General features: G+C 53.7%; 40 protein-coding genes (1 of these 40 cut by a window edge). 34 read left to right on the forward strand and 6 right to left on the reverse strand.

Going from position 1 to position 49,049, the window contains the following annotated elements:
• Together ppc and BMX66_RS16075 are read right to left on the reverse strand one after the other, a co-directional pair.
• Window positions 1–2,565 carry the 5' portion of a phosphoenolpyruvate carboxylase gene (gene ppc / locus BMX66_RS13955; protein WP_090883321.1) on the reverse strand. It extends 249 nt beyond the left edge of the window, so 2,565 of the gene's 2,814 nt are visible here — the first part of the coding sequence; its start codon is at window positions 2,563–2,565; its stop codon lies off the left edge, out of view.
• A 50-nt stretch (window positions 2,566–2,615) separates the two neighbouring features.
• On the reverse strand, window positions 2,616–2,771 hold the full coding sequence (locus tag BMX66_RS16075; protein ID WP_255398972.1) for a hypothetical protein: 156 nt from the start codon (window positions 2,769–2,771) through the stop codon (window positions 2,616–2,618).
• On the opposite strand from BMX66_RS16075, the gene hemC reads away from it, so the two are divergent.
• Genes hemC through BMX66_RS13975 form a run of 4 tightly spaced genes read left to right on the forward strand, consistent with a single transcriptional unit; the run spans window position 2,752 to window position 6,723 of the window.
• Complete coding sequence (hemC, locus tag BMX66_RS13960) at window positions 2,752–3,657, forward strand: hydroxymethylbilane synthase (RefSeq protein WP_255398971.1); 906 nt, start codon at window positions 2,752–2,754, stop codon at window positions 3,655–3,657. The genes BMX66_RS16075 and hemC overlap by 20 nt on opposite strands.
• Entirely contained in the window at window positions 3,654–4,457 is an 804-nt protein-coding gene (locus BMX66_RS13965; protein ID WP_090883238.1) for a uroporphyrinogen-III synthase, read from the forward strand. The genes hemC and BMX66_RS13965 overlap by 4 nt, the downstream gene beginning before the upstream one ends.
• Complete coding sequence (locus BMX66_RS13970) at window positions 4,454–5,515, forward strand: uroporphyrinogen-III C-methyltransferase (RefSeq protein WP_090883240.1); 1,062 nt, start codon at window positions 4,454–4,456, stop codon at window positions 5,513–5,515. The genes BMX66_RS13965 and BMX66_RS13970 overlap by 4 nt, the downstream gene beginning before the upstream one ends.
• Window positions 5,512–6,723, forward strand: coding sequence for a heme biosynthesis HemY N-terminal domain-containing protein (locus tag BMX66_RS13975; RefSeq protein ID WP_090883241.1), 1,212 nt, complete (start codon window positions 5,512–5,514; stop codon window positions 6,721–6,723). Before BMX66_RS13970 ends, BMX66_RS13975 begins: the two co-directional genes overlap by 4 nt.
• Before the next feature lie 39 nt (window positions 6,724–6,762).
• Here the strand turns inward: BMX66_RS13975 and BMX66_RS13980 are convergent, their stop codons facing one another.
• Window positions 6,763–7,803, reverse strand: coding sequence for a CDP-6-deoxy-delta-3,4-glucoseen reductase (locus BMX66_RS13980; RefSeq protein WP_090883243.1), 1,041 nt, complete (start codon window positions 7,801–7,803; stop codon window positions 6,763–6,765).
• A 58-nt stretch (window positions 7,804–7,861) separates the two neighbouring features.
• On the opposite strand from BMX66_RS13980, the gene BMX66_RS13985 reads away from it, so the two are divergent.
• The 4 genes from BMX66_RS13985 to BMX66_RS14000 all read left to right on the forward strand — a co-directional run bounded on the left by BMX66_RS13985 (window position 7,862) and on the right by BMX66_RS14000 (window position 11,786).
• On the forward strand, window positions 7,862–8,845 hold the full coding sequence (locus tag BMX66_RS13985) for an SDR family oxidoreductase (RefSeq protein ID WP_090883329.1): 984 nt from the start codon (window positions 7,862–7,864) through the stop codon (window positions 8,843–8,845).
• Entirely contained in the window at window positions 8,808–9,137 is a 330-nt protein-coding gene (gene cutA, locus BMX66_RS13990) for a divalent-cation tolerance protein CutA (protein ID WP_199679332.1), read from the forward strand. Before BMX66_RS13985 ends, cutA begins: the two co-directional genes overlap by 38 nt.
• A gap of 21 nt (window positions 9,138–9,158) precedes the next feature.
• A complete protein-coding gene (gene dsbD, locus BMX66_RS13995; RefSeq protein ID WP_090883247.1) occupies window positions 9,159–11,114 on the forward strand; it encodes a protein-disulfide reductase DsbD in 1,956 nt (651 codons plus the stop codon).
• Window positions 11,115–11,234: 120 nt separating this feature from the next.
• Window positions 11,235–11,786: a TlpA family protein disulfide reductase gene (locus BMX66_RS14000; RefSeq protein ID WP_090883249.1), complete on the forward strand. Its 552-nt coding sequence runs from the start codon at window positions 11,235–11,237 to the stop codon at window positions 11,784–11,786.
• A gap of 212 nt (window positions 11,787–11,998) precedes the next feature.
• Here BMX66_RS14000 and BMX66_RS14005 read toward each other — a convergent pair whose 3' ends face one another.
• Together BMX66_RS14005 and BMX66_RS14015 are read right to left on the reverse strand one after the other, a co-directional pair.
• On the reverse strand, window positions 11,999–12,724 hold the full coding sequence (locus tag BMX66_RS14005; protein ID WP_090883251.1) for a DUF2490 domain-containing protein: 726 nt from the start codon (window positions 12,722–12,724) through the stop codon (window positions 11,999–12,001).
• A gap of 623 nt (window positions 12,725–13,347) precedes the next feature.
• Window positions 13,348–14,325 carry a sulfite exporter TauE/SafE family protein gene (locus BMX66_RS14015; protein ID WP_090883255.1) on the reverse strand — a complete coding sequence of 326 codons (978 nt, stop codon included), beginning with the start codon at window positions 14,323–14,325 and terminating at the stop codon, window positions 13,348–13,350.
• Window positions 14,326–14,743: 418 nt separating this feature from the next.
• On the opposite strand from BMX66_RS14015, the gene BMX66_RS14025 reads away from it, so the two are divergent.
• Together BMX66_RS14025 and BMX66_RS14030 are read left to right on the forward strand one after the other, a co-directional pair.
• The gene (locus BMX66_RS14025) at window positions 14,744–15,133 is read left to right on the forward strand and encodes a DUF2784 domain-containing protein (protein WP_177168794.1); all 390 of its coding nucleotides are present in this window, start codon (window positions 14,744–14,746) and stop codon (window positions 15,131–15,133) included.
• A gap of 133 nt (window positions 15,134–15,266) precedes the next feature.
• Entirely contained in the window at window positions 15,267–18,398 is a 3,132-nt protein-coding gene (locus BMX66_RS14030; RefSeq protein ID WP_090883259.1) for a DUF748 domain-containing protein, read from the forward strand.
• A gap of 86 nt (window positions 18,399–18,484) precedes the next feature.
• Here the strand turns inward: BMX66_RS14030 and BMX66_RS14035 are convergent, their stop codons facing one another.
• A complete protein-coding gene (locus BMX66_RS14035) occupies window positions 18,485–20,173 on the reverse strand; it encodes an OprO/OprP family phosphate-selective porin (protein WP_090883261.1) in 1,689 nt (562 codons plus the stop codon).
• Between the two features lie 319 nt (window positions 20,174–20,492).
• Here BMX66_RS14035 and BMX66_RS14040 point away from each other — a divergent pair, with 319 nt between their 5' ends.
• From BMX66_RS14040 to BMX66_RS14155, 24 genes are all read left to right on the forward strand, one after another.
• On the forward strand, window positions 20,493–20,750 hold the full coding sequence (locus BMX66_RS14040) for a DUF2024 family protein (protein ID WP_090883263.1): 258 nt from the start codon (window positions 20,493–20,495) through the stop codon (window positions 20,748–20,750).
• Window positions 20,751–20,832: 82 nt separating this feature from the next.
• On the forward strand, window positions 20,833–21,618 hold the full coding sequence (locus tag BMX66_RS14045; RefSeq protein ID WP_090883265.1) for a S1 family peptidase: 786 nt from the start codon (window positions 20,833–20,835) through the stop codon (window positions 21,616–21,618).
• A 237-nt stretch (window positions 21,619–21,855) separates the two neighbouring features.
• Window positions 21,856–22,341 carry an ANTAR domain-containing protein gene (locus BMX66_RS14050; protein ID WP_255398970.1) on the forward strand — a complete coding sequence of 162 codons (486 nt, stop codon included), beginning with the start codon at window positions 21,856–21,858 and terminating at the stop codon, window positions 22,339–22,341.
• A gap of 27 nt (window positions 22,342–22,368) precedes the next feature.
• Window positions 22,369–23,034 (forward strand): LuxR C-terminal-related transcriptional regulator, encoded by a 666-nt coding sequence (locus tag BMX66_RS14055; protein WP_090883267.1) that lies wholly within the window; start codon window positions 22,369–22,371, stop codon window positions 23,032–23,034.
• 797 nt (window positions 23,035–23,831) lie between these two features.
• Entirely contained in the window at window positions 23,832–25,229 is a 1,398-nt protein-coding gene (locus BMX66_RS14060) for a TIGR03013 family XrtA/PEP-CTERM system glycosyltransferase (RefSeq protein ID WP_090883269.1), read from the forward strand.
• A 208-nt stretch (window positions 25,230–25,437) separates the two neighbouring features.
• A complete protein-coding gene (prsK, locus tag BMX66_RS14065) occupies window positions 25,438–27,516 on the forward strand; it encodes an XrtA/PEP-CTERM system histidine kinase PrsK (RefSeq protein ID WP_090883271.1) in 2,079 nt (692 codons plus the stop codon).
• A gap of 199 nt (window positions 27,517–27,715) precedes the next feature.
• On the forward strand, window positions 27,716–29,068 hold the full coding sequence (gene prsR, locus BMX66_RS14070) for a PEP-CTERM-box response regulator transcription factor (RefSeq protein ID WP_090883273.1): 1,353 nt from the start codon (window positions 27,716–27,718) through the stop codon (window positions 29,066–29,068).
• A gap of 61 nt (window positions 29,069–29,129) precedes the next feature.
• On the forward strand, window positions 29,130–30,713 hold the full coding sequence (locus tag BMX66_RS14075; RefSeq protein WP_090883275.1) for an acyl-CoA ligase (AMP-forming), exosortase A system-associated: 1,584 nt from the start codon (window positions 29,130–29,132) through the stop codon (window positions 30,711–30,713).
• Window positions 30,710–31,945 (forward strand): pyridoxal-dependent decarboxylase, exosortase A system-associated, encoded by a 1,236-nt coding sequence (locus BMX66_RS14080; protein WP_090883277.1) that lies wholly within the window; start codon window positions 30,710–30,712, stop codon window positions 31,943–31,945. Before BMX66_RS14075 ends, BMX66_RS14080 begins: the two co-directional genes overlap by 4 nt.
• A 124-nt stretch (window positions 31,946–32,069) precedes the next feature.
• Window positions 32,070–33,908 carry an asparagine synthetase B family protein gene (locus BMX66_RS14085; RefSeq protein WP_090883279.1) on the forward strand — a complete coding sequence of 613 codons (1,839 nt, stop codon included), beginning with the start codon at window positions 32,070–32,072 and terminating at the stop codon, window positions 33,906–33,908.
• Between the two features lie 437 nt (window positions 33,909–34,345).
• The gene (locus BMX66_RS14090; protein ID WP_090883335.1) at window positions 34,346–35,038 is read left to right on the forward strand and encodes a TIGR04282 family arsenosugar biosynthesis glycosyltransferase; all 693 of its coding nucleotides are present in this window, start codon (window positions 34,346–34,348) and stop codon (window positions 35,036–35,038) included.
• Window positions 35,025–35,720, forward strand: coding sequence for a TIGR04283 family arsenosugar biosynthesis glycosyltransferase (locus tag BMX66_RS14095; protein ID WP_090883281.1), 696 nt, complete (start codon window positions 35,025–35,027; stop codon window positions 35,718–35,720). Before BMX66_RS14090 ends, BMX66_RS14095 begins: the two co-directional genes overlap by 14 nt.
• A gap of 36 nt (window positions 35,721–35,756) precedes the next feature.
• On the forward strand, window positions 35,757–36,809 hold the full coding sequence (locus BMX66_RS14100) for a methyltransferase domain-containing protein (RefSeq protein WP_090883283.1): 1,053 nt from the start codon (window positions 35,757–35,759) through the stop codon (window positions 36,807–36,809).
• A 2-nt stretch (window positions 36,810–36,811) separates the two neighbouring features.
• The gene (locus tag BMX66_RS14105; protein WP_090883285.1) at window positions 36,812–37,780 is read left to right on the forward strand and encodes a radical SAM protein; all 969 of its coding nucleotides are present in this window, start codon (window positions 36,812–36,814) and stop codon (window positions 37,778–37,780) included.
• A gap of 110 nt (window positions 37,781–37,890) precedes the next feature.
• Window positions 37,891–40,023 carry an FAD-dependent oxidoreductase gene (locus tag BMX66_RS14110; protein WP_090883286.1) on the forward strand — a complete coding sequence of 711 codons (2,133 nt, stop codon included), beginning with the start codon at window positions 37,891–37,893 and terminating at the stop codon, window positions 40,021–40,023.
• Between the two features lie 168 nt (window positions 40,024–40,191).
• A complete protein-coding gene (locus BMX66_RS14115; protein WP_090883288.1) occupies window positions 40,192–41,025 on the forward strand; it encodes a phosphate ABC transporter substrate-binding protein in 834 nt (277 codons plus the stop codon).
• Between the two features lie 7 nt (window positions 41,026–41,032).
• Window positions 41,033–41,857 (forward strand): phosphate ABC transporter permease subunit PstC, encoded by an 825-nt coding sequence (gene pstC, locus BMX66_RS14120; protein ID WP_199679333.1) that lies wholly within the window; start codon window positions 41,033–41,035, stop codon window positions 41,855–41,857.
• Window positions 41,850–42,719 (forward strand): phosphate ABC transporter permease PstA, encoded by an 870-nt coding sequence (gene pstA / locus BMX66_RS14125; RefSeq protein WP_090883292.1) that lies wholly within the window; start codon window positions 41,850–41,852, stop codon window positions 42,717–42,719. The genes pstC and pstA overlap by 8 nt, the downstream gene beginning before the upstream one ends.
• A 98-nt stretch (window positions 42,720–42,817) precedes the next feature.
• Window positions 42,818–43,612: a phosphate ABC transporter ATP-binding protein gene (locus BMX66_RS14130; protein ID WP_090883337.1), complete on the forward strand. Its 795-nt coding sequence runs from the start codon at window positions 42,818–42,820 to the stop codon at window positions 43,610–43,612.
• An 875-nt stretch (window positions 43,613–44,487) separates the two neighbouring features.
• A complete protein-coding gene (locus tag BMX66_RS14135) occupies window positions 44,488–45,018 on the forward strand; it encodes a cupredoxin domain-containing protein (RefSeq protein WP_090883294.1) in 531 nt (176 codons plus the stop codon).
• A 12-nt stretch (window positions 45,019–45,030) separates the two neighbouring features.
• Window positions 45,031–46,518 carry a cbb3-type cytochrome c oxidase subunit I gene (locus BMX66_RS14140; protein ID WP_090883296.1) on the forward strand — a complete coding sequence of 496 codons (1,488 nt, stop codon included), beginning with the start codon at window positions 45,031–45,033 and terminating at the stop codon, window positions 46,516–46,518.
• A gap of 21 nt (window positions 46,519–46,539) precedes the next feature.
• The gene (locus tag BMX66_RS14145; RefSeq protein WP_090883299.1) at window positions 46,540–47,157 is read left to right on the forward strand and encodes an SCO family protein; all 618 of its coding nucleotides are present in this window, start codon (window positions 46,540–46,542) and stop codon (window positions 47,155–47,157) included.
• Entirely contained in the window at window positions 47,154–47,777 is a 624-nt protein-coding gene (locus BMX66_RS14150) for a hypothetical protein (RefSeq protein WP_090883301.1), read from the forward strand. Before BMX66_RS14145 ends, BMX66_RS14150 begins: the two co-directional genes overlap by 4 nt.
• Window positions 47,778–47,814: 37 nt before the next feature.
• The gene (locus tag BMX66_RS14155) at window positions 47,815–48,663 is read left to right on the forward strand and encodes a formate/nitrite transporter family protein (protein WP_090883303.1); all 849 of its coding nucleotides are present in this window, start codon (window positions 47,815–47,817) and stop codon (window positions 48,661–48,663) included.
• The last annotated feature ends 386 nt before the right edge of the window (window positions 48,664–49,049 follow it).

Consider the following 49,049-nt stretch of genomic DNA (forward strand, 5'->3'; position numbering starts at 1 on the left):
CCCGAAAACTTCTTCTCGCAAGTCAACATCAGTAACAAGCTCAGCATAGCGTGACGCGATGCCCATGTCGGTTTTGGCCAGCACCATATCCATGTTGGATAGCAGTGTTTGCAGGAACGGCCAGGTACGATGCATTTCCTGCAGAAATCCCAAGCCCTTTGCGCCCCGGCCTTCGCGCTGGACGAACATTTCTACAGCCGTGCCGAAGCCGTACCAGCCGGTAATCATGGCACGGTTGACGCTCCAGCTGAATGTCCAGGGGATGGCGCGCAGATCTTCTATCAGGTCGGATTTCTTCCGGGATGGCGGGCGGCTGCCGATATTCAGACCAGCAATTTCCCTTATCGGAGTCGATTCCTGAAAATAGCGTGTAAACCCCGGCGTTTCATATACCAGATTGCGATAAGCTGCGAGCGCATCGCCTGCCAGCACTTCCATGATGCGATAATAATCAGCGGCGCGTTGACCAAGAGGATCATGGCTCAGCAGCGTAGCCTCGACGGTGGCCGCTACCAACGTTTCAAGATTACGCCGGCCAATTTCCGGGTCGGCATATTTGCTGCCGATGACTTCGCCCTGCTCCGTGATTCGTATCTGGCCATTGACGCTGGCCGGAGGCTGAGCCAGTATTGCCTGATAGCTGGGGCCGCCGCCACGCCCGACTGTGCCGCCGCGTCCATGAAACAAACGCAATTCAATCTTGTGCTTGGCGAAAACTTTGGTTAATTCTGTTTCGGCTTTGTAAAGCTCCCAGTTGGCGGCCAGGAACCCGCCATCCTTGTTGCTATCGGAATAACCCAGCATCACTTCCTGAACATCATCGCGTGATGCGAGGAGTTTGCGGTAATACGGTAGCGAGAACAGCTCGTCCATAATGACGCCGCAGCCGCGCAAATCCGCGATAGTCTCGAACAATGGAACGATATTGAGATGCAGGCAGGGTTTTTCTCCGGCTAGCAAGAGACCCACTTCCTTCAGCAACAGCGCAACCTCCAGCATGTCGGAAATGCCGTCGGCTTTGGAAATAACGTAATTTGGCAATGCCGCGCGGCCGAAGCGCCGTTGAATTTCCGCCGCTGTTTGCAAAATGCACAGTTCGCTCTGAGCGAGTTCGGAATAGTCCAGATAAGGTGAACGCAGGGGACGGGGACAGCTGATCTCTGTCAGCAGCCACTGGACACGCTCCGTCTCGGTCAATTCGGAATAACCTGTGCGATTGGCGCCATACTCGAACAATTCCGCCACTACCTGCTCATGTACATTGCTGTGCTGGCGCATATCCAGCGGCGCGAGATGAAATCCGAAAACTTCGGCTGCGCGTCTCAGGTGACGCAGTTCACCGCGCGCCAATAATTCCGACTTGTGCTGCTTGAGGGAGTGGATGACGATATCGAGCTCCCGCACGAATTCCATGCTTTCCCTGTAAGGTGCGGCGGGTCCTACCGGACGCCGCTGCCGGATTACGTGACCAAGACCCTGGCTGGTAGCAGCGAGACGTGCATAAATGCCGATCAGCGCGCGCCGGTAAGGCTCATCGGCACGGCTGACCGCGTGGTCGGGCGACGCTTCTGCCAGTTTGGCCAGTGCCTCATCCACATTCACCAGTCGCTCCGTCAGACTTAACTTTCGGCCGATCTGATGTACTTCACCCATATAGAAGTCGAGCGCCAGCGCCGATTGACGCTCAGCTGCATGCAGCATTACCTCATGGGTGACAAATGGATTGCCGTCCCGATCGCAGCCTATCCAGCTGCCTATGCGCAGGAACGGCGGAATATGCGGCGCGTTGGCTCCCATGCGGCGTTCGAGCAGATCCTCGATTTCCGCATACAGACGGGGTACTTCGGTAAGAAAAGTGTAATGGTAATAGGCCAGACCGTTTTTGATCTCGTCATACACCGAGAGGCGCTGCGAACGCAGCATGCGAGTCTGCCACAATATCTGAATGGCGGAGCGCAACCCGTCTTCGTTGCTGCGCAACTCGTCCGGCGTAAGCTGCACCCGGTCGCGCTCGTTCAGCAGGTGCGCAATGGTCAATTGGCAATCGAGTATGCTTCTGCGCTGCACCTCGGTCGGGTGCGCCGTCAGTACCGGTGAGACGACCGCCTTGGCGAAGAATCTGCTTAATGCGGCGCCGTCCTTCCCGCTGTTGAAGACCCGATCCAGCGCCAATGCCACGCTCCCTGCCTGCGGCGGCGATCCGGCCCGAAGATGGCTGCGCCGACGGCGGTTGTGATGCATGTCTTCGGCGATGTTGGAAAGTTGCGAAAATTGGCTGAATGCGCGCACGACCGCTTCCGTCGCCTTGTTGCTCAACTGATTGAGCATCATATCCATTTCCTGCCGTGCCGTCGGATCCTGCTCGCGGCGAAATCGAATCGCGGTCTGGCGGATGTTTTCGACCAGATCAAAAGTAGGGTCTCCCTCCTGCTCACGCAAGGTATCGCCCAGCATGCGCCCCAGCAGGCGGATATCCTCACGAAGGGGATCGTCCTTCACGGGCGGATCTTTATCATTGCTGTGATTTTTATCGAAATTTCCGCTTCGGGAAGCAAGGGAACTCATAAACGTAACCTCTTTCTTAACGGCAGATACGACCGGATGCCTCGCGTGCTTCAATCCAGCTTTGGCGCGCGGCATGCTAAAATGGGTGCTAGCAGCAATTCCGTAATTTTCTCATTGTTAATAATAATGCCTAATTCATCCAGATCACCAAAAATCGTTATTGCCACGCGGGAAAGCGTTCTTGCCCTGTGGCAGGCAAATTTCATTCGGGATCGGCTCACGAAATTATACCCGCAAACGGAATTCAGCATATCCGCTATGACGACCCGTGGCGATCAGATTCTGGATGTATCCCTCTCCAAAATTGGCGGCAAGGGATTATTCATCAAGGAACTGGAGCAGGCCCTGGAAGATGGCCGCGCCGATATCGCGGTGCATTCGATGAAGGATGTGCCGATGGATATGCCGCCGGGATTTGCACTGGCCGCCATCGCCGAACGCGAAGATCCGCGCGATGCTTTTATTTCCAATCGATATGCCACGCTCGATTCGCTCCTGACCGGCAGTGTGGTGGGAACCTCCAGTCTACGCCGCGAAAGCCAGCTGCGCGCGCGTTTCCCGCATTTGCAGGTGCAGCCCTTGCGCGGCAACGTGCAGACGCGGCTGCGCAAGCTGGATGAAGGGCAGTTTGCGGCTATTATTTTAGCGGCTGCGGGTTTGAAACGGCTGGGGCTGGGCAATCGAATTACCGCACTGTTAAGTCCCGAATTGAGTTTGCCGGCAGTGGGCCAAGGCGCCTTGGGCATCGAGTGCCGGACCGATCGAACCGATTTGATCGAGTTGATGAAACCGCTACATCATCTGCCCACTGCTCAGTGCGTTGAAGCGGAGCGCGCCATGAGCCGCGCGTTGGGTGGAAGCTGCGAAGTGCCCCTGGGAGGCTTTGCTGAAATTGCCGGAGGTATACTGCGATTACGCGGATTCGTCGCCAGCCAGGATGGAATGCGCATGATAAGTGATGAATTGAGTGGCGATCCGGAAGTCGGGACGGTAATGGGTGCGCAGCTGGCGCAGAATTTGAAGGTACAGGGCGCGGAAGAAATTCTGACAGCGCTGGGATCAAGAGCGACCGAGCCCGTGAGCCACCCGTGACCAAACCGCTGGCCGGGACCAATATCCTGGTCACGCGTCCGGCCCATCAGGCCGGCGAGCTTGCTGACCGCATACGCGCAGCAGGTGGTAATCCCATTTTATTTCCGGTGCTGGAGATTCTGGATACGACGAATCAGCATCCACTGCTGGATTTGATCGAACGTCTCGACGAATTCGACCTTGCAATTTTTATTAGTCCCAACGCAGTCAATAAGGCAATGCGTCTGATACTGGCAAAGCGGACATTGCCCACCGGGCTTAAAATTGCGGCGGTTGGCCAGGGGACCGTGCGGGAACTGGGAAATTTTGGCGTTAATGCCGTAATCGCCCCGACTACACGTTTCGATAGCGAAGCGTTGCTTGACATGGCTGAATTAAGGCAAATGGAAGGCAAACGCGTCGTAATTTTTCGTGGCGACAGGGGACGGGAAGTGCTGGGAGAAAATTTGCTGAAAAGGGGCGCCACCCTGGAATATGCAGAATGTTACCGCCGGGTCAAGCCGCATTCGGATACCGCTCTGTTAGCCAGAGCCCGGGCGAGTGGAAAAATGACCGTGATTACGATAACCAGCAGTGAAGGGTTGCGCAATTTATGCGATATGGTTGGCGAATCCGGTCAGGCGTGGCTCCGAAAAACGCCATTGTTTGTATCTCACGAGCGCATAGCTCAAACCGCGAGGAAACTGGGATTTACGCGCGTGATCCTTACCTCTGCCGGCGATGATGGGCTGATGGAAGGCTTGCTGGATTACTTTCAGCCGGAAGCCAGCGGCGAAAATCGAATTTCAACGAAACCATGAGTGCAGAAACTCAATCTGTCGAGACCGGGAAGTCAAATGAAGTGCGCAAGAGACCCGCTCAGGGATGGACCGGGCGAATCAGTTCCGTTTTGCTTCTTGCTCTGATCTTTGTCCCGGTAATGGCGTGGCAGTGGTACGACACGCGTCATGAAATCGCTGGATTGCAGCATGAGCTGGCAAAACGGCTGGCCGAATCCGATGCTTCGGGCAAAGAGTCGCATCACCTGGCGGCAGAGGCGACCGAGGCAGGGCGTCGGGTAGAAACAAAGGTTAACTTGCTGGAAGCCAAACTGGCTGAATCGCAGAGCCAGCAACTGGCGCTGGAGGCGCTGTACCAGGAGCTTACGCGTAATCGCGATGAGGCAACACTGGAGGAAGTGGAACAGTTGCTTCTTATTGCCAATCAACAGTTGCAGCTGGCAAGCAATGTCAAGGCTGCTCTGATCGCTATGCAAGAGGCTGATGCCCGCCTGCAGCGCATTGACCGCCCCCAGTTATCCCCCTTGCGCAAGATCCTCGCGCAGGACATGGACCTTCTGAAATCCGCACCCTATGTGGATACGGTGGGGATCAGCCTGCGCCTGGACAATCTGGCGGCCTCAGTCGATACATTGCCGTTGAAGATGGAACTTCGTCCACCGGAAACCGTCTCTTCCCCGCATCAAATTCCGGCGACGGAAAATATATGGCTCAGGTTCGCGCGTGAGGCATGGGAAGACGTAAAGCGATTGGTACGTGTCCAGTACATGAATCAACCGGATCTTGCTCTGCTATCGCCATCACAGGCATATTTTCTGCGGGAGAATTTAAAGCTGCGCCTGCTGTCGGCTCGGCACGCACTGCTTGCCCGCGATGTAGCGAGCTTCAAGGCTGATCTCGATGCATCTGTAGAATGGATCAGCCGTTATTTCGACAACGAATCGAAATCCGTCGTCGATATGCTTGAAGCACTGCGTCAGTTGCAAGACAGCGAAGTGAGTATTGAATTGCCTCGTATTTCTGCCAGTCTCGGTGCGGTGCGCAACTATCGGATTGCACGCGACCGAGGAATTAGATGAAGTGGGCGCTATGGTTTCTGGCGTTGTTTTCCGTTGCCGTGGCGGTGACGCTCGCCGCCAGATACAACAATGGCTATGTGCTGATCGTGGCTCAACCTTATCGCATCGAGCTCTCGCTCAATTTATTGGCCGTCTTACTGCTGGCGACTATTTTTATCGCTTATTTCGTCGTGCGGCTGGCTGTCATTACGCTGCGATTGCCAACAGAGGTGAGCGAATTCCGTTCTCGCAGGCGCCACGAGAAAGCGCGTACGAGAATGCTCGACGGGCTCAAGGCGTTCTTTGAAGGGCGCTACGCTCAGGCCGAGAAAGCTTCCGCTGCCGCGCTGGAACTGAAAGAATCTCCTGCCGTTAGCGCGATTAATGCCATGGTCGCTGCCCGTTCCGCACACGAACTGAGAAAGTATTCCCGACGTGACGAGTTTATTGCGTTGGCGGAAAGCAATGCACCGAAAGAGATAACGCTGCGGCTGATGACACAAGCCGAATTGTTGCTGGATGAACGCCGGTTCGATGAAGCACTGAAAATATTGCAGTCCCTGACCGCCACGGGGACGCGCCCGCCTACCGCCGCACTGCGGCTGGAACTTAAAGCGCAGCAGCGGTCAAAAAACTGGGATGCCGTTCTGGATCTGCTGCGGGAGCTGGAGCAGCGGAATGCGGTTGACATGGAACTGGTGAGGCAGCTGAGACGCCGCGCCAATGTGGAAAGTCTCAAAAGCAGAATGTTGAATCCCCAGGCACTGAAGGAGTATTGGCAAAATACGTCTTCAACCGATAAGAAAGACAGCAAGCTGGCCGCCGCTGCGGCGCGTGCGTATACGTCAATGGGGGACTCTGCAACCGCTCGTCAGATTATTGAGGAGAGTCTGGATAACCAATGGGATTCCGAATTAGCCGAGCTGTACGCGCAATGTACGGGTAACGATGCCGTCAGGCAAATTGAACGCGCCGAAGCCTGGCTCAAGTCTCATCCCAACGACGCATCTCTGCTGTTTGCCTTGGGCAAGCTTTGCGTCCACTGCGAACTATGGGGCAAAGCACAAAATTATCTGGAGGCGAGTCTGTCGGTGGAACCGGATTACCCGGCGCATCTGGCGTTGGCACAGCTGAACGGGAAACTTGGCCGGCCCGAACTGGCTAGCGATCATTATGGCAAGGGCCTCGAACTCGCATTGAGGCGACTCGACGCACTGGCGCAGGAGTAACCCGGCTGCGGCTCGCAGCCGCCCGGATGACCCGGAAAATCAGGGCTTTGGTTCGCTTGCCGAAGTCGTGAATGCGTCGGAAAAAAACTCATTTTCCGGGAGGCCGCGCAGGCGGGTGAAATCCCGATGTGCCGCTTCGACCATCGCCGGTGTGCCGCAAGCGTATATCTGATATCCGGCGAGATCGTCGAAATCCTGCAGCACGGCTTCATGTACCAGGCCGGTCCTTCCATGCCAGTTATCCGTTGGAAGGGGCTCGGATAGTACCGGGATAAAGGTAAAATTGTCATGTTCCTGCTGCCAGCTTCCTGCCAGATCCGTCATATAAAGATCGGACCTGGTGCGGTTGCCCCAGTAGAGGACCATCTGCCGCTCATGCGCCCGGAAGTTTTGTACATGAAAGATATGTTCGAGTATGCTTTTAACCGGTGCGAACCCTGTGCCGCTGGCTACGAAGATAATTGGTTTATCTGAATCTTCCCGCAGAAAAAAGGTGCCGAGCGGCCCTTCGAAGCGCAGGATGTCCTTCTCCTTCATCTGGGTGAATACATGCTCGGCGAATGCGCCGCCGCGGTAATTTCGCACATGTAGCTGCAGCAGTTCGTCGTCGTGAGGCGCATTCGCTAGGGAGAAACTCCGGCGCTTGCCATTTTTCATGAGAATGTCGATATATTGCCCAGCGAGAAACTGCAAGCGTTCATTGGCCGGAAGCTTCACGGAAATTATCATTACGCCAGGCGCGGCCCGTTCCAGTTTCTGGACACGGCACGGCAACATCTTGATTTTAATATCTTTTATTGCCCCGATTTCGCGGCATTCGATGACAAGTTCCGATAATGGCACCGCGCAGCAAAACAATGCCATCCCCGCCTGCTTCTCCACTTCCGTTAGCGCACTTTCATTATGGCTGCCGAAATCGACCTTTCCCTGTATGATTTTGCCCTTGCAAGTACCGCAGGCGCCATTTCGGCAGCCATAGGGAAGCGGATAACCTTCGCGAAGCGCGGCCTGTAACACGGTTTCCCCGGGTTGGGCGAAAAAAACATGGCCGCTAGGCTCGATAGTAATTTGATGCGGCATCTGATTACGGATGATTCAGTAAAGACAAGGATAACCGGCGGCAAACAAAATGAACACCATGAAACGGACGCTTTTAATTGTCGGCTGCGGCGACATTGCCTTGCGCGCGGCGCCCCTGCTTCAGACGCACTATCGGCTGCTGGGCCTGTGCCGGACGCCGGACAAAAGAGCCTTTTTGCGTTTGCACGGAATTACGCCAGTGTTTGGAGATCTCGACGCGCCTCGCACTCTTGACAAACTGAGTGGGAGAGCTCATGCGGTTTTGCATCTTGCTCCGCCACCTGCTCGTGGTCAACGAGATACCCGTACTGCGAACCTCCTGGCAGCACTGACAAAACGGCCAAGGATGAAGGGGGCAATATTACCACAACGGCTTATTTACATCAGCACCAGTGGCGTATACGGTGACTGCAGAGGTGCGCTGGTAGATGAAACCCGTTCGATCAATCCGCAAACAGGACGCGCATGGCGCCGTGCCGATGCAGAGAGACAGGTCCGCAGCTGGGGACTGCGCAACGGCGTGAGTGTGTCAATCCTTCGTGTGCCAGGAATTTACGCGGACGATCGCCTGCCGCTCGCCCGTTTGCGCGAGGGCGTTCCGGCGCTATTGCCGGAAGAAGACAGCTACACAAACCACATACACGCTGAGGATCTCGTGCATATCCTCTTTGCCGCGCTGCGCCATGCAAAGCCAGGCAGGATCTATCATGCCAGTGATGACTCAGACTTGAAAATGGGCGAGTACTTCGATCTGGTGGCAGACAGGATGGCTCTGCCGCGACCACCACGCATCGCCCGAGTCCAGGCCGAGGGGCGCATATCTTCAGGCATGTTATCGTTCATGCGGGAATCGCGGCGGTTGATCAACACACGCATCAAGCATGAGTTGCAAGTGAACCTTCGCTATCCCACTGTCGCCGAGTGTTTTGCAAGGAGCGCCGTAGTGAATGCTTGGGAAAATAGTAAAATTCGATCTGTTTCAAGGAATGCCGACAGCAACTGCGATGGAACCCATACTCATCTTTACCAATCTGCCCGATAGAGCAGCGGCTATATCGCTTGCTGAAAAACTGGTCGACGAGCGATTGGCTGCCTGCGTCAATGTACTGGCCGAATGCACGTCTGTTTACCATTGGCAGGGGAAAAAAGAGAGTGCCCGCGAAGTACCGGTACTGATCAAGACGCTTGCCCGGCATTACGCCCGGCTGGAGCAGTTGATAACGTCCCTGCACCCATACGAACTACCCGAAATCATTGCTGTCCCAATAAGCAGCGGGTTGCCCGCTTATTTGCGATGGATCGCTGACGAAACGTTAACTCCTGCCAACAATTAACTGAAAAAAAACCGGTTTTCCATGCACTTGATTCGATATTTCCTGCTATTGCTCTGCTTTTGCAGCGTAAATCTCTTCGCCGAGGAGAGGCAGGCTTCCGGTTTTCTTTCCGGGTTAAAACAGCTTGGCGCAAGCCTGGAGCAAAACGAACAGGAATTGCTCCCCCCGGATCAGGCTTTCAAATTGACTGTCAAGGTCCGGGATGAGAATACGCTGGTGGCGCAGTTCGAACCAGCAAAAAACTATTATCTTTACAAAGACAAGGTTGCGTTCAAGCCGCAAAACACGCAGACATCGATCGAGGCAATCTCTCTACCTCAGGGGAAAGTCAAAAGCGATCTTACCTTTGGGGAAGTCGAGGTTTTTTATCAGCCGTTCGAAGCGCTCATTTCCTTGAAGCGCGATCCCTCTTCAACAGAAAAGTTGACGCTTGTTGCGACTTATCAGGGATGCAACGAGCCAATAGGCGTTTGTTATGCGCCTATCAACAAAGTCGTCGAACTGACGCTCCCGGTGGCGAAAGCGGCGGCCGGCGCGGTCGCCAATGCTGTAAGCGGAGATGCAGCCGCGGCATCGGATTCGCCAGCAGCGAAGCCGGACCCAGCCGCGGAACTGTTCCAGTCCCCGTCGCCGGGTGGATCGCCTGCCATCGAGACGGAATCCAGCAAAATAGAGCAAATGTTCGAGACCGGCAATTTCTGGCTGATTCTGACCGGTTTCTTCGGGATCGGCCTGCTTCTTGCATTTACTCCTTGTGTATTTCCGATGTTTCCCATTTTATCGGGCATTATCGCCAGGCGGGGAGAGCGCATTACAAAGACTCACGGTTTTATCCTGTCGTTAGCCTATGTCATGGGGATGGCGCTTACTTACGCCGCCGCTGGCGTGGCAGCGGGGCTTTCCGGGGCGATGCTGTCCGCAACTTTGCAAAACGCCTGGGTACTCGGGGCGTTTGCGCTGGTCTTTATAACGCTGGCATTTTCCATGTTTGGCTTCTACGAATTGCAATTGCCCACCTTTCTTCAGAGCAAACTCTCCGAGGAGGCAGGTCATTTGAAAGGTGGGCATCTGACGGGTGTATTTGGCATGGGAGCATTGTCCGCATTGATTGTCGGGCCTTGCGTGGCTGCCCCGCTGGCCGGCGCACTGCTTTACATCAGCCAGACGCGGGACGTGGTTCTGGGCGGCTCGGCGCTGTTTGCCATGGCCTTGGGCATGGGCGTGCCACTCTTGTTATTGGGCGCATCTGCAGGGGCGCTGCTGCCAAAAGCGGGTCCATGGATGGAGGCGGTCAAACAATCCTTTGGCGTTTTGTTGCTGGCGGTCGCAATATGGCTGATATCCCCGGTGATTCCAGCGGTGGTGCACATGCTGCTGTGGGCCGCTTTATTGATCGTCTCAGCCATTTATTTACATGCCGTCGACCCGTTGCGTCCGGGTGCTTCGGGCTTTCAGAAATTCCTGAAGGGTCTGGGCATGATCGCGCTGCTGACGGGGATTGCCCTGTTGATCGGTGTTTTTTCCGGCAGCCGCGATATCCTGCAACCTCTCTCGAAAATAAACGTCGCCGCGGTGGATGCGGCTGCAATGGAAAAAAATGGGGCCGAGCAAGCGGGACATTTACCATTTCAGAGAGTGAAGTCGGTAGCAGAACTTGAACAGCATATTCTCCGGGCGAGAAACAAATACATGATGGTGGACTTCTACGCCGACTGGTGCATTTCCTGCAAGGAAATGGAGCGCTTCACGTTTACCGATCCGAAAGTGCAGTCGCGTCTGAAAGACGTGGTACTGTTAAAGGTAGATGTTACTGCGGGAACACCGGATGACGCGGCATTGCTCAAGCGTTTCAAGCTATTCGGCCCCCCCGGCATACTGTTCCTTGATCGCGAGGGGCGCGAGATCAAGGGAGTCAGGCTCATTGGGTACCAGGACACGGACAGCTTTCTGAAAATACTCAATGCCGTATTGACCTGAGCGCCCGTTCAAATCCACCGTATATAACACGACACGCCTTTTGCGCGAGTGAGTGTATTGGCCTGGTGTGGATCCTGCCACGGAATTTTTGGAGTTATCTTCCTCGGGGTTAATGATTAAATGACGAAATTGCAACAGACGTTGTTGTATGCAGGCATCGCAGTGCTTGCAGTGACCGCCGGCTTTTTGTTGCGCGGCCACCTGATGAGCGGTAATGCCGAACCGGGTGCCGACGCAGCGGTGTCAACCAAAGGGGCCGAGGCAATATTTGCCGCGAGCTTGCCCGATCTTCAGGGGACGAATCAGGCCATCTCGCAATGGCGCGGCAAAGTAATGGTCATTAATTTCTGGGCGACCTGGTGCGAGCCATGCCGCAAGGAAATTCCGGAGTTCATTGAACTGCAGGAGAAATTCAGGGATAACGGACTTATTTTTGTCGGTATTGCAGTGGATCAGAAGGAAAAAGCTGTCGCTTTCAGCAAGGAGATAGGGATCAATTATCCGGTGCTGGTAGGCGATATGAAAGCCATGGAATTGGCTGACGCAGCGGGAAACCGCCAGGGGGCGCTCCCATTCACGGTTGTTATTGACCGCGGCGGGAAAATCATAGGGACCAAACTGGGCCGCCTGAGTCAGGATAAACTTGAATCCATGGTCAAGCCCTTACTGTAAACCCGGTTCGTTTTCACGCATCAAATATCATCAGCCAACCGGATCTATAGCGGGATGCTTTGTTGCTTCGATATTCCTCGATACACAGGCGGAGACTGGTATCGAAGCGCATCTTTGATCAACCGTCGTACATTCAAAACCACTTCAATCTGATATTGACCGCCACGAAGAAAGGAAGAACAAGCTCCCTGAGCTCCGTGGCAGCATGCCGCTCAAAAGTTCAAGAAAAGATTGGCGGATAATATATGATCCATCAGGTTAGCCCCTCGCCTGATAAGATAGTGGTTCATATAGCCGACTTCAGTTGTAACATTCTTATTGATGGCATAGCCGATTCCCGTAAAGAATCGATTGTTGTCGATGCCTCTTCGGGCGCGCCAGTCATTCGTGTTGAGGCCGACAAAAACCTCATCTTGAACGATGAAGCTGAAGCCTGGTGCAAAAGTCAGCGGTACAGCTAATTTAAGCATTTGCCGATAACGCACGGCGACATCATCCCCGAGCCGCGGAGCCATGCGTTGCTCCAGACGGCTGCGCGCGGTGACTTTCCCGAACGAAAATTTATCGCTCCATAATAATTGCTGCCACACTCGCTGCTCGTCAAACGGAACACTGACAAATGGTGTCGAGGTTGGGGCCCAGGCGTATCCCGCCCAGATACTGGTAGTGTCGTTAATCTTGTAACCCAGGCCGGGCCGTATCAGGGCCTGAGAGAACTTGGTTGAATTGTCGCCAAAACGCCCTTGTCCTTCCGCCCACCACAGTACTTTCTTCAAGGTTGGGTTATCCGGATTGACAAATCCGAAATTACCGGTAGCCGTGATGTTACCCCAGGTTTGGAAATCCGATAGATCGTCCGCAAACTCTTGAGCAGCTACCGGGCTGGAAAGAAGTATCAGACCCGATAGCGCTAATGCCGTAAAAATGTTTTGTCGCACTTGCTCTCCTTCATTTGATATGGAAAATGATTTCAAAGAACGGGAAACGCGCCGCTCGCTGTATAGCCGTTTGGCGCAGAATGAGCCGATGTGGTAACACGACTGCAAAAAGCCTTGCAGTGCCTGGGCTGACAGATGCCTTGAATTTGGCGAACTATCTGTTCGAAATAGAAATCTGTTATTTATAAGTGAATTTTGCGTGAAATTATCACAACACACGTCAAGAAAGCATCATGTAGATGTGAGAAATTTGTGAAGCACCTACTTTAAACGGGGATATGGGATGAATCTGCTCATAATGCATAAAAAAACTATCCCTGGCGGCGAAAATCATGAATTGAAAGCCAACGTGGATTACCTGGACAACACGGAGGGGCTTTGTAAAAAGGAAGGAGCGTTCGCGGGACGTTTTCATTCAGCTTACAGTCTCCGGCGAACCCCGGAGACTGAATCTTTTTTCTAGCAGCCTGTCGGACTTGAAGAATCGAAGCGAAAAAGTGACTGGGTGAGGACAGATTTTGATGATTTTGAAGGCCAATAGTTATTCTATTGGCCGAAAAAGCGGCGAAATATGGACCAGCCAGACGCTTTTGCAGCCGATTTCCTTTAAGTCCGACAGGCTGCTAGACAGCAAGGGCCCGGTACAGATTGTACGAACTGATAAGAATAATCAGTGTCCCCACCAGTATAAGCAGCGTGCGGGCGTGGAGCTTCTTGCATAGCACTGCGGCGAACGGTGCAGCGAACAAGCCCCCAAATACCAGGCCGACGATGATGGGCCATGTATTTGTTTCCATCAGCAATGTAAAAACGGTGGCGCCTGTCAGCGTCAGAAAGAACTCGGCGAAATTTACCGAGCCGATTGTAGTGCGGGGATCATTTCCCGAGCTCATCAACGTTGATGTCACTACCGGACCCCAGCCGCCACCGCCCGCTGCGTCGACAAATCCACCAAATAGCGCCAGTTTTCCGACGTGCCTGGGAGCATCCTCGCGCAAGCGTAGCGGGCGAAACGCCTTGCTGAGGATGTAAATACCCAGCAGCAGTAAATAGGTCGAGATATATGGCTTGAACATGGCGCCATCGACCTGGGTCACCAGCACTGCACCCAGTATGCCGCCCAGAATTCCCGGCACCAGCAAACGTATAAACAACGCCTTATTCACGTTACCGAATTTTACGTGCGAAATTCCTGAAACACCGGTGGTGAAAATCTCGGCGATATGAACGCTGGCGCTCGCCGCGCCGGGGGTGGCGCCTGTCGCCAGCAGGAACGTCGTTGCCGTAACGCCGTAAGCCATGCCCAACGCGCCATCCACCACTTGTGCAAAAAATCCGACCAGTACCGCGCTCCAGAATGTCGTGCCGCTGAGCGTCTCGCCAATAATTTGCCAACCACCGAACCAGTTATTGGAAATAAAAAAGCGCCCCGTCAAAAAGAGGACCAACCCGATCATAACCACAACAACGAACCACACCGCAGCCTGAAGGAGAGGGTGGGCGCCAGGATGGGAGACGGGTTCCTCAACAGGAGGCAGCCCCAGCTGCTGGTGTTCCACGTTTATCGGATTACCCGTCAGATCCAGATTGCGAATCTTCATAAGCTTTGTTTCCTGCCTCTTCCATATGTCGCAACACTATACCGATACGTGCAGCTATCAAGAAATAACCTAATAGAATATGTTTATTCTTTTGTTTTTCCAGCTATGAGAGAGATGAGAGAGGAGAGAGATCTAAAAAGCGCCGGCATTTTCCCCGCGGGACAAGCGACAATAGCAAAGCCAGTGGATGACCGGCTCCCGCTATCCGGCTGTGTCTGGTGATAGCCCAAGCCGGGCCGCGACCCCGGATTGTGGAAAAACAGGGCGCGCCGCGTTGCACTCCCTGGCATCATCGGCTAGGCTGAAGGTGGGTATCGCGTCCCTGATCGTCCCCATTTTGCACCTTTTGCCGATCTGGCGCTCCGAAGGACTGTTTCAGGGGTCCCTGCGTATTCATGAATAGATTTGGTACTCTACGATGAACCTTGGCGGCCTGCTGGCTGATATCGTACTTATCATTCATTTCCTGTTCGTGTTATTTGTCGTCGGCAGTCTGCCGCTGATCTGGATCGGTGCAAGGATGAGATTACGTTTAGTACGCAATCGCCGGTTTCGGTTTGCGCATCTTGCCGCTATCCTGTACGTTGCCGCCGAGTCGCTCATTGGCATGATATGTCCGCTCACATGGCTGGAAGACACTTTACGTAACAGGCCGACCGGCGCGGGTTTCATTGAGCGCTGGTTGCATCGAATCCTCTTCTATGAGATTCCGGAATGGATATTTCCAATAGTTTATGTATTGTTTGCGCTTCTGGTCATTATTACTTTCAGACTGGTTCCGCCGCGCCCTCGTAAGCCTCATCCATGAATCACATTTGATTTCTGCAGGGATAATTGACCCATCTTTCGGCTAAGCGTAAAGTTGGGCTCGAAAAGGTTGAGGTTTCTGCTCTCAAGCTTTTTTGTTGCTGCTAGAACCACCTCCAGGAAATCGTACGAACATGTCTGCGAGAACACTCCTTCATCGTTTCACCCGCCACAGACGTTTAGGTATCGGCCTCGGCATTTTTGTTGCTGTCATTGTCCTGTTCGGGCTGCTGGGTTATTTCTGGCTGCCGGGCTACGCCAAAAATAAGCTCGAGAATGCCCTGTCGGAAGCCCTGCAGCGGCCGGTGACAGTGCAATCAATCGATATTCAACCCTATACGCTGGAGCTGACGGTGCGTGGTTTCCGCATCGGCGAAAAAGAATCGGGTATTGACGCCGGGAAGGCTCTTTTTTCGCTCGACGAGTTGTATACCAATCTCAGCATTGCTTCTGTCGCACGCCGTGCACCGGTGATCAGTTCCGTATCGCTAAAGGCACCCGCGCTGCGTTTGGTTCGGGAAGCCGAAAACCGTTTCAATATTACAGACCTGATCGAAAATTTGATGAAACGGCCCGATGAGGCCGATAAAGGCGATGAAGCAATGTTCTCCGTGAGCAACATCGTTATTGAAGATGGACAGTTCGAATTTATCGATCGACTCAAAGAGAGTCGCCAGAAAATCTCCGAGATCCGCGTCGGCGTACCGTTTATCGCCAACTTTGAAAGCGATGAGGAAACCTGGGTCGAGCCGCATTTCAGCGCCAAAGTCAATGGGGCGCCGCTCACCCTGAACGGTAAAATGCGACCTTTCACGGAAAATCGCGAAGCAACGCTTGAGCTCAAGCTCAATGACGTCGATTTGACCAATATAGACGAATATTCACCGATCCCGACAGGCATCAGTCTGCTTTCAGGCTATTTTGACAGCGATTTATTGCTGACTTTTACCCAGGTTGCCGGGGAGTCGCCAAGTATGGTTTTGACGGGTCGGGCGGCGCTGCGGGAGTTGGAAATCGAGAATGAGGCTGTGGAAATGCCTTATCGCGCAAAGCTCGATCAGTTCGACGTCAAGTTGACTGAAATCAATCTCAACGGGTCGAAACCATCGCATGTCGCACTGGCTTTGGCCGAAGCCGCAGTGGTTCGAAAAGGTGAGTCGGAACCGGTGCTGAGGCTGCCAACGTTAAACGTGGATGAGGTCGCAATCGATTCCAAACGGCAGAGTGTGGCCATAGGCGCTGTGGTGCTGGATCGGTTCAAAGCCGCCGCGCGCCGCCAGGCCGATGGCCGCCTGGATCTCCTAAAACTTGTTACACCGGCACCGGGAACTGCATCGATGCCGGAGGCCTCTGCCAAGGCGGAGACGAGCAAGCCATGGACGGCACAGCTTGGCAGCCTGAAGTTAACTGGGGCGGCCTTGCGTTTTGAAGACAGTACACTGACAAACATAGCGCCGATGGTTGTCGATCCGCTCGATTTAACCGTTACCGATATAGACTTCAGCGGTGCAGCGCCACTGAAACTGGCGCTGAAGGCAGCAATAAATCAACATGGAAGCCTTGAAACAAATGGTTCTCTGGCCTGGGCGCCATTAGCGGCCAATTTCGCGGTAAGTGCCAACGATGTTGATCTGGTTGCGCTTCAGGGTTGGGCGGGTGACCGGCTGAACGTACTGCTCACGCAGGGCGCCGCGTCCTTCCATGGCAACATCAACGCAGATGGGTCGCCATTAAAAGTGGCAGTAAACGGCAAGGGGCGTTTTACCAATTTCAACGTTCTCGACAAGGTCAGCACAACGGATCTCATGCGCTGGCGAAATCTTGACATTAACGACATCAAGTTTGTTAATGAACCGTTGCGAGTAGATATAGCATCTATCGGGATTGCCGATTTCTTTGCCCGTGTTGCACTCTCTCCGGAAGGAGAACTTAATCTCAAGCATATCGTCCGCCAGGACGATAACGGGCAGACGCCCGCCCAAGCAGTTCCGGCTGTGCCGCCCGCGGAACAGCAGACCGCTTCCGCCAGGCCTACGCAGACTACCGCCGCCGATGTTTCGCAGCCGCCAACTCGCAAGCGCATCCCTGTTCACATCGGACGGATTGTGATGCAGGGAGGAAACGTCAATTTCAACGACCAATTCATCAAACCCAACTACCGGGCAAGATTGACCGGGCTTGTCGGCCGTGTCGGTCCTCTTGATCCTGGAAAGCCGGGCGAAATCGACATACGCGGAGCCGTGGACAAAACTGCCCCACTAAAAATCGTGGGAAAATTCGATGCTTTTGGCCGTCAACTCTACCTCGACATTAAGGCGGCGGCGAAAGGGATCGATATGCCGGCCTTCAGCCCTTACTCAGGTAAATATGTAGGCTACGCTATCGCGAAAGGCAAGTTATCGGTCGATATCCATTACCACCTTGAAAAAGGCGTGTTGACAGCCGAAAACGATATTTTTCTTGATCAACTGACTTTTGGTGAAAAGGTCGAAAGTCCGGATGCGCTGTCAATTCCGGTGAATCTCGCTCTGGCATTGCTGAAGAACCGGCAGGGAGAAATCGACGTCCACCTTCCAATAAGCGGGTCTATCAACGACCCACAATTCAGTTTGGGTGGAGTTATTGTCAACGCCATCATTAATCTGCTTACCAAGGCTGCTACCGCGCCGTTCGCACTGCTGGGCTCAGCTTTCGGCGGAGGCGAAGAGTTATCCGAGATAAGTTTTCCGCCTGGCCGCGCACAGATAACGCTTGAAGCCGAGAAACGCCTTGAGACGTTATCCAAGGCATTGGCGGACCGTCCCGCGCTCGAGCTCGAGATTACGGGTCGGGCAGATCCTCTGCATGACCCGGAGGCTCTGAAACACACAATTCTGGAACGCCGAGTTAAAGAACAGAAATTGATGGAGAAGGTAAAAAAGGGCGAAGCGGCTGGTTCTCTGGATGAGATCGAGTTGAAGCCCGAAGAATATGAGAAGTACTTGACACTTGTTTACAAGGAAGCAAAGTTCGCGAAACCAAAAAACTTGATCGGACTTACAAAAAGCCTCCCAGTAGCAGAAATGGAGCAATTAATGCTTGCCAACATCGACGCCAGTGATAGCCAAATGCGAGAACTTGCCGAGCGGCGAGCGGAAGCCGCGCGTAACTGGCTGATCGAGCATGGCGACGTCTCGAGTGATCGAATGTTTATGCTTGCGCCGAAAATCGAGACGGAAGCCGATGGCACGAAATCCGGCAGCGGGGTGGAGTTCTCGCTCAGGTGAGTCACTCAGGCGCTCATTGAGATTTTTTCGGAAACACCGAAAATCTTCCCGATCCACCCTTGCCACCGTTCGTGCTTCCCGCTGCCTTAAAACTCAACGGCAAACCTCGTTACCCACGCGTCCAGGTTGGCATTATTGAAGGCAGCACTGCGTCTGTCAGCAACGCCGGCCGTATTGACATCCAGTACATGAACATAGTTGGTCATTACGCGCATATTCGAATGAGGATACCAATTAAGGCCGAATTTGACGAGGTCAGCCTCCCCTCCCCGGATTACCCCATCGTTCATATTCAGATAGTCATAACCAGTAGCAATTTCCCAGGCGCCCCAACCCGGGCCGTTCAACTGAAAGGCCTGATGGGGCTTTAATCGATTCCAGGCTCCATTCTTGACGTGATAGGTTCGCGATTCACCCGTTAGAAAATAACTTACATAACCGTAATAGCCGAACAACGACTCGCCGCTATAACCATGACCATAAATATCTGTCTGCAGATACTCCGCCTGAGCCGAAAAGGGCCCATAAACCAGGGCAGTTTCCGCTCCCCAGCGATTGTAACTTTCTACCCGGCGCGAGTCAGGGTCATTCTTGTTTCCGATGCTCAAGTTGCTGGTGTTCAATACATTGGTACGATCCACGTTGACGGCTGGAAATGCGCCGAAACTCATCCCGCCATTCGCAAAATTGCCATTGCCGAAGTATTGGGTATTGACTCTGGTGTGCGATGCCGAAGCCCCTATATGCAAGAATTTGGTTTCGCTTTCCAGCCACGGCCTGCCTGATATACGCCCTGTGCTCGCCCAGCTGATGTCGCCCGAACCATTGTTGCGGCTATTATTGCCATTCGGGTTAATTGATGTGGCGGCGCTGGACCAGCTGCCCACCGGTTCAGTTTGAAACGCTATCCCAGTTTGCCAGCGCGGGACAGCGTAGTTGACGCCTACACCGGTTTTATAGACGTTGGGGTTGTCGACGAACGTGTTAACGGCCATATTACGTTCAACGAAGGTATAAAAGCGGTTACTGGTAGCTTCTTCCAGACTGAACGGTTCCTTGAACGAACCTACCTTGACTGACAGGGGATTGTCGAAGTTATACCGAATGAACGCATCGGTAATCCCCGATGTTACTGCACCATTTCCGCGGCTGAAATCGTACTCGAATTTATAATCCCATTTCTTGTAAAACGTCCCTTCAACACCAAGACGGGCGCGCCGGATGGTGGCGCCGCTGTTTAATTCGTAAGGTCGGTCCTCTGCCGCAGGTGGCTGGACATCGTTGATAATATTGTATTGCGAGTCGACTTGCAGCCGTCCATCAATCGCCGCCGTAAAGTTTCCATCCTTACTTTCAAAATGCAACCCAGGTCCATACTTCAGCTTGGTTTTTTCGGTTTCCTTGACTCGTTGCTCAAGGGACGCCATGTCGCTGATAAGACGCGCTTCCCGCATCTTGGCCTTCAATTCTATGTCCTTGCGGAGCGCCATTACTTCCGCTGCGTCGGTTTTTCCGGCTGCGCCATCAGCCGCGCTATCCGCCGTCGTGTCACCTGTCTTGGCAACTGCCTCGTCTCCAGCCCGGTCTGTCCTATTGCCGGCCGGCTTTGCCGCATCTTCTTTCACGAACGAACCCATGTGTACCCGGCCTGGACCAGGCTTCGCATAAATCTGCTCGGTTTTGGTATCGACATAAAGGTCGATGGCAAAAGCCGCGGCGGATACGCTCGAGCCTAACACGGCGGCGATCGCTAACGTAAGTCGGGATAATCTCATCAGTTTTCTCTTCTCGGTTTGTTTATAAAAAACTGGTGGGAGCATACTGTGGGAAAATGTCCGTTTGATTGCAGTTTTGTAACAGTTTTGTAACAGTTTTATGACAAAGATGACGAGTTCGGGCTAGGGAATATTGAGGCGGGTAATTTGAAGCACGCTACTGCTAGAGCTGCCCTGAAACGTAGCGACATACGACGCCGGTTCTGATGCTGCATTCCACTTTTCTCGCCACCGTGATAGTCTATATGTCGTTACTTGAGCTATTGAGTAAACCGGTCTAGCTTCGCTCCATCATCCATAACCGTTGAAGAGGAACAGCATGGAAATTCACGTATATGACACCTATGTCAAAGCTAAAGATGGTCATACGATGCACTTTGATGTGTTCACCGCAGTAAAAGACGACAGGAAAGCAATCGAATACGCGAAACAGTGGTTAACTTCCATTGGCGAAGGCGATGCCACGGTGACCAATAGAGAGTGCAATTTTTGCCACAGCCAAAGCGCGCCCGCCAATGTCGCCGACGCAATCAATAAGGACGGATATTTCATCTACAAGATGGAAGGGTGTAGTTAGTCCCTATTGGCGCTCAAGAAGAAAGGCGGCATGAGCATGAGAGAATCGTGCGGGTAGAAACGGCGAATGAATTTGAAAGACGATGAATATCCGCCATAAATTCCCGACCTTGTTCGCCTGCCGCATTAAAATCGGTATTTTGGGGCTTGTATTTGTTTGCCCGCTGTGGGGGAGTGAGCTTGTCAAAACTATCGAAAATGTCAAACCATCGATAGTTGGAATAGGAACTGTCCAGAAAACACGATCCCCTCCGGTAAATTTTCTGGGTACCGGCTTTGTGCTGGATGATGGCCTCCACGTAATCACCAATGCGCATGTTGTTCCAGAAGTATTGGATAACGCGAATAATGAGTCGTATACCGTGATTACAGGCAAGGGAAAGAAGCCGGAGCTCAGGGCCGCAACCATCGCCGCGATCGATAAGGACCATGATCTTGTGCTGCTGAAAATCAGTGGCGAGGCCTTGCCCGCCATGCAACTGGGGGACGCCAACAAGGTCCGCGAAGGACAGACCCTGATTTTTACGGGGTTCCCGATTGGCATGATTCTGGGATTTTATCCAGTCACTCACCGCGCCATGGTTTCCTCGATTACCCCGATCATTTTACCTGCGCGCAATTCGAGGCAACTTAATGCGAAAATGATCAGCCAGTTGCAAAAACCTGCTTACGCAGTATTTCAACTGGATGGTACCGCTTACCCGGGCAGCAGCGGAAGTCCTCTCTATGATCCTGAAACCGGGCTGGTGTACGGCGTGATCAACATGGTATTTGTAAAGGGGAAAAAGGAGGCGGCGCTCAGCAATCCGAGCGGCATAACATATGCCATTCCCGGCAACTATATCCGAGAGTTGCTGCAGTACAAGTAATCATTTTGTGGGGTCGCTCTCAAGCGGTAAACACGAATTGTTTTAAAAGATCCATTTCATGACGCCCTACGCTGCTATCAAAGCCCAGGCAAATTGCGATCCGGGGACCCTGTAAACAGGGTTGGGGATTTAGTGCAAAATAGCCTGAAAGGTAATTGCGTGAATGAATGTTGGGTGAATAATGGCACAGGCTTCTTTACCTTCAATAATTTGATGAGCCACCTGGAAGGAGAAACGATGCAAATGGTTACCGTGGCAATAGCGGATACGGACCACGGGAGGCGAACAAGATTGGAACAGTTCCTGCAAGGCGGGCGGGGCATCAGGGTGCTGCCAAATGTCATGTCCGCTGGAAGCGATATTTCAAACGGTCCTCAACTTGAGCCTCCTGCGGCCGTTATAGCGGTTGACGAGGTAGTTGCCAGAATCAGCCAACTCAAACCTCGCATTCTTTTTGTCAATCTGGATCAGTCTACCTATGGAGACTTTGCGTTGCTGGAGGCTTTGCACCGCGAATGTCCGGAGACGCTTGTGTTGTTATTAGCCGATAAGGCGGCACAGGAGGAGCAGATAATTCAAGCTCTGGCTAACGGCGCGCGCGGTTGCTTGAGCCACGAATCGGATCCATTTTATTTTTTAAAGGCTGTGCGTGTGGTTGACCGTGGCGAGATCTGGGTCACACGTAAAATGCTGGGTAAAATCATGGATAAGGTATTGCATTGATATCACGAATTTTGACGGGAGAGATTCTTGATTTTGCTTGCTAGCGCGTCCCAGGACGACCTGTATGGCTGGGAACAGGGGGTCCATACCCTCGCTCCCATATTCTGCTCAACCAACCTTGCCTCGCTCAGGGATGAGCTGGTACGGATAAAGCCCCAAGTCCTCCTGCTCGATCACGACTTGCCCAAATTGGATGGGCCGAACGGAATAGCGGCTCTCATGAAATTGAATCCGGAGACTAAAGTCGTTATCTTGACCGGCGCGATTGGCGACGAGGTAGAGTGGGCATTATTCAGGACGGGAGTAAGGGGATGCTGCCGTCGAGATATCGAACCTGAGCAGCTCAAAAATGTCGTTATAGCTGTTCAGCGAGGTGAACTATGGATACGACGGACGCTGAGCTGGCATCTGCTGAATGAACTGGTTGTGATTACACGGGAAAAGAACAAGATCAAACAGGCCGTAGGCGATTTACTCGCAAATCTGACCCGGCGCGAATACGAAATTGCTACGCTTGTTGGAAATGGTGAAACCAACAAACAGATCGCACGCCGGCTGGCTATTACCGAGCGTACAGTGAAGGCTCATCTGACCGAGGTTTTTCGCAAACTGGACGTTGCCGACCGGCTCAAGCTGGCGTTGATTGTAAAAGGTTCCATAGCATCACGCAACACGACGCAAATAGAACATTAGTATTAGCCTTTGCGCTTGCCTGTTTCATTCTGATCGCTTCCCAGTTCCTAATCTGAAAAATCCCCACCTGACACTCAGGTCGACATTTACAAACGCAAGCAGGGACACGCCGGTAGCTGAATCGACCGAAATTTAGGGGAAATTAATGATGTTATTCCGCTTCCATATCTGGCAGCTTTCATGCTGCATCTACCCGGACCGGCAACTCAAACCAGTTGAGGTTCGCTTTGCTTTATTCCTCAATCATGTCACCCCTCTTTCATGTCGCCTCGGGAAAAATCAAGCGGTTTGAAAGCCTCCCAGAGCCCGCCCCTCAATCAGCGTACCAAGGTCCAATTGTTCTTGCCGGTGAAGTTGATATGATGCACCTGTTGCCTGGCGTAAAGATGACTACTCATTGGAAGAATCATCTCATATAATGCTTTCATAAATTAAGGACTTATCTCTAGTAGGCCAGTCACTGCAATTAGCTGAAATGATGAATTGGTGCTTGATCGCCACGACAGTTCAACAATCCATTGCGGAAGGAGAGTCTCGTCTCTTGTGCCTGGAAGACAAAAACCTGCTGCTCAGGCTATATTCGGGGTTTATCGACAGGCCAAATCATTCATTAATCATTTCCTCTGAAAAGGTGGCGCGTAGGGTAACGAGAGGAAACGAAGCTTTTAACCGAGGCCCAAGCGTTTAACCAGATGTAAACTGTGGTGCGGGCACGGAACTGGCGCCCGACGAACAAGGGATACCGCCATCAGGCGGACCGATAAAAAGGTGTGGCAGAGCGCTGATGAGGAAGAAGATTGTTTCGTATCTATAACCATTTCATTTCCAGAACGGTGATTCTGCTTATCAGTGCGGAAGTTTGCGTACTGATGTTTATGGTTTATCTGGGAGCCGCTATTCGTTTTTTTGATCCCGTTAAACTCTTTCCCTTCTCTTTCTCATCCCTGTTTCCAGAGGCCGTAACCTTCACCTTCGTCATGATTGTGTCCATGTCGGTCATGGGGCTGTATCAACTCGATTCCCGGCTGGATATCAAGGACACTTTATTCCGTCTCATGCCATCCATGGTGTTGGGGTTCGGAGTAACGACCCTGATTTTTTATCTGCTTCCCGACCTCTATCTTGGCCGGGGCATACTGGGATTAGTAATGTTTCTTGCGTTGCCCGGGATTCTCCTGACGCGAGCTGCTTTTCTCAAATGGTCAAGTTTGGGTATTCTGGAATCTCAGGCGGTCGTCCTGGGCATAGGCGGCAAGGCAAAGGAATTCATTGAACAAGCTAAAAATGACCCTGTCCGCCGGGGATTCAAGATCGTTGGTTTTGTCCCGCTGCCAGATGAAGAGCTTCATGTCCCAGCCTCCGCTGTCCTGCCCAAAGTGGATTCGTTAATGTCGCTGGTCAACCGCTACGGCGTTCGGGAAATCATTATCGCGATTCAGGAACGCAGAGGCGGCTGCTTCCCTATTCAGGATTTGCTGGAATGCAAGCTGAACGGAATAAAAGTGACCGACTCAGCTGCTTTCTTCGAGCGAGAGCGGGGCCAGATCCGGGTAAATTCTCTTTATCCGAGCTGGCTGGTTTTTGGGGGGGGGTTCGATCAAAGTCTGCTCAGATCCGGTATCAAGCGTATTTTCGACCTTGCTGCGAGCGGCGTTCTTCTGGCTGTTACGTTGCCTGTAATGCTCATCACCGCTCTCTGTATTCTTTTTGAGGATGGCGCGCCCGTTTTTTACCGGCAGGAAAGGGTTGGAAAAGGCGGGAAAACATTTATGGTTTTAAAATTTCGCAGTATGCGAAATGATGCGGAGAAGAGCGGAAAACCGCAATGGGCGGCAGCGGATGATCCTCGCGTAACGCGCGTGGGCAGAATTATCCGAAAATTGAGAATTGACGAGCTTCCACAGATATTCAATGTTTTAAACGGGGATATGAGTTTTGTCGGCCCTCGCCCGGAAAGGCCATATTTTGTAAACCAGCTCTGCATGGAAGTCCCCTATTACAATGTAAGGCACAGCATCAAGCCGGGAATAACGGGGTGGGCGCAAGTACGCTACAGATATGGCGCATCCGTGGATGATGCCATTGAAAAGCTTCAGTACGATCTGTACTACGTGAAGAACCATAGCTTGTTCCTGGATGTCATTATTCTGATCGATACCGTTGAAGTTGTTGTGCTGGGTAAGGGTGGAAGATGATTCGGGAATCTCTGAATAGGCCCGAGTCTGCCGGAACCGGTCGCTGTTTCTTCACTCGGCTGGGAAATGAGCGGTAAAACCGGATATCCATTGCGTTCCACTTTCGGGTGTCTCAAGCAAGTGGATGTTGCGGACTCCGGCCTTTGTCTCATCACTTGCCAACGCCCGGTTTTTGGCAGCTCAGCCGTTGGCCGGGCAGTAGTCTGACATGCTGACGAGCATAGCGACAGCCAGTTATTCCATCGCCGCAGTGGCGTATTTTGTTCTGGCCATACTCCTGTTGACGAGCTGGCGGGGTCGTCTGCATGGCATAGTGCTGCCTGTCGCTTGCCTCCTTTCTGCGCTGTGGGCGTCATTGCTCGCATCTCGAGCTACCCATGATCTTGCTCTGTCTCTTCTGACAGATATGCTGGAAATCCTCAGAAATGCAGGCTGGTCGGCTTTTTTGATTACATTGCTGGGGCTGTATCGGCAGGAAGATTCTCCATTTCCGAAGATGAATCCGGCTATGGCGGCAATCGTTGCGCTTTACACTGGATGCATTATTGCTGCCTTTTACTCTCACGGGAATTTCGACTTTTCTTCGCATGAAACCATCGACTTCATCAACAACATTGTTGGAAGCCTCGTAATGGCGATACTTGGCATGATCCTGGTTGAGCAGCTTTACAGGAATACGCCGGTCAAGCAACGTTGGGGCATAAAATTCGCCTGCCTCGGCATAGGTGGAATTTTCGCTTATGATTTTTACCTGTATAGCGATGCATTGCTGCTTAGACAAGTGAATCCCGAGATCTGGGCCGCGCGCGGGATAGTTAATGCACTGGTTGTTCCACTTATCGCTGTGTCGGCTGCACGTAATCCCCAATGGTCAGTCGGCATCACGGTGTCGCGACGCATTCTCTTCTATTCAGTCGCACTGTTTGGCGCCGCCGCATATCTGCTTGCAATGGCCGCGGCCGGCTACTATCTCCGTTTTTTCGGGGGCGGCTGGGGCACGGTCATGCAGGTGAGTTTCCTGTTTGGCGCTGTGATTCTGCTATTGGTCGTACTGTTCTCGGGTACGCTGCGTTCCTGGCTCAGAGTCTTTATCAGTAAGCATTTTTTCAGTTACAACTATGACTATCGGGAGGAATGGCTGCATTTTACGCGCACTCTCTCGGAGGGCGAACACAGGCTGGGAGAACGCGTGATCCAGGCGTTGGCACAACTGGTGGAAAGTCCTGGCGGAGGTTTATGGATATGCCGGGAATCCGGTAATTGCGAACCTGTAACACATTGGAATATGCCGTCGGCGGGCGGACTCGAGCCGCTGGATAGCCCTTTCTGTCTATTTCTGGAAAACAGGGAATGGGTGATCGATTTGCAGGAATACGCTGCAAATCCTGAAAAATATTCTGCAATCATGCTACCTCAATGGTTGCCACGCATCTACAGGGCGTGGCTCGTGGTACCACTGATCCAGCACCGGAAATTGTTTGGTTTTGTCGTGTTGGCACAGCCCAGAAGCAGCGTCAAACTGAACTGGGAGGTGAGCGATCTGCTCAAGGTTGCCGGCAATCAGGCAGCAAGTTATCTTGCACAGCATGAGGCGGCCAATGCGCTCATGGTGGCGCGCCAGTTTGAATCTTTTAATCGTATGTCGACTTTCGTCGTGCATGACTTGAAGAATCTGGTTTCCCAATTATCCCTTTTGCTTTCCAATGCCGAAAAACATAAAACAAATCCGGAGTTTCAGAGGGATATGATTGAAACGGTATATCTCTCGGTTCAAAAGATGAAACGGCTCCTGGAAAAGCTGAGCAGCAGCGATTCACCGGACAAAGCGGTTCCTCTTGTTATTGCGCGGTTGTTACAAGAGGCAGTAAAGAGTAAATCCGTTGCCGAGCCAAAACCCATTCTTGAAATACAGGATTCCAGCATTGCGGTGTGCGCGAACTCATCGCGCCTTGAACGGGTTCTCGGCCACCTGATTCAGAATGCGATTGAAGCGACCTCACGAAATGGCCAAGTCCGGGTTCGACTGAAAAGAGAGCAGGATTTTGCCATAGTCGAGATAAAGGACACGGGCCATGGAATGAGCGAAGAATTTATTCGTGAAAAGCTTTTCAAGCCGTTTGAATCCACGAAATCCGCGGGTATGGGAATAGGTGTCTTTGAAAGCAGGGAATATGTCTCTGAACTGGGGGGAAAACTGGAGGTTAGCAGCAGCGAATCGAATGGCACTGTTTTCCGCATCGTCCTGCCTCTTCACCAGACAGATCAGGTTTTTAAAGCGGTTACGTAGCGTGACGATACATTCGATGTTCCTGGCAGGCGACAGTAAAGGAGGCCGATTAAAGCGTGAAGCAAGTTGACAAGCAATTGTCATATTCATCCGTGGTTAGTACCTGGCGTTTAGAGTGTGAGTAGAGCTCGAATAGTAGATGTTTTTAAGAAGCAAGTTGGATCGATCCATATCAAATCAGTTAATGAAGAGGACCCAAGTGAGTCAAGATAAAAAGAGTCTGTTAATAATTGAAGATGACCCGGGCCTTCAGCGCCAGATGCGCTGGAGCTTTGATGCTCACGAGGTGCTGGTCGCGAGCGATCGTGAAAGCGCGCTCGCTCTCGTTCGGCGGCATGAGCCGGCTGTTGTTACCATGGATTTGGGACTTCCCCCCGACCCCGACGGCGCTTCGGAAGGACTGGCCACGTTGGCGGAAATACTTGAGCTTGCGCCAGACACCAAGGTAATCGTCTTAACCGGCAATCAGGATCACGGGAATGCTTTAAAGGCTATCGGCGCCGGCGCTTACGATTTTCACCAAAAACCTTTTGACCCGGACATGCTGCGCCTGGTGGTGGAAAGAGCTTACTACTTGTATGCATTGCAGCAAGAGAACCTCAGATTGTTGCAAACCCAGGCGTATTCACTTATCGGTGGAATTTTAACCCGCGACCCGGCCCTGGTTAAGGTCTGTCGCAACGTGGAAAAAGTGGCGCCATCGGACGCCACGGTTATACTGTTGGGTGAGAGCGGCACAGGTAAGGAAATTCTGGCAAGAGCGCTTCACCAATCCAGCGCCAGGCGAGAAAAACGCTTCATGGCGATCAACTGTGCGGCGATTCCCGAAACGCTTCTGGAAAGCGAATTATTTGGTTATGAAAAAGGTGCATACACTGGAGCGGTCAAGCAGACTCCGGGTAAAATTGAATTGGCAAATGAAGGCACTTTTTTTCTTGACGAGGTGGGCGATTTGCCCATGCCGTTACAGGCAAAACTTCTCCGCTTTTTGCAGGAAAGGGTAATCGAAAGAGTCGGGGGGCGTAAAGAAATCCCGGTCGACGTCCGTATTGTTTGTGCGACGCATCAGAATCTGAAGAAACTGATAGAGGAAGGCCGTTTTCGTGAAGACCTTTATTACCGTCTGAGCGAAATCGTTATCACAATTCCTCCCTTGCGGGAGCGGGTGGGCGATACTGCCCTGCTTGCGCATCACTTCAAGAATAAGTTCAGTGCCCAGGAACGGCGGCCCTCCCTCAATTTCAGCCAGGAAGCGCTTGCGGCGATTGAAAGCCATCCCTGGCCGGGCAATGTGCGGGAAATGGAGAACTGCATCAAGCGCGCTGTAATCATGGCTGATGGTCCCATCATCAGCGCGGATGATCTTGGATTGCAGGCTTCAGCCAGTTCAACGGAACCAATCAACCTCCGCCAGGTGCGTGACAAGGCAGAGCGCGATGCCTTGATGAAAGCGCTGGCAAGAGTGGATGGGAATGTGGTCAAGGCGGCGGAACTGCTGGGCGTCAGCCGTCCCACCATATATGACCTGATGAACCGGCACCGTTTAAAATAGACGCGGCTATATATACCAACATCTTTCAAGCTCTCTATTACCTGCGAACTCCGTATTTCCGATGACAGACCTTCTCCACGAGTTAATTTTCAGATCCGCTGATCGTTTTCCTGACCAGCAAGCGTTGATTCACCAGAAAAACCGGATAAGCTATGCCGGCCTAGCCAAGGAAATCAATTCAGCTGGCGCGGCCATGCTGGCTTTGGGACTTGGCCGGGCGGAGCGCGTTGCCGTTTATCTGGAAAAGCGCCTGGAAACCGTTATCGCCCTATTCGGCGCGACAGGGGCGGGCGGTGTTTTCGTACCGGTCAACCCGCTCCTGAAACCGGAACAGGTCGCTTATATCCTGCGCGATTGCAATGTAAGGATTCTGGTGACCTCAGCCGACCGGTTAAAACTGCTCTCCACGGTTTTAAGCCAGTGTCACGACCTGCACGCAGTGATGGTGGTCAATCCTGCAGCGGCTCCAACGACCATTTCGGGTCTGAACATCGTACCCTGGGAGAACGCGCTCGTTGAAGACGGGCACATCAAGGCCCATCATAGTATCGACGGCGATATGGCCGCCATTCTTTACACTTCCGGAAGCACCGGAAAGCCAAAAGGCGTAGTTCTTTCCCACCGCAACATGGTGGCAGGAGCAAAAAGCGTAGCCCAGTACTTGAAAAATACCCCGGATGACAGGATTCTGTCGGTACTGCCGCTGAGTTTTGACTACGGGCTCAGCCAGCTTACCACGGCATTTCATGTCGGCGCTACCGGCGTCCTGATGAATTATCTGCTCCCGAGGGATATCATCGATACCGTCGAGGAGGAGAAGATCACAGGTCTTGCTGCCGTGCCTCCCTTGTGGATTGAATTGACCCGATTGAACTGGCCAGGGAATATTTCGCTGCGTTATATTACCAATTCCGGTGGCGCCATGCCGCGTGCGACGCTCGACTCATTGCGCAGTGCCCTTCCCGGTACCGCCATATATCTTATGTATGGCCTGACTGAAGCGTTCCGGTCGACTTTTCTCCCCCCGGAGGAAGTGCAGATGCGTCCCGACTCCATAGGCAAGGCCATTCCAAACGCCGAAGTGATGGTGGTGCGCGACGATGGGTCGCTCTGCACTGCGGGAGAACCGGGAGAGTTGGTGCATCGGGGCGCGCTGGTTTCTATGGGATATTGGAACGATCCGGAAAAGACTGCTGAACGTTTCAAACCCGTTCCATCCCGGCAATCCGGGCTGACTATTCCCGAATTGGCGGTATGGTCGGGCGATACCGTACGGATGGATGAAGAAGGCTTCCTGTATTTCATCGGCCGCCGCGACGAAATGATCAAGACGTCCGGTTATCGTGTCAGCCCTACCGAAGTCGAAGAAGTGATCTATGGCACTGAACTGGTGGGAGAAGCTGCTGCGGTCGGCGTCCCTCACCCGGTGTTGGGTCAGGCTATCGTTTTGATCACAACGCCCCGGGCGGGCACGAAGCTTGACCAGGACGCATTGCTGGCGGCCTGCAAGCTTCAGCTTCCCGCGTTTATGCTGCCCAGCCGGATCGAATGCAGGGAGGGCAGTTTACCCCGCAACCCTAACGGCAAAATTGATCGCAGACTCCTTGCACAGGAACTGCAGGATGCCATGGAACCTGAAGCATGAGTAATGTTCGGCCGAAGCACGTGCCCGCCGTTCAATTTCCAGTTCGAGACGACTGTCTTCAGGTCGGGGGCATGTCCCTCATCCGCTTGGCGCAGCGAGTAGGCAGAACTCCATTCTACGCTTATGACCGGCAACGGATTACCGGGCGGGTTGCCCTTCTGCGACAACATCTGCCTACAGAGATTCACCTCCACTACGCGATGAAGGCGAATCCCATGCCCGCCGTCGTGCAGCATATGGCGAGCCTGGTGGATGGGATAGATGTGGCATCGGCAGGCGAAATGAAAATCGCGCTCGATACGCCAACGTCTTCGTGTCAGATCAGTTTTGCCGGACCAGGAAAGGCCGACAACGAACTTTCCTGCGCGATTGCCGCAGGCATCGTCCTGAACATGGAGTCAGAGCAGGAAATGGAGCGTATTGCCAAACTGGGGAATCACTTGGGCATACGTCCTAAGGTAGCGGTTCGTGTCAATCCGGATTTCGAACTCAAATCCTCCAGCATGAAAATGGGCGGCGGCCCGAAGCAATTTGGCGTGGACGCAGAACGGGTTCCGGCCATGCTTGTCCGGATGGGTAAACTTGGACTGGATTTCGAAGGGTTTCATATTTTCAGTGGTTCACAAAACCTGAAGGTGGCCGCCCTTCAGGAATCCCATGAAAAAACAATCCAACTCGGCATCGCACTTGCCAGACATGCGCCCGGTCCAGTTCGTTTGTTGAATATAGGCGGCGGTTTCGGCGTACCGTATTTCCCCGGCGATGAAGCATTGGACGTGGCGGCGGTCGGCAAAAACCTGCGGCAGCTCATGCCAGAGGTAAAACGGCAGCTTCCAGACGCGCGCGTGGTGATCGAGCTCGGACGGTATCTGGTAGCGGAGGCTGGCATTTATGTCTGCCGGGTACTCGAACGAAAAGAATCCAGGGGGCAACTGTTCCTGGTGACTGATGGCGGCCTGCATCATCATCTCGCCGCTTCCGGAAATTTTGGCCAGGTGATCCGCAAGAATTACCCTGTTGTCGTCGGGAATCGGGTGGAAGGCGCGGAACGGGAAATTGTTTCGGTTGTGGGACCGCTTTGCACGCCGCTGGATCTGCTGGCGGACAGGATGGAAATGAGCAAGGCGGAAGCGGGGGATTTAATTGTCGTTTTTCAGTCGGGCGCTTACGGCTTGACCGCGAGCCCGACGGCATTTCTCAGCCATCCGGCACCCGCAGAAGTGCTGGTTTAGTAACAACAGCAACATTTATAGATTTCGCGCACGGCGCAGCGCCATCCATTCGCGCGCATGGCAGGAAGCCAGCAATTACCAAAGGCATGGGAAGGATAATGTTCAAAAAAAACGGAGAGTTGCTGTGAGCGGATTGTGCGGCTGGATAGGTCATGGTAATTCCGTTGCTGAAAACTTGCAGCTTGTCCGGCTAATGGCCGGGCCGCTAGCCCGTGCCGACGGCAGTGGTGCGCATACATCCGCAGGAGCCAATGGCGCTCTGGCAGTGGTCGCGCATGCCCATAGTGCCAGTCTTTATCAAAAAGACGGGCTTCACGTTGCATTATGGGGACGAGCCGGCTTTCTCGAACCGCGCCTGGCGCAGTTTGCGCAGGCCGAGGGTGTTGCAAAAACACTGGCTGACAATTGGAGGGAAAGAAGGGATAAAATTTTTACGAGTCTGACAGGCGCGTTTTCCTGCTGCATCCTGGACGAAAACGCCAATGAGGCCGCGCTGGCAACCGACCGTATGGGTACATACCCCATTTCTTATGAGGCTTCAGCAGGAGGATTGGTCTTTGGCTCATCGGCGGACGCCATAAACCTGCATCCACTGATTAAACCGGAGATTGCGCCGCAGAGCCTGTACAACTACGTTTATTTTCACATGGTGCCGGGCCCCGACACGATTTATCAGGGGCAGAAGCGCCTTCTGCCCGGTGAATATCTGATTTATCGAAACGGAAGCGTTGAGGCTGGCCAGTATTGGGAAATGAAATTTCTGGAAGATGACAGGCGTCCCTTTCAGGAGCTTCAGCAGGATTTTCTGGGCGTATTACGTTCAAGTGTGCGAGATGCGGCTAAAGATCAGGAGGTCGGCGCTTTTCTTAGCGGCGGAACCGACAGCTCGACGATAGCTGGAATACTGGGCGAAGTAACCGGGCAGCCGGCGCGAACGTATTCCATTGGTTTCGATGCCTCCGGTTATGACGAAATGGAATATGCGCGCATTGCGGCTAGACATTTCGCTACCCGGCACCAGGAATACTACGTTACGCCCGAGGACATCGTGGCCGCCATTCCTCAGGTTGCGGCGATTTTCGATCAACCTTTCGGCAACTCTTCCGCAATACCCGCCTATTATTGCGCGCGCATGGCTAAAGCTGACGGGCTGACCATGATGCTGGGGGGAGATGGGGGGGACGAACTGTTCGGCGGCAATGTTCGTTATGCCAAGCAGCATCTGTTTTCCCTCTATGAGCAAGCGCCGTCCCTGCTGCGCAAGGGAATTATTGAACCGCTGGTTTTCGGCGTTCCCGGCGGAGCGGCCTTGCCGCTGATAAGCAAGGCCCGCAGTTATATCGAACAGGCGTCGATCCCGATGCCGGCGCGTACGGAGACTTATAATTTGCTGGACCGCTATGGTCATGGAGCCGTTTTTACCCGGGAATTTCTGGATACGGTAAACCCCGGCTATCCGGCTGGCCTTTTAAGCGAAATCTACCACCGGGGCAATGCCAAAAGTTTGATAAACCGCATGCTCGCTTTCGATCGAAAGTTCACGCTTGCCGATAATGACCTGCCCAAAGTAGCGAAGGCTTGCGAGCTGGCAGGAATGGATGTGGCGTTTCCACTTATCAGCGACGAGATAGTGGCTTTTTCCCTGCGGCTTGAACCTCATCTGAAGCTCAAGGGCACCAAGTTGCGTTATTTTTTCAAAGAAGCGCTTCGAGGATTCTTGCCGGACGATATCATCGCCAAGCAAAAACACGGCTTCGGACTCCCTTTCGGCGTATGGCTCCAAACTCACAAACCATTGCAGGCCTTGGCGTCGGACAGCCTGAGCGACCTCAAGTCACGTAACATCATCCGCGCTGATTTTATCGACAAGCTACTGGATCAGCATCTGGACGAACATGCGGGATACCACGGTACCATGGTTTGGGTGCTGATGATGCTGGAGCAATGGTACAGGCAGAGGTAGCATCATCGGATCCACGTGGCTTGTAATCGTCGCTGCAAATTGTCTTGTTTTTATCGGCTTTCGCCACACTCGCGCTCGTACAAAGTCCATTTACGCACATCATGTAGCGTGATGCGGATAGGCTTCGAGGGGAGCTCTCAAGGCCATTCCCAAGGCCATTCCCAAGGCCATTCTCCATCTAGCCTACACTGATTGCAAACTTGCCAGAAGCTCATGATACTGGCAGAGGTTTCCTCGCGCGCCGCCTTGGGATAGTCGATCGGTCGGTCCACTTCGAAAATTTTCGTGCTCAACAGACAAATGCTGTCTATGATGTAAGAAATTTCGTCGTCCAGGGTAATCGACAAAAGAAGCTAAAAGAAGCCAATAGGCAGCTAATGGGCAGCCATGCCATCAACGAAACGTTTTATGCCAACCTGCGCCGACAAGGAGCCGGTATGACCAAAGCTGCTCTAGTGCTCGTATGCAAGCGGCCGGCATCAGGCATCGGCAAGCAACGGCTCGCCGCTAGCGTGGGTTTGGAAGCGGCGAGCCGCATTGCCGAGGCATTGCTCGCCTGCGCGCTCGAAGACGCACGCGAATGGCCGGGCCCCGTGATAATTGCTCCTTCGCATCCTGAAGATTGCGCCTGGGGCGGCGGCCTGTTGCCGCAGCGGTCAAAAGTACACATAGAGCCGCAAACAACAGGCAATCTGGGACAGCGGCTGAATGCGCTGGATCATAAACTGCGCATGTCGGGACTGGAACAGCTGGTTTATATCGGCAGTGATGCTCCTCTGCTCGGAGCAGACGACTACGCAGCAGCTCGCGATGCTTTGGCGTACCAGGATGTTGTATTAAAGCCGGCGGCGGATGGCGGCGTGGTCCTGATGGCGAGCCGCCAGCCGTGGCCAATGCTGAGCGGCTTGCCCTGGAGCACGGCCTGCCTGGGCGCAGCGCTGGCCGATTGTTGCCGCGCCGCGGGGCAATCCGTTGCTACGCTGACCCATAGTTTCGATGTGGATCAGCAAGATGACGTCGTTCGATTGATTGCAGCGTTGAAGACCGATCAGCGTCCGGCGCGAAGCGCGTTGCACATACTGGCCCGTGATCTGGTCCGTTTGACAGAAGAAAACCATGTCCAGCTTTAGCGTTATTATTCCCTGCTATCACGATGAAACCAGGCTGGCGTACCTGCTTCGCCAGTTGCAAAACTTGCGTCGCTTGCATCGCCAGCCGATGGAGGTAATCGTGGTGGATGGTGCTGCCGACGACGCCTGCCGCAAGGTTTGCCATGAATACAGCGTGCGCTGGGTGCCAGGCGAACCCTGCCGTGGGCGGCAATTACTGGCAGGCGCCGCGCTGGCGCAAGGTGACAAACTCTGGTTTCTGCATGCTGACAATCGGTTGTCTCCCGGCGCAATAGTAGCGATGGAATGCGCTTTTGAGCAAGGCGCGTCAGGCGGTTATTTCCGCTTCCGTTTTGACGCTCCGCGCGCCTGGCCCGCACTGCTGCTGGAACCGGCTATAGCCTTCCGTTGCCGGTTTGGCGTACCCTACGGCGACCAGGGGCTGTTCATGACGCGACGCGCCTATGAAGAGACAGGCGGACACTCGCCCTGGCCACTGTTCGAGGAAGTGTCCCTGGTGCGCGGGTTACGCCGCCTGGGGCGTTTTCTGCCATTACGCGAACCCATTCTCATCGATTCGCGCCGCTGGCAACGAGATGGGTGGTGGTACCGCACGTGGGTAAACCGCAATCTGGCATTGGCCTTTGCACGCGGCGCCGCGCCCGACAAGCTCGCTGCCCGCTATCGCTCCAGGACCGTATGACTCCAGTCACGAGCCAGGATTATATGAGGTAAGACTATGCATGACACTATCCAGCAATACTATGGCGACACGCTGAGCTCTTCGCTTGATCTTCAGACTAACGCCTGCAAGACGGATGCCGGCTTGCCTGAATATGTAAAGCCGATACTGGCGCAGGTACATCATGAGGTACTGACGCGATATTACGGCTGTGGCCTGGTGCTGCCGGAATCGCTCGAGGGTCTGACCGTGCTCGATCTGGGCTGTGGCGCAGGACGCGACGTTTACGTGCTATCGAAACTCGTGGGGGAGCACGGCCGGGTAGTCGGCGTGGACATGACTGAAGAGCAATTGGCGGTCGCGCGCCGGCACGAGGAATATCACCGGAAAATATTCGGTTATGCCGCAGGCAATGTGCGTTTTCTGCATGGTTATATCGAACGCCTGTCCGAACTCGACCTGTCTGATGCCAGCGTGGATATAATCGTGTCCAACTGTGTGCTAAATCTTGCGCCGGACAAGGCGACTGTTTTGAAAGAAGCCTGGCGCGTGCTCAAGCCGGGCGGCGAATTTTATTTTTCAGATGTTTATACTGATCGGCGCGTACCGGGCATGCTCACCAGCGACCCGGTGTTATACGGGGAGTGTCTGAGTGGCGCGTTATACTGGAATGACTTTCTCCACCTGTCTCGTGAGCATGGCTTTGCGGATCCGCGGCTGATCGACGACCGGGCCATCGTTATCGGCAACGCGGAACTGGCGGCACGCACCGGGAACATTCGCTTTTACTCTGCTACTTACCGCTTATTCAAGCTGGACAACCTCGAGCCGGCCTGCGAAGACTACGGTCAGGCCGTGGTTTATCGCGGCACAATACCGCACCACCCCCACGTGTTTGTGCTCGACAAGCACCATCGCATCGAGACGGGAAAGCATTTTCCTGTCTGCGGCAATACCTGGCGCATGCTGCATGACACCCGCTTTGCCACGCATTTCGATTTCCATGGCAATTTTGCGCGGCACTACGGTATCTTTCCTGGCTGTGGCATGGGGATGCCCTTTGATGATACGAATAAAGACGCCAGCAACCAGGCAGGGGGGTGCTGCTAGCCATGAGCATCCGGCGGGACGAGGCCATCTCTGTCCCTGTCCCTGCTGTCCCTGACGACCGGGCTAGCCGTTCCCTACACTGGCGCCGCACAACCAGTAATGAGCCGCGCGGATTTATCCAGCCGCACGCGTTGGATGAATTATGGTTTCACACCGGTACTGCGTGTAACCTCGCTTGCCCGTTTTGTCTCGAGGGCTCGAAACCCGGCGACAACCGCTTGCAAATGATGCGTTTTGACGAGGTCACCCCGTTTGTGGACGAGGCGCTTGAGCTCGGCGTCAAACAATTTTCCTTTACCGGGGGCGAACCCTTCGTCAATAAAGACATAATATCTATCCTGGATTACGCATTGATGCACAGGCCCTGCCTCGTGCTGACCAATGCGACCTCGCCGCTGATCAAGCGCTTGAAGCAATTGGAACCGCTTCGCAATCGCCCATGTGCACTGAATTTCCGCGTCAGCCTCGATTACTCCGACGCCGCGCGACACGACGCGGGCCGCGGCGCAGGCATGTTCGACCTCGCGCTGGAAGGCTTGCGAGAACTGCTTGAAATGGGCTTCCATGTATCGGTGGCAAACCAGTTCTTGCCTGGCATTGCGCCAAACGTGATCTCGGCAAACTTTGTCGACGTTTTCCGCGCGGCCGGTCTCCCGGACGACCTGCCGCGTGTCGAGTTCCCCGAATTCCACCCCCCAGCCGCGCGAGTGAAGCCGCCGCAGATCACCGAGCGCTGCATGACGGATTTCCATACCGAAGAGACCCGCCGTAGATTCATGTGCGCCTTCAGCAAGATGATAGCGAAAAGCGACGGCCGCATGCACGTTTACGCCTGCACGCTCGTGGATGACGATCCGGATTACATTCTCGGGAAAACGCTGACGGAAGCCATGCAAGCGTCTGTCAGCATGAAACACCACCGCTGTTACAGTTGCTTCAAATACGGCGCCTCATGTAGTGAACTGAAGTAGTGAAATGAATGCGACGTGATGAAGCGTGGCAATTGAATAAACTTTGCTTTCCACGCCAAGGGAACGAAAGAGCCTTATTACAGCGTTAAACTTATAGAAGGCGCCCCGTTATGAAACATTGGTGGCTGCTTGGATTGCTGGTGCTGTTGACCGGATTGTTCTTTGCCTTTGATCTCGATCGTTTCCTCAGCCTCGAAGCGCTCAAGAGCGGTCGCGACGAGTTGCAGCAAGCCTACCGGTCGCGGCCATTGCAAACAGTTGGCTTATACGCCATCGTTTATATTGTCATAGCCGCGCTTTCCCTGCCAGGCGCGGGAGTGATGACGCTGGCGGGTGGCGCGATTTTCGGGTTGGGGGTTGGCGCTCCGGTAGCGGTCCTTTCTGCCAGCGCGGGTGCAACGCTTGCCTTCTGGATGGCGCGCTATGTATTTCGGGATGTGGTACAGCAACGCTTCAGCGACCGCATGACGGCGATCGATGCGGGTATGAGGCGTGACGGCGCATTATATCTTTTCAGTTTACGCCTGGTCCCGGTATTTCCCTTTTTCGTCATCAACCTGTTAATGGGGTTGACGGCCATACAGACCGGTACCTTCTTCTGGGCAAGTCTGTTGGGCATGCTGCCCGGCACAGCGATTTACGCCAACGCCGGGACCCAGTTAGGTTCGCTCACCAGCCTTTCCGATATTCTCTCGCCGGCGCTGATCGGTTCCTTCGCCCTACTCGCCGTATTTCCCTGGCTCGCAAAATGGGGTGTGGGGCGTGTCAGGATGAGGAAAATACATGCACATTGGTCCAAGCCAAACCGGTTCGATCGCAATCTGGTGGTTATCGGCGCGGGCGCAGCAGGTTTGGTGGCGTCTTATGTGGCGGCTACTGCCCGCGCCAAAGTTACGTTGATTGAAGCGAACAGGATGGGTGGTGACTGTCTCAATTATGGCTGCGTGCCCTCGAAGGCATTGATTCGTTCGGCCACTTTCCTCCGGCAGACGCGGTATGCCAGAGACCTCGGTATTGCACGCGCGGCCGCCGAATACAATTTTGGCGAGGTGCTGGCGCGTGTACACCGCATCATAAAAACGGTCGAGCCCCATGATTCGGCAGAACGATACACAAAACTGGGTGTGGACGTAATTCACGGCAGTGCGCGCATTACCTCGCCCTGGACGGTGGAGGTCAACGGACACACCTTGACTACCCAGGCAATTGTCATTGCTACGGGTTCCCGTCCCGCTATCCCCGCGATTCCCGGCCTGGAGCAGGTACGCTACTATACGTCTGACACCATCTGGTCACTTACTGAACGCCCCGAAAGGCTGGTGGTTCTGGGGGGCGGACCTATTGGCTGCGAGTTGGCGCAGGCATTCGCACTCCTTGATTGCCAAGTCACGCAAGTGGAGAGGGCGGGTTTGATGGCGCGTGAGGATGCCGATGCCGTCGCGCTGATTGAAGCCGCGCTCCGCGCCGACGGGGTGCGGGTACTGACTCAAACCGATGCCATCCGTTGTGAAAGCGAAGCCGGTGAGCAACGGTTGCTCGTACGTCATCCGGATGGAACCGAAGAAGCACTTCCATTCGATGCCATGTTATGCGCGGTAGGACGAACAGCGCATACCGAAGGTTTTGGCCTGGAGGAGTTGGGAATTCCGGTTTCGCCAAAGGGCACTATTGAAACGGATGCGTGGTTGCAGACACTCTATCCCAACATCTACGCTTGCGGGGATGTGGCCGGGCCGTATCAATTTACCCACGTCGCGGGGCATCAGGGATGGTATGCATCAGTCAATGCATTGTTCGGCGGCGTGAAACGTTTCAAGGTGGACTACTCGGTAGTCCCATGGACAACCTTCACGCATCCGGAGGTTGCTCGAGTCGGATTATCGGAAGCTGAAGCGAACCAGCGCGGCATCAAGTTCGAGGTGATTCGCTACAGCTTGGAAGACCTGGACCGCGCCATAACCGACGAGGCAGCACGCGGCTTCGTCAAAGTGCTCACGGCGCGGGGAAAGGATCGCATTCTGGGTGTGACCATTGTTGGAGAGCACGCTGGGGAACTGCTGGCGGAATTCGTACTGGCAATGAAAAATGGCCTCGGCCTCAACAAGATACTCGGCACCATTCATACATATCCGACATGGGCGGAGGCCAACAGAAATGCTGCCGGCGAATGGCGCAGGGCACACATGCCACACCGCCTGCTCGACTGGGCGGAAAAATACCATGCCTGGCGGCGTGGTGGCTAGCAGCCTGTCGGACTTGAAGAATCGAAGCGAAAAAGTGACTGGGTGAGGACAGATTTTGAGGATTTTGAAGGCAAATAGTTATTCTATTGGCCGAAAAAGCGGCGAAATATGGACCAGCCAGACGCTTTTGCAGCCGATTTCCTTTAAGTCCGACAGGCTGCCAGGAGCATGAAAATCATATCAGCAATACACTACATGATATTTACCGCTGCCCTATTTTCGGGCTCCGGCTGGAGTCAGCCCGTTAATGCCGCTTCACAAAAACTGGTTTTAACCGGCGCCAGCACCATCGCGCCGCTGGCTGCGGAAATCGGCAGGCGCTTCGAGTCGCAGCATTCCGGAACACGAATAGATGTGCAGACCGGCGGTTCTGCGCGCGGCATTAATGACGCCCGCAATGGAACTGCCGATATCGGCATGGTATCCCGTCCTTTGAAACCGCAAGAGCAGGATCTGCAAGCGCATACCATCGCTTGGGATGGTGTGGGAATTATCCTTCACGCGAGCAATCCGGTCGCTGCGTTAAGCCGACAGCAGATTGCCGATATCTATACAGGTAAAATCGACAACTGGAAGATAGTGGGTGGACGAGATGCGCCCATAACCGTCGTTAACAAGGCTGAAGGACGTTCGACACTCGAGCTGTTTCTGGCTTATTTTCAGTTGAAGAACAGCGATATCAGGCCGCACGTGATCATAGGCGACAACGCGCAGGGAATAAAGACGGTAGCCGGCAACTCGAATGCCGTCGGCTACGTATCGATCGGTGCGGCGGAATACGAGGCGGGGCACGGCGTCCCGATCAAATTATTGCCGCTGGATGGTATCGCGGCGACCGTAGCAAATGTGCGTAACGGTACTTTCCCGCTTTCTCGTCCGCTCAATCTGGTGACGCGGGCTTCGCCGGAAGGTCTTTCCCGGGAATTCATTGACTTTACTCGCTCGAAGCAGGTATATGATCTGGTCGAGGCACAATATTTCGTCCCCGTCAGCATCCGCTGATGCGCAGATGCTTTGGCTGCTATGCGGCGCAGCCGGCATCGCGGCCGCTCTGGTGTTGCTGATCCTCTTGTTCCTCTCGGCTGAGTCCTGGCCCGCATTAAGACATATCTCTATCGGGCGCTTTCTCAACGATCCATCGTGGAATCCCGGAGAGAGCATGTACAAACTGACCCCGATGCTGTCAGGTACGCTCTATGCAGCAGGGGGAGCGCTGCTGCTGGCAATACCGCTAGGCATTGCCTCGGCGCTGTTTATCGCTTATTACGCGTCGCCGCGTGGCGCAGGCATTTACCGCCACCTGATCGAGTTGCTGGCAGGAATTCCTTCCGTGGTCTACGGTTTCTGGGGACTGACCACGCTAGTGCCGTTGATCAATCAGCTGCATCCGCCCGGCGCCAGTTTACTGGCCGGGATTCTGGTGCTGACATTGATGATCCTGCCTACCATCGCGCTCACCGCGCACGCTTCGCTGCTTTCCGTACCGCCTGATTATTTGCGTGGTGCGGCAGCGCTGGGCATATCCCGCTGGGGCATGATCCGTGGCGTTGCGCTACCGGCGGCAAAAACGGGTATCGCCGCGGGTATCATTCTCGCCGCCGGCCGAGCCATCGGTGAAACGATGGCCGTATTGATGGTTACCGGTAACGTAGTGCAGCATGCTGCGAGCCTCTTCGACCCCATACGCACCCTCGCTGCCAATATTGCCCTGGAAATGCCGTACGCCATGGGTGATCATCGCGCCGCGCTGTTCGTATCCGGCCTGACCCTCATGCTGCTCGTGATGATGCTCTGGAGCGTCGCGGCCCAGCTGGGAAGAAATCGCGATGGCTGAAACCGTTCCCGTAAAATCAGCAGGCATCCACCGAGATCGCTTCGCGCAATTAACCATCTACATCGCGGCATTCATGGTCTGTGCTGCGTTTGTGTGGATACTCAGTGATATTGTACGTGGCGGCGTGGCGCATCTTTCCTGGAGCTTCCTGGTCGACGCGCCGCGGGACGCTGGCCGCGCTGGCGGCATCGGTCCGATTCTGGTTTCCACCGTCCTTGTCTTGCTGGTTGCCCTGACAGCAGCTTTGCCATTGGGATGGATGACAGCCGCGCTGCTCGCCGAATATGTCTCCGCGGACAGCACTTTTGGCTCCGCGGTGCGCTATAGCCTGCAGGTGCTTGCCGGGGTGCCATCGATCGTTTTTGGCCTGTTCGGCAATGCGTTTTTCAGCATCTACCTGGGTATGGGATTTTCCATCCTGTCTGGCGGGCTGACCTTGGCGTGCATGCTGTTGCCCATTCTCGTCAGTACCGGTGAGGCGGGCTTGCGTGCCGTACCTGATGCGTATCGTCTATCTGCCGCCGCATTGGGCATGTCCCGCAAAACAACGCTATTCCATTTGTTGTTGCCGGCTGCCGCGCCGTCACTCGCCGCAGGCCTGCTGCTCGGAATCGGACGTGCCGTTGCCGAAACCGCAGCGCTGCTGTTTACCAGCGGCTATGTCGATCGTATGCCCGGTTCCCTGCTGGATTCGGGGCGTACACTGGCGATACATATTTTCGATTTATCCATGAATGTTTCCGGCGGCGATGCGTCCGCTCACGCCTCGGCACTTGTGCTGATAACCGCGCTGCTGCTCATCAATATCGCTGCCATGCGGCTTACTGCCGGATGGCAGCGCAGGAAGATCGTGCCGGAATGAGGAAGCCAGTTCCAATGCACGGCGGATCCGAACAGCTCCGGCGACCCGCGTCTGAGAAAACCCCAGGCAAGGGCGACGGCGCCTATACTCTTGGCCCAATGCAGGCAGGCCCTGTGTGTTGCGATCCGCAACCCTTGATCCAGGTCGACAACCTTTCCCTTCGCTATGGCGCCAAGACCGCACTCGACAACGTTACACTCGATATTTATCGTGGCTGCATCACTGCGTTGATCGGCCCTTCCGGCTGCGGAAAAACCAGTTTCCTGTCATCGATCAACCGGCTTACCGACCTTATTCCAGGCTGCCGGACCACCGGCCGCATTCGAGTCGATGGTTGCGATATCCATGAATCTGCCTGCGATGTGCAGGCGCTGCGGCAGCGGATCGGGATGGTGTTCCAGAAGCCGACGCCGTTTCCGGTCTCGATCAGCCGTAATATCGAGCTCCCCCTGCATGAACGCGGCATTAAGCGGCGTGCCGACACTGCGGCTATCATCGAACAAGTGTTGCGGGATGTCGGGTTATGGGATGAAGTGCGTGACCGGCTGCATGCTTCCGCGCTAAGCCTGTCTGGCGGCCAGCAACAGCGCCTTTGCATTGCCCGCGCATTGGCGTTGAATCCACAGATTCTACTGATGGACGAGCCATGCAGTGCGCTCGATCCAATTGCTTCGGGCATAGTCGAAGATCTGATCGGACAACTGCGCGGCCGCTATACAATTGTCATTGTTACCCATAATCTGGCGCAAGCGCGCCGCATCGCCAACTACGCCGCTTTTTTCTGGGTCGGAGGCCATGCTGGACGCCTGGTTGAATTTGGGCACTGCCGGCAGATTTTTGAATCCCCCGCACACGAACTCACCGCCGCGTATGTAAATGGCGTGAGAGGATAATTGCAATCAAAAAGCCGGGCTGATCCGCAGTTGCCTATGCCCAGCCAACGCGACAGCCAGCGCTTGGATAAGGTGGGCAAACACCCGGACTATTCCCTTTGTCAATCGTTCCGCTCGCCCCCAAGAGGGTGCGTCGTGGGTTCTTCAAATCTCGCCTTGTGCATCTCATCGGTCATTTCTCCCGTCTGAGCTCTCATTGAAACAAGGCCGGAACTCGGTCGGGAGCTCTTGTGCGGTTAGCTAAAAATTTTATTTGTCAGCAACAAAATCAGTCCATAATCACGCTTGACACCCGGACCACCATAAAGCATACTCTTGCCCTTCACGAAGTAATCAATATGCATACCAGCGTGGTGAGTGTGGGTATTACTAGTGGAATCGGAAGGATTATTTCCGGCATGGCGGAAAAAAGCAGTTCGAAATAACCGGTAAAAAACGACCACTAAAGAGGAGAAGGCGCGCGATAATAATACTCTTTGGCCACTATACTTATTTTGCATAAGAAGAGGGGCGAGAGAGTTGCTACTTCAAACAGTCAGTTAATATAAATGTTCGTTATCCTTGTTCTGGTATCCCGGACCGGATATTCCGGTAAAGCATAGCTTCCCTTTCGAACTCGATTCCAGGCCGTAACCGGATATGTAGCGCAAGATACTTGTAATCTGTGTGAACAATATTTTTCCTGTATTGCTGTGTCGTAGCATTTTGCTGCCTCAGGTCCAAAATTCCTCAGGTCCGAAATTACCTGTACGAGCATCTGATTTCAAACCGCGTCAAAATATCTTGTCCAGATTCCGCCAGATTTGGTTATCGACGCATACCTCGTGATTTAACTGGGTACTACCGATGAAATATATAGAGAGAAGGAGAATATAATGCAAGAAACCGCGTGGCAGGTTTCCCTTGTATTGATGTTGATGATCACGTTCGGAGTGATTTTCGTCGCAATCAATTCGCACAAGCGCGAAGAGGAATACGGACCGTTGGTGAAGCGTGCATACGGTTTTCGTACCAAGTTATTCTGGGTGGTCGCCCTGGTGTTCCTGCCGGCAATGATCTATAACCTCATGGATTTGCCATATGATGTCAGCCGTGCGGCGACGGCTGGCGGCCCGCCGCAGGTCATTAATGTAACCGCACACATGTGGTACTGGGAAATGGACCGGGATCAGGTCGACGCGGGGCAGCCGGTAGAGGTCCATATCACCAGTGCAGACGTCAATCACGGCTTTGGTATTTACGATAAGGACATGCATCTGGTCGCGCAAGCTCAGGCGATGCCCGGCTACACCAATGTAATCCGGCACACTTTCAAAGAGGAAGGTACTTACAAGGTGCTGTGTATGGAATATTGCGGTGTCGCGCACCACAATATGATGACCGAAATCAAAGTTGGCAACCTTTAGAGAGGAATAAGCATGGCAAGCTATACCTATACCCCAACGCCCGATCAAGGGGCGAAGGCCAGCGTGGTGGCCTACTTGGTCGTCTCATGTGTTGTGTTGCTGCTGATGATGGTTTTCGGCCTGCTCATGAGGCTCGAACAGTCGCAGTTCACCGCCATTGGAGGGCTCTGGTTCTATAAAATCATGACGCTGCACGGTGCCGGAATGGTGGGCATCGTTGCCATTGCCGGGGCGGCTATCATGTGGCATTTCCTGCGACAATACGTTGAGCTTTCTACTGGCATATTTGTCGCCAACCTGGTGATATTCCTGATCGGTGTCGTCATGATTCTGGCGAGCGTCCTGATCGGCGATTTCCATGCTGCCTGGACTTTCCTGTTTCCGTTGCCAGGAACTTCAATGGGCATGTGGAGTCAGGGAGCCGCTGCCTTGTTCATGGGTGGTTTGCTGGTGATCGGCGTCGGCTTCGTGCTGCTGCATCTCGATATCGCCCGTGCAATCATCAAGCGTTACGGAGGTCTTGGCCGCGGGCTCGGCTGGCCGCAGCTTTTCGGTCCCGATGACGGCAATGCGCCGCCGCCGGCGGTCGTCGCCAGCACAATGGTCACCATTGTCAATCTGGTCGGTTTGGTGGTTGGCGCCAGTATCCTGGTGATGATGCTCGTGAATCTCTACGTACCGACTTTTGAAATTGATGCGCTGCTGGCCAAAGGCATGATTTATTTCTTCGGTCATGTGTTCATCAATGCGGTTATCTACATGGCGGTGATCGCTGTCTATGAAATTCTGCCGCGCTACACGCAGCGTCCGTGGAAATCGAACAAGGTATTTCTCGCATCGTGGACAGCTTCTACGATCATGGTCATGTTCATCTTTCCACATCACCTGTTGATGGATTACGCTTTTCCCAAGTGGTTTCTGATCATGGGCCACATCATTGGCTATCTCAATACTTTCCCGATCTTGATCGTAACGGGATATGGCGCCATGATGATTGTATATCGTTCGGGTATCCGTTGGGATATGTGCTCGAGGCTGTTGTTTGTATCGCTGTTTGGTTGGGCGGTAGGTGCGATGCCCGCGTTCATCGACGGTACAATTACGGTCAACTACGTAATGCATAACACGCTATGGGTTCCAGGGCATTTTCATACCTATCTGTTGCTGGGCATGGTCGCAATGGTTTTCGGATTCATGTACTATCTTGTAAAACCCGATGAGAATGCAAGAGACAGTGCCATCGACGTCGCTGCATTCTGGGGATTCGTTATCGGTACCATGGGTTTCACGATGAGCTTCCTGTACTCTGGAAAAGAAAGCGTCCCGCGCCGCTACGCCGAGCATCTGCCGGAATGGGTGCCCTATGATCGTATTGCTTCATACTTCGTAATATTGTTACTTGCTTCCGTGCTGGTGTTTGTATTCCGGTTTCTGACACGGTTGGGTCTGGCGGGCCGCGATTACCAGCGGGCTTCCCTGGCGCGAAGTATAGCTACATGATGAAACACGTCACATAACCTTATGAGTAGCCCAGTTAAACGCAGCGTAGTGATAACATCGCTGGTAGTTTTGCTGGGCACTTGGGTTTTCTGGTGGGGTACGGATGGATTTACCGCACTGACGGCTGAAACGGCGAGGCGCGTGGAAATCCTGCGGTCCCCGCGCCCGCTGCCTGCCGTTACGCTTGAAGACCAGGATGGAAATATCTTCAACCTGCAGGACTATCAGGGTAAACTTCTGGCGGTAGACTTCATCTTCACGCGGTGTACCACGTTGTGTCGAAGCATGGGTATGATCTTCAAGCAAATTCGCGATCTCATACCGCCGGAATCATTGGGACGTGACTTTCAGCTGCTCAGCATCAGTTTTGACCCGGATCATGATGATCCTGTCAGTTTGAAGAAATATGGCCAGACTTATGGAGCGGACGGCAAGATCTGGCGTATCGCACGAGTGCCTGACAAGGCGGAACTCAAGTCCTTGCTGGAAGCGTTTGGCATCGTTGTGATCCCTGATGAATTTGGGGGGTATGAGCATAATACCGCCCTTCATCTCGTCGGCCGCGATGGAAAATTAAGGCTGATTAGCGATATTGATAAAGCGGTACCGTTTGCTGAACAAGTCGTAGCGCTGCTATGAAGCTAACTTCATCTCATTATGCCGCCAGAATGGGTTTCGGTCTTGGAGTGTTGTATCTGCTTCTTGCTACGCCCGTGGCGCGAGACTGGATGGAAGCATCCATGAGCAGGCATATGCTGGTGCAAATGCCATTACTCGTCGTAATAGGGATTCTAGCCTCCCGCTTGCTGCCGACGCACTGGCAAAATTCAGTGCTTGCCCATTTGGGTGGCGCGATACCGTTCGTGGTGGTGGCATTATTTGCTTCAACCTACTGGATGCTCCCCCGGGCACTGGATGCGGCATTGAATGATCCAGTGGCCGAAGTGGCGAAATTCATCAGTCTGCCACTTCTCGTCGGCTTCCCTCTGGTTCTGGCCTGGAGGCGACTCACTCTTATTGGTCGAGGTTTTGTCTGGACCAATTTCATCAGTATGCTGGCGGTTCTCGGTTGGTTATACATCGTTGCACCTGTACGCGTTTGCAACAGCTATCTGGTGAATGATCAGGAGAGCGCAGGCTGGTATATGGTTATCGGTGCGGTGCTGCTTTTCTTGTGGTGGCTCGGCACCTTGTTTGTTGGTGGCGGGGTTGGACCGGATAAACCTGATAGAAACGGTACGGGTACCAGTCTCGCGTAAAATCTAGAAACTTTCCATTAGGAGAACAGATAAAAGTATGGACTACCATCCGCCGTTAAAACTCATGGAAGAGGTTGAAGCCGCCAGTAAAAAGAAAGCTGGCCTGGATGTGGGTAGAATGCTGGTTAAAGGCTTCATGTCGGGCGCCCTGCTCGCCTATGGCACCGCCCTTGCCTACAAGGTATCGGGTGGCTTTGGGGATGGCGCGGCCGCGCTGGTCGCGGGGGCTGTTTTTCCGGTAGGCTTTGCCATGATCATATTGCTGGGCATGGAGCTTGCCACCGGTAATTTCGCGGTGCTGCCGGTAGGTGTGCTACGCGGCAAAGTAGCACTCGATAAACTGTTTCGTAACTGGGGGTGGGTATACCTGGGCAATTTTTTCGGCTGCGTCTTCGTTGGCTTTTTGCTCGCCATTGCCCTGACGGAAGCTTTTATCGAAGGCCATGGACCGCTCGGCGATAAAATCATCGCGGTGGCCATATCCAAGACGCTCGTGTATGAACACGCAGGGGCAAACGGTTGGGTGACAGCATTCGTCAAAGGCATCCTGTGCAACTGGATGGTGGCGCTTGGCACCATTCTGGGAATGATTTCCACATCCGCCACTGGCAAGATAGCGGCTATCTGGCTACCGGTATCAACCTTCTTTGCGCTGGGTTTCGAACACTCGGTAGTGAACATGTTCATAATGCCCACGGCTATTCTTCTCGGCGCCGATATCACGGTGGGACAGTGGATCTTCTGGAACCAGATCCCGGTAACATTGGGCAATATCGTAGGAGGTACGGTATTCACCGGCATGCTGCTGCATTACTCTTATAAGCCGGCACCGCCCGCCCCCGCTGAGGAAAAGCCAGTGCATAACGTGACTCAAACCGTGCCGTAAGAGTATCAAGCAAGTTTTACCGCCAGTTCAGCTATAGAACCAGGGATACGAGGTTGGCCGGAATATCGCTGGAAGTATTCCGGTCATGGCGTCAGATATGCCCAGCAGGTGGGATCAGTCGGTTCCCGCTTGCTGGGCAGCATCCCTGGTCAGCATCTCCGGTTCCTTGTTCACAGTCCAATTCAGAAAGCCCCTCAATTTCAGATAGGCTTGCATTTTTTATCCGGCATCGATACCGGACTGCAAGCCATTCCATCGCCGCAAGTTAATCTATTTTGTTCCGCATCCGGTCTCATTTTTCTTGACACAAAGTAGTCATGAGTTTAGGCTACGCGGTGTTTCAGGGAGGGGCCCGGGATTGTCCTGGGGTTTTATCAGACAAAACG

The organism is Nitrosovibrio sp. Nv6 (assembly GCF_900110495.1).
Taxonomy (GTDB): Bacteria; Pseudomonadota; Gammaproteobacteria; order Burkholderiales; family Nitrosomonadaceae; genus Nitrosospira.

Bases quoted from the DNA above. Each gene is read 5' to 3' on its own strand.
- BMX66_RS16075 (WP_255398972.1), bottom strand. From the start codon at position 2,771: ATGAAATTTGCCTGCCACAGGGCAAGAACGCTTTCCCGCGTGGCAATA.
- BMX66_RS13970 (WP_090883240.1), top strand. From the start codon at position 4,454: ATGAGTGCAGAAACTCAATCTGTCGAGACCGGGAAGTCAAATGAAGTG.
- BMX66_RS13975 (WP_090883241.1), top strand. From the start codon at position 5,512: ATGAAGTGGGCGCTATGGTTTCTGGCGTTGTTTTCCGTTGCCGTGGCG.
- BMX66_RS13980 (WP_090883243.1), bottom strand. From the start codon at position 7,803: ATGCCGCATCAAATTACTATCGAGCCTAGCGGCCATGTTTTTTTCGCC.
- BMX66_RS13985 (WP_090883329.1), top strand. From the start codon at position 7,862: ATGAAACGGACGCTTTTAATTGTCGGCTGCGGCGACATTGCCTTGCGC.
- cutA (WP_199679332.1), top strand. From the start codon at position 8,808: ATGGAACCCATACTCATCTTTACCAATCTGCCCGATAGAGCAGCGGCT.
- dsbD (WP_090883247.1), top strand. From the start codon at position 9,159: ATGCACTTGATTCGATATTTCCTGCTATTGCTCTGCTTTTGCAGCGTA.
- BMX66_RS14000 (WP_090883249.1), top strand. From the start codon at position 11,235: ATGACGAAATTGCAACAGACGTTGTTGTATGCAGGCATCGCAGTGCTT.
- BMX66_RS14015 (WP_090883255.1), bottom strand. From the start codon at position 14,325: ATGAAGATTCGCAATCTGGATCTGACGGGTAATCCGATAAACGTGGAA.
- BMX66_RS14025 (WP_177168794.1), top strand. From the start codon at position 14,744: ATGAACCTTGGCGGCCTGCTGGCTGATATCGTACTTATCATTCATTTC.
- BMX66_RS14030 (WP_090883259.1), top strand. From the start codon at position 15,267: ATGTCTGCGAGAACACTCCTTCATCGTTTCACCCGCCACAGACGTTTA.
- BMX66_RS14035 (WP_090883261.1), bottom strand. From the start codon at position 20,173: ATGAGATTATCCCGACTTACGTTAGCGATCGCCGCCGTGTTAGGCTCG.
- BMX66_RS14040 (WP_090883263.1), top strand. From the start codon at position 20,493: ATGGAAATTCACGTATATGACACCTATGTCAAAGCTAAAGATGGTCAT.
- BMX66_RS14045 (WP_090883265.1), top strand. From the start codon at position 20,833: ATGAATATCCGCCATAAATTCCCGACCTTGTTCGCCTGCCGCATTAAA.
- BMX66_RS14050 (WP_255398970.1), top strand. From the start codon at position 21,856: ATGCAAATGGTTACCGTGGCAATAGCGGATACGGACCACGGGAGGCGA.
- prsK (WP_090883271.1), top strand. From the start codon at position 25,438: ATGCTGACGAGCATAGCGACAGCCAGTTATTCCATCGCCGCAGTGGCG.
- BMX66_RS14075 (WP_090883275.1), top strand. From the start codon at position 29,130: ATGACAGACCTTCTCCACGAGTTAATTTTCAGATCCGCTGATCGTTTT.
- BMX66_RS14080 (WP_090883277.1), top strand. From the start codon at position 30,710: ATGAGTAATGTTCGGCCGAAGCACGTGCCCGCCGTTCAATTTCCAGTT.
- BMX66_RS14090 (WP_090883335.1), top strand. From the start codon at position 34,346: ATGACCAAAGCTGCTCTAGTGCTCGTATGCAAGCGGCCGGCATCAGGC.
- BMX66_RS14095 (WP_090883281.1), top strand. From the start codon at position 35,025: ATGTCCAGCTTTAGCGTTATTATTCCCTGCTATCACGATGAAACCAGG.
- BMX66_RS14100 (WP_090883283.1), top strand. From the start codon at position 35,757: ATGCATGACACTATCCAGCAATACTATGGCGACACGCTGAGCTCTTCG.
- BMX66_RS14105 (WP_090883285.1), top strand. From the start codon at position 36,812: ATGAGCATCCGGCGGGACGAGGCCATCTCTGTCCCTGTCCCTGCTGTC.
- BMX66_RS14110 (WP_090883286.1), top strand. From the start codon at position 37,891: ATGAAACATTGGTGGCTGCTTGGATTGCTGGTGCTGTTGACCGGATTG.
- BMX66_RS14115 (WP_090883288.1), top strand. From the start codon at position 40,192: ATGAAAATCATATCAGCAATACACTACATGATATTTACCGCTGCCCTA.
- pstC (WP_199679333.1), top strand. From the start codon at position 41,033: ATGCTTTGGCTGCTATGCGGCGCAGCCGGCATCGCGGCCGCTCTGGTG.
- pstA (WP_090883292.1), top strand. From the start codon at position 41,850: ATGGCTGAAACCGTTCCCGTAAAATCAGCAGGCATCCACCGAGATCGC.
- BMX66_RS14130 (WP_090883337.1), top strand. From the start codon at position 42,818: ATGCAGGCAGGCCCTGTGTGTTGCGATCCGCAACCCTTGATCCAGGTC.
- BMX66_RS14135 (WP_090883294.1), top strand. From the start codon at position 44,488: ATGCAAGAAACCGCGTGGCAGGTTTCCCTTGTATTGATGTTGATGATC.
- BMX66_RS14140 (WP_090883296.1), top strand. From the start codon at position 45,031: ATGGCAAGCTATACCTATACCCCAACGCCCGATCAAGGGGCGAAGGCC.
- BMX66_RS14145 (WP_090883299.1), top strand. From the start codon at position 46,540: ATGAGTAGCCCAGTTAAACGCAGCGTAGTGATAACATCGCTGGTAGTT.
- BMX66_RS14150 (WP_090883301.1), top strand. From the start codon at position 47,154: ATGAAGCTAACTTCATCTCATTATGCCGCCAGAATGGGTTTCGGTCTT.
- BMX66_RS14155 (WP_090883303.1), top strand. From the start codon at position 47,815: ATGGACTACCATCCGCCGTTAAAACTCATGGAAGAGGTTGAAGCCGCC.